Annotated in this window: 47 protein-coding genes and 2 pseudogenes (2 of these 49 running past the window's edge); 22 read left to right on the forward strand and 27 right to left on the reverse strand. The window is 67.9% G+C overall.

Translation table 11 applies throughout. The annotated features are described in order from the left end of the window. Window position 1, reverse strand: partial view of a LysR family transcriptional regulator gene (locus tag JRI60_RS00550; protein ID WP_204223848.1) — a 1-nt sliver only. The gene continues 902 nt to the left of window position 1, outside the view; just 1 of its 903 coding nucleotides falls inside the window; the start codon is cut by the window's left edge — 1 of its three bases falls inside, at window position 1; its stop codon lies beyond the left edge, outside the window. 91 nt (window positions 2-92) lie between these two features. Here JRI60_RS00550 and JRI60_RS00555 point away from each other — a divergent pair, with 91 nt between their 5' ends. Continuing rightward, on the forward strand, window positions 93-1211 hold the full coding sequence (locus JRI60_RS00555; RefSeq protein ID WP_204223849.1) for an aldo/keto reductase: 1119 nt from the start codon (window positions 93-95) through the stop codon (window positions 1209-1211). A 23-nt stretch (window positions 1212-1234) separates the two neighbouring features. Here JRI60_RS00555 and JRI60_RS00560 read toward each other — a convergent pair whose 3' ends face one another. The 6 genes from JRI60_RS00560 to JRI60_RS00585 all read right to left on the reverse strand — a co-directional run bounded on the left by JRI60_RS00560 (window position 1235) and on the right by JRI60_RS00585 (window position 8682). Beyond that, complete coding sequence (locus tag JRI60_RS00560; protein ID WP_204223850.1) at window positions 1235-3514, reverse strand: molybdopterin-dependent oxidoreductase; 2280 nt, start codon at window positions 3512-3514, stop codon at window positions 1235-1237. Window positions 3515-3587: 73 nt separating this feature from the next. Beyond that, a complete protein-coding gene (locus JRI60_RS00565) occupies window positions 3588-4883 on the reverse strand; it encodes a hypothetical protein (RefSeq protein WP_204223851.1) in 1296 nt (431 codons plus the stop codon). 78 nt (window positions 4884-4961) lie between these two features. After that, window positions 4962-6533: a caspase family protein gene (locus JRI60_RS00570; RefSeq protein WP_204223852.1), complete on the reverse strand. Its 1572-nt coding sequence runs from the start codon at window positions 6531-6533 to the stop codon at window positions 4962-4964. After that, window positions 6530-7270, reverse strand: coding sequence for a hypothetical protein (locus JRI60_RS00575; protein ID WP_204223853.1), 741 nt, complete (start codon window positions 7268-7270; stop codon window positions 6530-6532). The genes JRI60_RS00570 and JRI60_RS00575 overlap by 4 nt, the downstream gene beginning before the upstream one ends. After that, complete coding sequence (locus tag JRI60_RS00580) at window positions 7267-7719, reverse strand: RNA polymerase sigma factor (protein WP_239470257.1); 453 nt, start codon at window positions 7717-7719, stop codon at window positions 7267-7269. Before JRI60_RS00580 ends, JRI60_RS00575 begins: the two co-directional genes overlap by 4 nt. A 339-nt stretch (window positions 7720-8058) precedes the next feature. Next, on the reverse strand, window positions 8059-8682 hold the full coding sequence (locus tag JRI60_RS00585) for a TetR/AcrR family transcriptional regulator (RefSeq protein WP_239470258.1): 624 nt from the start codon (window positions 8680-8682) through the stop codon (window positions 8059-8061). A gap of 133 nt (window positions 8683-8815) precedes the next feature. Here JRI60_RS00585 and JRI60_RS00590 point away from each other — a divergent pair, with 133 nt between their 5' ends. Continuing rightward, window positions 8816-9253 carry a nuclear transport factor 2 family protein gene (locus JRI60_RS00590; RefSeq protein WP_204223856.1) on the forward strand — a complete coding sequence of 146 codons (438 nt, stop codon included), beginning with the start codon at window positions 8816-8818 and terminating at the stop codon, window positions 9251-9253. Window positions 9254-9255: 2 nt separating this feature from the next. Then, a complete protein-coding gene (locus JRI60_RS00595; RefSeq protein WP_204223857.1) occupies window positions 9256-10110 on the forward strand; it encodes an ergot alkaloid biosynthesis protein in 855 nt (284 codons plus the stop codon). Window positions 10111-10186: 76 nt separating this feature from the next. On the opposite strand, the gene JRI60_RS00600 is transcribed toward JRI60_RS00595, so the two are convergent. Further along, window positions 10187-10657, reverse strand: coding sequence for a GFA family protein (locus JRI60_RS00600; RefSeq protein ID WP_204223858.1), 471 nt, complete (start codon window positions 10655-10657; stop codon window positions 10187-10189). 227 nt (window positions 10658-10884) lie between these two features. Beyond that, window positions 10885-13425, reverse strand: coding sequence for a tandem-95 repeat protein (locus JRI60_RS00605; protein WP_204223859.1), 2541 nt, complete (start codon window positions 13423-13425; stop codon window positions 10885-10887). 438 nt (window positions 13426-13863) lie between these two features. Here JRI60_RS00605 and ligD point away from each other — a divergent pair, with 438 nt between their 5' ends. Then, window positions 13864-14928, forward strand: a complete 1065-nt coding sequence (gene ligD / locus JRI60_RS00610) for a non-homologous end-joining DNA ligase (RefSeq protein WP_204223860.1) — start codon at window positions 13864-13866, stop codon at window positions 14926-14928. A 22-nt stretch (window positions 14929-14950) separates the two neighbouring features. On the opposite strand, the gene JRI60_RS00615 is transcribed toward ligD, so the two are convergent. Further along, entirely contained in the window at window positions 14951-16042 is a 1092-nt protein-coding gene (locus JRI60_RS00615; protein ID WP_204223861.1) for an ATP-dependent DNA ligase, read from the reverse strand. 186 nt (window positions 16043-16228) lie between these two features. On the opposite strand from JRI60_RS00615, the gene JRI60_RS00620 reads away from it, so the two are divergent. The 3 genes from JRI60_RS00620 (at window position 16229) to JRI60_RS52825 (ending at window position 20517) form a co-directional block, all read left to right on the forward strand. Continuing rightward, window positions 16229-18988: an RCC1 repeat-containing protein gene (locus tag JRI60_RS00620; RefSeq protein ID WP_239470259.1), complete on the forward strand. Its 2760-nt coding sequence runs from the start codon at window positions 16229-16231 to the stop codon at window positions 18986-18988. A gap of 298 nt (window positions 18989-19286) precedes the next feature. Beyond that, entirely contained in the window at window positions 19287-19799 is a 513-nt protein-coding gene (locus tag JRI60_RS00625; RefSeq protein WP_204223862.1) for a DUF3304 domain-containing protein, read from the forward strand. A 142-nt stretch (window positions 19800-19941) separates the two neighbouring features. Beyond that, complete coding sequence (locus JRI60_RS52825; protein ID WP_239470937.1) at window positions 19942-20517, forward strand: phospholipase effector Tle1 domain-containing protein; 576 nt, start codon at window positions 19942-19944, stop codon at window positions 20515-20517. On the opposite strand, the pseudogene JRI60_RS00630 reads toward JRI60_RS52825, so the two are convergent. Further along, a pseudogene (locus tag JRI60_RS00630) lies at window positions 20465-20836 on the reverse strand (sensor histidine kinase); the annotation flags it as partial. The gene JRI60_RS52825 and the pseudogene JRI60_RS00630 sit on opposite strands and share 53 nt — an antisense overlap. A gap of 16 nt (window positions 20837-20852) precedes the next feature. Between JRI60_RS00630 and JRI60_RS00635 the strand changes: the two are divergent. From JRI60_RS00635 to JRI60_RS52830, 3 genes are all read left to right on the forward strand, one after another. Next, window positions 20853-21458, forward strand: a complete 606-nt coding sequence (locus JRI60_RS00635; protein ID WP_239470947.1) for a hypothetical protein — start codon at window positions 20853-20855, stop codon at window positions 21456-21458. A gap of 302 nt (window positions 21459-21760) precedes the next feature. After that, window positions 21761-23917: a KAP family P-loop NTPase fold protein gene (locus tag JRI60_RS00640; protein ID WP_343213386.1), complete on the forward strand. Its 2157-nt coding sequence runs from the start codon at window positions 21761-21763 to the stop codon at window positions 23915-23917. 258 nt (window positions 23918-24175) lie between these two features. Next, window positions 24176-24283, forward strand: a complete 108-nt coding sequence (locus tag JRI60_RS52830) for a DUF5953 family protein (RefSeq protein ID WP_239470260.1) — start codon at window positions 24176-24178, stop codon at window positions 24281-24283. Between the two features lie 333 nt (window positions 24284-24616). Here JRI60_RS52830 and JRI60_RS54270 read toward each other — a convergent pair whose 3' ends face one another. From JRI60_RS54270 to JRI60_RS52840, 3 genes and pseudogenes are all read right to left on the reverse strand, one after another. Further along, complete coding sequence (locus tag JRI60_RS54270; protein WP_204223865.1) at window positions 24617-26380, reverse strand: serine/threonine protein kinase; 1764 nt, start codon at window positions 26378-26380, stop codon at window positions 24617-24619. Between the two features lie 12 nt (window positions 26381-26392). Beyond that, the gene (locus tag JRI60_RS00650) at window positions 26393-27277 is read right to left on the reverse strand and encodes a DUF2381 family protein (protein ID WP_343213438.1); all 885 of its coding nucleotides are present in this window, start codon (window positions 27275-27277) and stop codon (window positions 26393-26395) included. Between the two features lie 90 nt (window positions 27278-27367). Beyond that, window positions 27368-27620 (reverse strand): annotated as a pseudogene (locus JRI60_RS52840) (sensor histidine kinase); the annotation flags it as partial. On the opposite strand from JRI60_RS52840, the gene JRI60_RS00660 reads away from it, so the two are divergent. Next, entirely contained in the window at window positions 27598-28044 is a 447-nt protein-coding gene (locus JRI60_RS00660) for a hypothetical protein (RefSeq protein WP_239470948.1), read from the forward strand. The pseudogene JRI60_RS52840 and the gene JRI60_RS00660 overlap by 23 nt on opposite strands. A gap of 96 nt (window positions 28045-28140) precedes the next feature. On the opposite strand, the gene JRI60_RS00665 is transcribed toward JRI60_RS00660, so the two are convergent. After that, a complete protein-coding gene (locus JRI60_RS00665; RefSeq protein ID WP_239470261.1) occupies window positions 28141-28791 on the reverse strand; it encodes a RidA family protein in 651 nt (216 codons plus the stop codon). Window positions 28792-28855: 64 nt separating this feature from the next. Here JRI60_RS00665 and JRI60_RS00670 point away from each other — a divergent pair, with 64 nt between their 5' ends. Next, window positions 28856-29365 carry a DUF1801 domain-containing protein gene (locus JRI60_RS00670; RefSeq protein WP_204223867.1) on the forward strand — a complete coding sequence of 170 codons (510 nt, stop codon included), beginning with the start codon at window positions 28856-28858 and terminating at the stop codon, window positions 29363-29365. A 101-nt stretch (window positions 29366-29466) separates the two neighbouring features. Here the strand turns inward: JRI60_RS00670 and JRI60_RS00675 are convergent, their stop codons facing one another. From JRI60_RS00675 to JRI60_RS00685, 3 genes are all read right to left on the reverse strand, one after another. Further along, window positions 29467-29646: a hypothetical protein gene (locus tag JRI60_RS00675; RefSeq protein ID WP_204223868.1), complete on the reverse strand. Its 180-nt coding sequence runs from the start codon at window positions 29644-29646 to the stop codon at window positions 29467-29469. A gap of 100 nt (window positions 29647-29746) precedes the next feature. Continuing rightward, on the reverse strand, window positions 29747-32047 hold the full coding sequence (locus tag JRI60_RS00680; RefSeq protein ID WP_239470262.1) for an ATP-binding protein: 2301 nt from the start codon (window positions 32045-32047) through the stop codon (window positions 29747-29749). Window positions 32048-32361: 314 nt separating this feature from the next. Next, window positions 32362-33582 carry an ankyrin repeat domain-containing protein gene (locus JRI60_RS00685; protein WP_204223870.1) on the reverse strand — a complete coding sequence of 407 codons (1221 nt, stop codon included), beginning with the start codon at window positions 33580-33582 and terminating at the stop codon, window positions 32362-32364. 154 nt (window positions 33583-33736) lie between these two features. Here JRI60_RS00685 and JRI60_RS00690 point away from each other — a divergent pair, with 154 nt between their 5' ends. Beyond that, window positions 33737-34867: a pectin acetylesterase-family hydrolase gene (locus tag JRI60_RS00690; protein WP_204223871.1), complete on the forward strand. Its 1131-nt coding sequence runs from the start codon at window positions 33737-33739 to the stop codon at window positions 34865-34867. Window positions 34868-34885: 18 nt separating this feature from the next. Here the strand turns inward: JRI60_RS00690 and JRI60_RS00695 are convergent, their stop codons facing one another. Then, window positions 34886-38488, reverse strand: a complete 3603-nt coding sequence (locus tag JRI60_RS00695) for a PAS domain-containing protein (RefSeq protein WP_204223872.1) — start codon at window positions 38486-38488, stop codon at window positions 34886-34888. Between the two features lie 696 nt (window positions 38489-39184). On the opposite strand from JRI60_RS00695, the gene JRI60_RS00700 reads away from it, so the two are divergent. The 4 genes from JRI60_RS00700 (at window position 39185) to JRI60_RS00715 (ending at window position 42886) form a co-directional block, all read left to right on the forward strand. Beyond that, window positions 39185-39967, forward strand: coding sequence for a class I SAM-dependent methyltransferase (locus JRI60_RS00700; RefSeq protein ID WP_204223873.1), 783 nt, complete (start codon window positions 39185-39187; stop codon window positions 39965-39967). Window positions 39968-40133: 166 nt separating this feature from the next. Then, window positions 40134-41066: a transposase gene (locus tag JRI60_RS00705; RefSeq protein ID WP_204223874.1), complete on the forward strand. Its 933-nt coding sequence runs from the start codon at window positions 40134-40136 to the stop codon at window positions 41064-41066. 49 nt (window positions 41067-41115) lie between these two features. Next, window positions 41116-42231 carry a ferrichrome ABC transporter substrate-binding protein gene (locus tag JRI60_RS00710; protein WP_239470263.1) on the forward strand — a complete coding sequence of 372 codons (1116 nt, stop codon included), beginning with the start codon at window positions 41116-41118 and terminating at the stop codon, window positions 42229-42231. A 202-nt stretch (window positions 42232-42433) separates the two neighbouring features. Beyond that, the gene (locus tag JRI60_RS00715) at window positions 42434-42886 is read left to right on the forward strand and encodes an acetyltransferase (protein ID WP_204223875.1); all 453 of its coding nucleotides are present in this window, start codon (window positions 42434-42436) and stop codon (window positions 42884-42886) included. Between the two features lie 80 nt (window positions 42887-42966). On the opposite strand, the gene zigA is transcribed toward JRI60_RS00715, so the two are convergent. Continuing rightward, window positions 42967-44202, reverse strand: a complete 1236-nt coding sequence (gene zigA, locus JRI60_RS00720) for a zinc metallochaperone GTPase ZigA (protein ID WP_204223876.1) — start codon at window positions 44200-44202, stop codon at window positions 42967-42969. 430 nt (window positions 44203-44632) lie between these two features. Here zigA and JRI60_RS00725 point away from each other — a divergent pair, with 430 nt between their 5' ends. Then, on the forward strand, window positions 44633-45898 hold the full coding sequence (locus JRI60_RS00725; protein ID WP_204223877.1) for a dicarboxylate/amino acid:cation symporter: 1266 nt from the start codon (window positions 44633-44635) through the stop codon (window positions 45896-45898). Here the strand turns inward: JRI60_RS00725 and JRI60_RS00730 are convergent. After that, the gene (locus tag JRI60_RS00730; protein WP_204223878.1) at window positions 45895-46827 is read right to left on the reverse strand and encodes an oxygenase MpaB family protein; all 933 of its coding nucleotides are present in this window, start codon (window positions 46825-46827) and stop codon (window positions 45895-45897) included. The two genes, JRI60_RS00725 and JRI60_RS00730, sit on opposite strands and share 4 nt — an antisense overlap. Window positions 46828-46996: 169 nt before the next feature. Between JRI60_RS00730 and JRI60_RS00735 the strand changes: the two genes are divergently transcribed. Beyond that, window positions 46997-47662, forward strand: a complete 666-nt coding sequence (locus JRI60_RS00735) for a TetR/AcrR family transcriptional regulator (protein WP_204223879.1) — start codon at window positions 46997-46999, stop codon at window positions 47660-47662. Between the two features lie 332 nt (window positions 47663-47994). Continuing rightward, on the forward strand, window positions 47995-49473 hold the full coding sequence (locus JRI60_RS00740; protein ID WP_204223880.1) for a Kelch repeat-containing protein: 1479 nt from the start codon (window positions 47995-47997) through the stop codon (window positions 49471-49473). Between the two features lie 51 nt (window positions 49474-49524). Here JRI60_RS00740 and JRI60_RS00745 read toward each other — a convergent pair whose 3' ends face one another. After that, window positions 49525-51480, reverse strand: a complete 1956-nt coding sequence (locus tag JRI60_RS00745) for a BTAD domain-containing putative transcriptional regulator (protein ID WP_204223881.1) — start codon at window positions 51478-51480, stop codon at window positions 49525-49527. Window positions 51481-51800: 320 nt separating this feature from the next. Between JRI60_RS00745 and JRI60_RS00750 the strand changes: the two genes are divergently transcribed. Next, complete coding sequence (locus JRI60_RS00750; RefSeq protein ID WP_275439090.1) at window positions 51801-53057, forward strand: Kelch repeat-containing protein; 1257 nt, start codon at window positions 51801-51803, stop codon at window positions 53055-53057. A gap of 183 nt (window positions 53058-53240) precedes the next feature. Further along, entirely contained in the window at window positions 53241-53888 is a 648-nt protein-coding gene (gene ycaC / locus JRI60_RS00755) for an isochorismate family cysteine hydrolase YcaC (RefSeq protein ID WP_204223883.1), read from the forward strand. 70 nt (window positions 53889-53958) lie between these two features. Here ycaC and JRI60_RS00760 read toward each other — a convergent pair whose 3' ends face one another. The 5 genes from JRI60_RS00760 to JRI60_RS00770 all read right to left on the reverse strand — a co-directional run. Continuing rightward, window positions 53959-54987, reverse strand: a complete 1029-nt coding sequence (locus JRI60_RS00760; protein ID WP_204223884.1) for a deoxyhypusine synthase family protein — start codon at window positions 54985-54987, stop codon at window positions 53959-53961. Window positions 54988-55123: 136 nt separating this feature from the next. Further along, window positions 55124-55249 (reverse strand): hypothetical protein, encoded by a 126-nt coding sequence (locus JRI60_RS54275; RefSeq protein ID WP_275439091.1) that lies wholly within the window; start codon window positions 55247-55249, stop codon window positions 55124-55126. A gap of 155 nt (window positions 55250-55404) precedes the next feature. Further along, window positions 55405-56073, reverse strand: a complete 669-nt coding sequence (locus JRI60_RS52845) for a hypothetical protein (protein ID WP_239470264.1) — start codon at window positions 56071-56073, stop codon at window positions 55405-55407. Beyond that, window positions 56070-56624 (reverse strand): DUF2381 family protein, encoded by a 555-nt coding sequence (locus JRI60_RS52850; RefSeq protein WP_343213439.1) that lies wholly within the window; start codon window positions 56622-56624, stop codon window positions 56070-56072. Before JRI60_RS52850 ends, JRI60_RS52845 begins: the two co-directional genes overlap by 4 nt. 221 nt (window positions 56625-56845) lie before the next feature. After that, window positions 56846-57671 carry the 3' portion of a hypothetical protein gene (locus JRI60_RS00770; RefSeq protein WP_204223885.1) on the reverse strand. 104 nt of this gene lie beyond the right edge of the window, so only the last 826 of its 930 coding nucleotides appear in the window; its start codon lies off the right edge, out of view; its stop codon occupies window positions 56846-56848.

Here is a 57671-nt window from a genome sequence, read left to right on the forward strand (position 1 = left end):
TTTCTAAGAGATTCTAAAGAGTGTGTGCGGATTTCGCGTCTTCATTCCGTGGCTCCTGGAAGGCAGTTTGAAGCCATCCACGGGAGAGACACATGACGACGACACCTCGAATCGACTCGCTGGCGCAGTATCACCTGCTGGGCCGCAGCGGCCTGCGCGTGAGCCCGCTGTGCCTGGGCACCATGACCTTCGGCACCGAGTGGGGCTGGGGCAGCCCGAAGGAAACGGCCCACCGCATCCTGGCGCGCTACCTGGAGGCGGGCGGTAACTTCCTGGACACGGCGGACGGCTACACGGGCGGCACCAGCGAGCAGCTCATCGGCGAGTACTTCGCGCGACACGGCGGGCGGGACGGCGTGGTCATCGCGACGAAGTTCACCGTCAACACCTCGCCGGGGGACCCCAACGCGGGTGGCAATGGCCGCAAGAACATCTACCGCGCGCTGGAGGGCTCGCTGCGACGGCTGAAGACGGACTACGTGGACCTCTACTGGCTGCATGCGTGGGACGGCCTCACGCCCGTGGAGGAGGTGATGCACACGCTCACCGACCTCGTGCGCGAGGGCAAGGTCCGCTACATCGGCCTGTCCGACGTGCCGGCCTGGTACTTCGCTCGCGCGCAGACGCTCGCGGAGCGCGAGGGCCTGGAGCGCATCGCGGCGCTGCAGCTGGAGTACTCGCTCGTCGAGCGCAACATTGAGCGCGAGCACATCCCAGCGGCACTGGCGCTCGGAGCGGCCATCACTCCCTGGAGCCCGCTGGCGTCGGGGTTGCTGTCGGGCAAGTACACGCGCGAGGGCGTGGGGGCGAAGGGGGACGGCCGGCTCCCCTCCATTTCCACTTCCGGCAACCCGGGGTTCCTCAAGCTCTTCACCGAGCGCAACTGGTCCATCGTCGACGCGCTCAAGGACGTGGCCCGTCAGCTGGATCGGCCTCCGGCACAGGTGGCTCTCGCGTGGGTGACGCGCCGGCCCGGCGTGGCCTCCACCATCATCGGCGCGACGCGGCTGGAGCAGCTCGAGACCAACCTGCGCGCCCTCGACGTGGAGATTCCGGCCCCGCTCGCCGAGCGCCTGGAGGCCGCCAGCCGCCCCGAGCTCGTCCACCCGTACCACTTCTTCGAGGAGGCCTTCTTCACCGGCGGCATGTTCACGGGAGGCACGACGGTCCGGCCCGAGCCCACGTGGTTCCGGCCGAGCCCGGGTCGGTAGGGCGCGAGGGGGTCGATATTCGCCTACGCATCCTGGATGGCGCGCACGCTCACGGGGACGTGCTTGTGGTACGGCGTGCGCGCGAGCGGATCGCAATGCTCGCTCGCCGTGAGGCGATTGAGCTGCGGGCCGTTCGGCTCGCCCCCGCGATAGCGCATGCCGTATCCGTGAGGAAGCGTGACCATGCCCGGGCGGAGCATCTCGTCGAGCTCGATGGTGACGGGAATCTCACCCGTCGCCGAGGTGCAGAGGGCGCGCGCACCTTGCCGCAACCCGAGTGCGCGAGCGTCGTCGGGGTGCATCTGCATGGCACCGTCGGGGTCGGTCTTTCGCCACGCCGGGTCACGGTAGATCTGGTTCGCGTTGTATCCTCGGCGCTCACCGGCGAGCAGCACCAGGGGGTGGTTCGACGAGGGTTCATCGCGAAGCGCGCGAAGCGCATCGAGCATCTCGGGGATGTCGAGATGGATGCGCCCATCGCGGTGCCGGATGAACGACCACGTGTCCTCGAACTCATGCCGGGTGACGAGGGTCCCCTCGGGGCGCTCCAGGATGGCGTGGAACAACGACACGCCCAACGTGAGCCGATTGCCCCGGTGCCCGGCGCGACGCACGGCGGCGGGCTCCTGGTTCGCCATCTGGAGGGCCAGGGCCAGGAGGGGCGCCGCCGCGGCGGGCGGAACGCGAGAGGCGCTCGCGCGCGGAGTCCGGAGCGCCCGTCCCAGGGTGCGGTAGATGATGGATGCGGCGAAGGGCCGAAGCCTGGGCTTCCTCGCCAGCATGGCGCCCATCGCCGCGAGGAAGACGAGATGCTTCGTGGCCGCGGGCTCGCGAGTGGCGATGCGCTCCAGCAGCGGGAATGACGTCGGGAGCTCGCCCATCGCCTCGAGCAGGCGCGTATAGATTTCTGGCTCCGGCAGGGTCTCCGCCCGCGGCGGCAACACGGGGTGGCGCAGGTGGAAGGCGTTGTCCGGGAACTCGAGGTTGAAGCCGGTGCACTCCCACTTCTCGAACTGTGTCGCCGCGGGCAGGACATAGTGGGCGAGCCGGGCGGTTTCCGTCATGGCCACGTCCACGACGACCAGCAGCTCGAGCTTGGAGAGTGCTCGCTCATAGGCGGCGGTGTTCGCGCCCGTGAGGGCCGGGTTGGCGCTGTCGACGAACATCGCGCGGATGCGGTCCTCTCCCTCGTGCTCTATCTCACTCGGCAGGATGTTCGGCGGGTAGAGGCCGGAGATGGGGTACATCTTGTGATGGGACGTGCGGAGGTGTCGGCCCTCTCGCTCGTCGGTGTGGCCGAGCAGCGGCAGGAAGAACGAGTGGAAGTTGTTCCCGCCCCGTTTGCCGAAGTTGCCGGTGACGAGGAACAGCAGCTTCTCGAGATAGGAATTGAGCGTGCTGTGGAGGCTCTGTTGCAGGCCGAGGTCGACGCGCACGCACGCCGTGTGGGCCTGGGCGAAACCCCGAGCCACGCGCTCGACGTCGGCGAGAGGCACGTCGGCTCGGCGGACGAAGTCCTCGACCGGAATCGCGCGCAGCTCCGCCTCCAGCGCGGCGAAGCCGGAGCAGCGCCGCGAGAGAAACGCGCGGTCATGCAGGCCCTCGCGCACGATGATGGCGAGAATGGCCGCCATCAGGAACGCGTCGGTGCCGGGACGAAGCTGCAGGTGGACGTCGGCCAGGCGAGCGGTCTCCGTCTTGCGCGGGTCGACCACGACCATCTGGCGCGCGGGGTCCTTCTTCAGCTCGCGCAGGGTATCGCGTGCGTTGGGGATGCCGTGCGCCTGGAACGGGTTGGTGCCAATGAACAGCACGAAGTCCGCGTGCTCCACGTCCTCGGTGAGGTGGCAGCGCTGATCCCCGAAGAGCCGTCCATTGACCCAGAAGTCGCCGGTCTTCTCTTGCGCGAGGGCGCTGTAGGTGAAGCGGCTTCCCATCGCCTTCGTGAGCTGCCGGCCGTAGGCGCCTCCCAGGTGGTTGCCCTGACCGCCGCCGCCGTAGAACGCGAATGAGCGCCCACCGTGCCGGTCTCGGATGGCGATGAGGCGCCTGGCGATGTCCGCCAGCGCCTCGTCCCAGCCCACGCGGACGAAGGAGCCGTCGGGCTCGCGCCGCAGCGGATGCTCGAGGAGATCCGCGTTCTGCTGATAGTGCTGCAGCCGTGCGGCCTTCTGGCAGAGGTAGCCCTTGGAGACCGGGTGCGCATCGTCGCCGCGAATGCTCGTGATGCGGGAGCCCTCGACTTCGACGCGGAGCCCGCAGTTGCGGGAGCACAGGATGCAGGCGGTCTGCTCGGTGGTCATGGAGTGGCCCCTTGCCAGATGGATGACGAACGTTAGCTCATGGGGTTCGGGCGAGGCACTCCACACCTGGGAGTCAAGGGGTGAAGGTGACCCGGCGCGTGTATTCCACCTGCGACCACGTGGAGCCCCCATACCGCGAGAAGCTCCCCTGGTTGAACGCCGTCAATCTCGCGAAGGCGTCTCCCGTGTATGCGATGGGACTGGTGGTGATGTCGAAGGGCAGAGGCGGTGCGCTCGATGGGACGCCGATGGGGGTGGAATCAGACCAGAGGACCGCTGAATCGGTACTTGCCGTGAGGTTCACCCACGAGCTCCAGGTGAAGGGGCCTGGGGACCAGGCGAAGTGCAGGGACGAGCCCGAGGGGAAGGTGGCTCCACTCGCCGGGCTGGTCAGGCGCGGAATTCCAGGGGCTCTGAGCTCGTATGTCGCGGTGGGGAAGCCAGGGGCCGAGACGATCAACGTGCTCACGGCGCCCGGGGTCGGGAAGACACCGGGCGTGGTGTCCCCTCCGCCGATGTGGATCGGATGACCGTTGAGGGTGGCCGTGGCATCGGCATCCGTGAGCCACCGGCTCCCGTCGCTGACGCGCACGAGCGCCTGCTCCCGGACGGTCTCTCCGGTGGGGGTCTCGTCGATCCGAAGGACGAAGGTCGCATGCAACCGGAGGATGCCAGGCGTCGCCGGGAGTCCACAGAACGCGAGCGGGTTGGGTGAGCCCGCGGTCTCGATCGTACGCGTCGCCATGCAGAGCAGCGCGGCGAGCTCGTCCTCTCCGGTGAGCGTCAGCGTGATGGGCGTGTCCAGGGGCACGGGCTCCGCCATGGGAACAGCGTCCCCCACGGGGAAGTGAGAGAGCGTGAAGCGCCCGTTCCGCCCTCCCGCATCCTCGGTGTAGCTCAGGGCGTAGCCGGGTGCTTCCGGATCGAAGAACGATTGAGTGGCGCCGAGCACCTTGTCCTGGGGGACTCCGCCGGGCGGAATGGGGTCCAGCTCGCCGTTGTGGTTGTCGTCCCGGTACGCGACGAGGATCGCATGCCCGAAGCGGCCCGACACGTCCTCCGTCAGCGCCTCGGGAGGAGGGGGCTCGTAGAGGTGGAAGGTGAATTCGATGGGGAACGAGGGCTCGTAGACGATGTCCTCGGTGACGATCTCCCGAGGCTGCGACGAGTCGGTGCGCGACTTGTACCAGACGAGCGCCAGCCGCACCGGCTCATCGACCTGGACGTGGTCCGCCAGGCGCAGCTGGCCCCGCAAGGTCACCAGCGGCTCGCCGCGATAGTCCGGCCCCACCGGCCGTCCCTCTCCACATCCCATCATCAGCATGGCGGTGGCGAGCGCTCCCATGCTCGCGCGAGGAGACTTCCTCATGAGGCCTTCCCAGGTTCGGGTGGAGCACATCTCCACCTCCACTTTCAGTACCGAGGGAGGCCATGAAAATGGGAACCGTCAGAATCGCCACCCCACCGCCGCCTCGACGCCGGCCCCCGTCCTCCAGGGTGAGGTGTCGCCTTCCAGCGGGAGGTAGCGCAGCTCGGCGCTGGCCTCGAGGAGCGCCAGGGCATTCCCCACCAGCGGGATTTCGACGCCGGCCACGCCGACGGGCCCCAGGCCCTGGCCCCATCGGTCCGGCAGGGCTTTCACCCCGAAGGCGCGTTGGATGCGCTCTTCCTGGTTGCGCGTGAAGCCCTGGCGCAGCGTCAAGGAGCGCAACCCCAGTCCCGCGTACGGGGCGAGCGGCCAGCCCAGGTACCGCCAGCCGAGGCTCACCTGCGCGAGCAGGCCCTGCTCGGAGATGTCCAGGCCCACGCCAGGATAGGTGGCGCGCTGTGCCGAGAGACCCGCCTTCCACCACCACGCACCGAAGGTGTGGCGGTACCCGACGCCCGCCCGCCACCGGGCTCCCGTCTGGGGGATGGGCCCCGACTGGAACCCGGCCACGAGCAGGAGCGTGGAGGTGCGCAGGTCGACATAGCCTCCCTTCAGCGCCACCTCGCTCCAGCTCCGCTCCACCATGGCCCGCTCGTCCACGGTGAGCTCTCCTCCGTAGGGCAGCTCCAGGGTGGCCAGCGCCACGCGCGTGCCCAGACGCTTGCGCACCACGTAGCGTCCCGGCGGTACCGCCAGGCGCAGCGCGCGCCCCGCCCGCTTGTCCACCTCGAGCAGCACATCCGGCTCGGGCTGGCTCGCCACGGTGAAGGTGCCCTCCGAGGCGGGCGGGAAGAGCACCGCGCTCCGGTGGCGCAGCGGCTCGGTCAGGACGACTTCCCCCGCGCCGCTCAGGTCGATATCCGCCACGGGGTGCTGGGAGCCCCGGGCCGCGGCGGACACGGTACGCCGGTACGAGTAGCTGTAGGCCTCGGCCACCGTCACCTGGCCGTCCCCGTTCACATCCGCGTCGCCTCTCAGGCCTGTCAGCAGGTGGTGGGTGAAGAGCGAGCCCGCGAGCGACTCCCACTCCTCCGAGGACTCCGCCGGCCCGCTGGAGGAGATGAGCACCTCGCCCCTGAGCGGCAGGCGCTCCAGGTTCAGCTCGTAGCCGGAGACGAGCCGGCCCCCCTTGCGCCGCGCGACGATGCCGCTCTCGCACGTGTCGAGGAGGAGGACTCGCAGCGGCGCGGCCACCCGCCTGGCCAGCTCCCGCAGCTCCGCCAGTGGCAGATGGCCCCCGCCCAGGTGCAACTGGCCCGCCCGGGCGTGAGCCGACACATAGATGAAGAGCGTGACGTCCGCGCCCGCGGCCGCGAGCTCGGCCGCCCGTCCGCGCACCTCCGTGAAGGCGGCGCGCACCTGCTCCACCGTGGCGCCGCTGAGCAGGTAGGCCCGCGTCGACTGCACCTGGCCCAGCTCCAGCATCAGCTCGTGGAAGCGGCGGGCATCCGTGTCGGCGTAGCGCAACGGCACATCGGTGGGGTCTCCCGTGTTGTTGCCGATGGACACCATCAAGCGCACGGGCGCCGCATGCGCCTGGCCCGCGAGCGTCAGCACCGCGAGGAGCACTCCCAGGCATGGCGTTCTCATGGGCTCTTCTCGAGGACGACCCACTCCACCTGGCAGCGGGGGCAGTCGATGTGTGGCGCGCTGGAGGAGGGGCCGCTCAGCCAGGCCCGGAGCTCCTCCACCGTGAAGGGCTCCGGGCGGAAGATGGCCGCGAGGCGCTCGGGGCCCGGGGCGTCATCGAGCGCGATGCTCTCCTCCAGCACCGAGAGGGTGCCACCGGCCACCCGCGCCGCGGCGGTGCCCTGGTAGGGGTGGAAGACGGTGAGCTGCCCCGTCCCATCGATGCTGACGAGCAGGAGCCAGCCATCGCTCGGAGGCCGGTAGTGGAAGCGCAGCACCTCTCCCGCGCGGACCCTCGCCCCGGAAGCCAGCCGGAGCGGCGAGGCTTCTCCGGCGCGCTTCACATACACGCCGAATTCCGTGCCGCCCTTCGTTCGGACCTCGTCGGTCCCGTGCCATGTCGACACGGCCAGGAGCACCGCGCATGCGCTGGCCACGGCGGAGCCGAGCAGCCAGCGTCGCCAGGCAGGTGGGACCACCTCGCGAGCCTCCAGCTTGCGCAGGAACTGCTCGGGAGGGCGGGAGCGACGGTACGCCCCGCTCGCCTCCGTGAGCGCCCGCACGTGGTCCTTGCACGCCGCGCAGGAGGCGACGTGCAATTGGATGCCGGGCTCGAGGGGTTCTTCCGCGGCCAGGTATTCGAGTACCACCGCGGGAGGACAGTCGGGGCCTCGGAGCGGGGCGGGCAAGGGCCTCATGGGGTCACCTCCGGGGATGACAGGTTGCGAAACTTCCGCCACCGGGCGCGCAGCAACTCCGCGAAGCCAGCGAGCTTCTTGCCCACGGTGCGGCGAGAGTAGCCCGTCTGGGCGGCGATCTCCTCCTGGGTCCACCCCTCGATGTGGTGGAGGATGACGATGTCCCGCATGCGGCGGTCGAGCTGGTCCATCACCGAGGAGACGAGGGCACGGCGATCCGCGTCCTCCGGAGTGCCCTGGCGTCGGGGATCCAGCTCGGCCAGCTCGGGGGGCTCCCAGGGCTCTTCGCGGGCTCGGCGCTTCGCCTTGTCGAAACAGACGTGGTTGGCGATGGCATAGAGCCAGGCCAGGGTGACGGGCGCCTTGAGCGAGCCGTGGTAGCTGCGCACGCGCACGAAGACATCCTGTACGGCATCCTCCGCATCCGCTCGGTTGCCCAGGAGGAGCAAGCAGCGTTGGTGAAGGTAATAACCGTACTTGTCGTATATCGCTGAGAGCTGCTCGGGGCCCAAGTTCCTGTCAGTTCACTCCTCGAGGGGTATACCCACGGAGGGCAATAAAATGGGAACTGCCCCTCTTGAGCTGCGAGTGGAGTTCGTGGACCTGGTCGTGTTGCGCATGCTCCCTCTCCCTCTGGGAGAGGGCGGGGGGGGAGGGTAGTCGCTTCCGTGTTCCAATTCCCGTGTGGCCCGCGGGTGTGGAAATACCCTCACCCTAGCCCTCTCCCAGAGGGAGAGGGGACATCCACGGGCCCTCGGACCCTGTCCAAAGACTTCGCGGACACTCCACTAGCGCTTGCTGGCGGCGGCCTGTTCGGAGAGCGCGCGCAGGCCGCCGAGGGTCAGGGTGGTGAGCCGCTCGAGGTAGTCCGGTGGGGTGGGCTGCCCCGTCACGATGACACGCCAGTAGAGCAGGGCGCCGAACAGGTCCAGGGCGAGGTCGACATCGATGTCGGGTGACAGCTCGCCCCGGTCGATGGCCCGGCGCACCAGCTCCTGGGCCCGGGCGCGCCGTCCCTGCTGGATTCCCGTGCGCACCGCCGAGGCGAGCGCGGGCGTGCGTCGCATCTCCGCGTGCAGGTCCGGCAGGATGCGCGCGATCAGCGGCCGGCGCAGCAGGGCCCGGGTCTGCTCGAGCAGGGCCACGACGTCGCCGCGCAGCGACCCCGTGTCCGGGAGGTCGACCAGCTCGATGCCCACCTCGGCGAGCAGGTCCGACACCATCTCCAGCTTCGAGGGCCAGCGCCGGTAGATGGCCGCCTTGCCCACCCCGGCGCGCTTCGCCACGGCCTCGATGCTCAGCGCGGCGTACCCCGTCTTCGCCAGCTCTCGGAACAGGGCGCGGGTGATGGCGGCGGTGACGTTGGTCTGGAGGACCGCCGCTCCGGCGACCTTCCGCTCCGTTCTTCGCATGGGCTTCCCCTTCATGGTCCTCACGTTACGACGATACGCTTGCGTTCCATCGTTCATTGCCCTATTTATACGTCGGAACGCAGTCGTTCCAACGAAACCGTTCCAACGTCAAGTCGTGAAGGGGAGAGATGCCATGCGAATGAGTCACCAGGAAGACGCGCTCCAGAACCCCCACATCCGGTTGTTCGTGTCGGGCTACCAGGCCCTGCTGAAGGGGGACTTCGAGGGCTTCGCGGACATGTGGGCCGAGGACGGCTCGATGGAGTTCCCCTATTCCCCCGAGGGCTTGCCCCAGCGGCTCGACGGCAAGGCGGCCATCCGTGAGCACCTGCGGAGGTTCCCCGAGATGCTGCACATCGACCGCTTCAGCGAGCCGGTCTTCCATCCGTCGCAGGACGGGCGGGTGCTGATCGCGGAGTTCTCCTGCGAGGGGCGCGCCGTGGCCACGGGCAAGCCGTACAACCAGAAGTACATCTCGGTGGTCGAGTTCCGGGATGGGCGGATCGTGAAGTACCGGGACTACTGGAACCCGCTGATCGCGCTGCGGGCCCTGGACCCCAAGGAGGGCTGACCATGAGCAAGCCTGGGATTCTGGTGACGGGTGGTACGGGCAAGACGGGTGGCCGCGTGGTGCGGAGGCTGAAGGAGCTGGGCTGGCCGGTGCGCCTGGCCAGCCGCTCGGGGAGCGCGCCCGAGGGGGTCGAGGCCGTGCGCTTCGACTGGAACCAACCCGAGGGCCACGCTCGCGCGCTGGAGGGCGTGGAGCGCGTCTACCTGGTCGCGCCGGTGGGGGAGTCGGATCCGCTGCCGGTCATGTCGGCGTTCATCGAGCGGGCGCGAGCGGCGGGGGTGCGTCGCTTCGTGCTGCTCAGTGCCTCGTCGCTGCCGGAGGGTGGACCGGCCATGGGAGGCGTGCACCGGTTGTTGCGCGAGACGGCGCCGGAGTGGACCGTGCTGCGCCCCTCGTGGTTCATGCAGAACTTCTCCGAGGGGCAGCACCAGGCCACCGTGCGCGACGAAGGGGCGCTGTACTCGGCGACGGGCGAGGGGCGCGTGCCCTTCATCGACGCGGACGACATCGCGGAGGTGGGGGTCCGGGCGCTCATCGACGAGAAGGCGCACGACACGGCGCACCTGCTGACGGGGCCGCGCGCGCTGAGCTACGGGGAAGCGGCGGCCATCATCGGTGCGGCGCTGGGCCGGCCCGTGCGCCACGTCAACCTGTCGGAAGAGGCGCTCGCCGAGCGCTGGAGCCGCCTGGGACTGTCGCGGGACTACGCCGCGCTGCTGGCGTCCATGGATGGAGCCATTGCCCGCGGGTCGGAAGATCGGACGACCACCACCGTCGAGCAGGTGACGGGGCGGCCTCCGAGGGAGCTCGCGGACTTCGCGCGGGCCTCGGTGTCGGCCTGGCGCAAGCAGGGATGAGCCGTGCCAGCGGCTTCACCTCGAACGTCTCGGGTGTTCGTACGCGCGAGCAGCTCGTGGACGCTCTCAAGCGAGGTCACCGCGCCGCCGGTCTGACGGCCTTCTTCGCATACTCCGCTGTCAGCCCTTCGTAGTCGCTGAAGTCCGGGAACTTCGGGTAGCGATGAACCGCGGGCGTGCTCGCCCAGGGGAGCTTCTCGTCCGTCCACGTCTCGATGAACGGGGTGAACCAGCTGGCGTCATCGAGCATCGTCGCGCGGACGTTGACGAACATGTCCAGGCCCTCGGGCCGGGTGAACATCCAGCTCATGCAGTACGGGCAGAAGTAATGACGGGTCGAGCCGTGGAGGCCTCCAATGACAGGCTCTCCCTTCGTGACCAGGAACCCCTCGGTCGGGATTGCCGCGCTCAAGGAGAAGGCGCTCGCGGTCATCCGCTGGCAGCCCGTGCAGTGGCAGGCCATCGTGAGGAGGGGCGGTGCGCTGATCCTCAGCCGCACCTGTCCGCAACGGCATCCGCCTTCCCAGGGGAGATTCCACTCGTTCATGAGCGGAGTCCCTACCCCACTCGAGGCTCCAGGGCACCCCGTTTCCGCCCGGGATGTCCGATACCCTCACCCCGGCCCTCTCCCAGTGGGAGAGGGAGGGTGGGGTGGGACGCCGGGAAAGTGCCGCCGGGATGGTGTCGGAGAACCCGGGATGGTGTCGGAGAACTCGCACCGGCACCTCACCGCCCCTACGAGTCGTCTAACACCTGAGGCCGGAGGCCAGTTCCTCACCGTCTCTGGCGCCGGAAGGCGCCCACCACGAGGAGCAGCATCAGCGCGTCCGCCCCTCCCACGCTGGAACATCCCCAGCCATTCCGGTCCTCCTCCGTGGCCCCAGCCACGGCGGTCACGGCGGGGCTGACCTGTGCCTCGTCGGGCTCCGCTGTCTGGGCGGCCGCGATGGACGCGCTCGACATGATGGTGATGCTCACCCTGGTCGAGAGGGAGTCCAGGGACCCGTCGTTCACCTTGAAGGTGAAGCTGTCCGCTCCAGAGGCATTGAGGTTGGGCACGTACGTGAGGAACGGCGGGGTGCCGCTGAGAACGCCCTGGGTGGGCTGGGTCACCACGGTGTAGCGGAGGCTCGAGCTGTCCGCGTCAACCCCCAGGAGCGTGATGGCCCGCGGCGTGTTCGCGGGGGTGACCACCTGCTGGGGAATGGCAATGGGCGCATCATTCACTGGATTGAGGGTGATGGTGACCGTGGCGTTACTGGAGCTCAGCGCTCCATCACTCACCCGGAACTTGAAGCTGTCCGTGCCCGTCTCGTTGGCGGTGGGCACGTAGGTGAGATTCGGGAGTGTGCCGGTGAGGGTGCCCTTCGTGGGCGGGGTCGAGATGCTGTAGCTGAGAGCAGCCCCCTCCGCATCCCAGCCCGTCAAGGTGATGGCCTTCGAGGTGTCCTCGTTCGTGGAGACGGACTGGCCGTTCGCCACGGGCGTGTCATTCACGGGGGCGACCGTGAGGAGGAACGTGTCCGTCGCGGTCGTCACTCCGTCCGAGACCGTCACCGTGAGGGTGGCCGTGCCAGACAGGTTCACACCGGGGACGACCCGGAGGGTGCGGCTCGTACCGCTGCCGGCGAGCGTGATGTTTCCAGGAGGAACGAGCGCGGCGTCGGACGACGTCGCCGTCACCCGAAGCGCGTCGACGGCGGTGTCCACATCCCCGATGGTGAAGCTCACCAGCCCGGTGGCCACATCCTCGTTCGTGGACTGGTCCGGGATGTTGCTGAGGGTGGGACTCTTCTCACCGGAGGGACGCGGCCACACCCCGAACGCGGACTGGCTGAGGTTCTCGTAGGTCCCGCTGTTCGAGGTGATCTTCCGCAGGGCCCGGACCGCGTAGTACGCCGAAGCCGGGGCGAAGCCATCGCTGTACGAGGTGGCGGTCAGCGGGGCGCCGGTGAGCCGGGTCCAGGGCCCGTCCGGGTTCGTCGCCCGGTACACGTGGTAGCCGAGAAAGCCAGACGCGGCGGCATCCGCCGAGGGGGCCCAGCTCAGGTTCGCGCTCGTCAACCCGGAGGCCACGACCAGCTTCTGGGGCGGGGCCACGACATGGAGGCGGAGCGTGGGGTCTCCCATCAGTCCGATGTGGACGAGCTTGGAGGAGCTGTTCCTCCAGACCGGATAGTCGCTGGAGTTGTTGGCCGTCAGCCGCGCGCCATAGCCGATGGTCTCGCCCATGCCCATCGGGTGGACGAACCAATGGGGCCGGCCTGCCCAGGCCGAGGTGAGCCCATGGCCCGTCGCCGCGAGCGGAGCGCGCAGGAAGTTGTTCGTATATCCCCAGTCTCCGAAGTAACTCCCGAACAGGAACGTGAACACCGCGCGCGACTCGCCGTTGCGGAAGTCGGTCGTCGTCCCGATGCCGCCCGCGCTCTGCGAGCTTCCTCCGCCACAACCATAGGCGAGCAGGTAGGCGTTCGTGCGGAGTGTGCCCATCCAGTCCGCGCTGGACACCGCGGCACGGCCCACCAGCGCGGAGAAGTTCCTCCAGCCGCTCGCCGCGAAGGCCTCGCCGGAGAAGTAGCCGAAGTTGTCATCGATGAGCCCGCGGGCCGGGACACTCAGCTGTCCCTGACGCCAGGCGTGGTCCTTGGCCAGGTAGCGCCGCAAGAGCCTCGCTTCGATGTCGGTCGCGCTCTCGCCGCCCGCACCGAACACGGGCATGTTCTGGAAGTCCACCCGGCCCACCTGGAGCTCGAGCGGGGACGGAGGCGTGCTCTGGTCGAACTTCCCGTCTCCGGGCGTGTTCCGGTTGCGCGCATCATTGGCGGTCGTGACGTTGGCGGTGGTGTCCGTCCAGGTTCCGTCGAGGTCGGCGTAGTACGCGTCCGTGGGCCACGCACCATGGTGGTCCGGGATGTGTCCGTCAGGGACGATCAGGCCAGAGTAGGGCTGGGCCACGCTGCCCAGGATGACGACGGCCTGGACCGAGGGGTCCGCGGCGCGGTCCGCCTGGATGCGCGCGCGGATGGCGGGGGGAAGCTCGGTCCGGGCCACGTCGTGCCGGATGACGCGCCAGCCATCACCCCGGAGGTCCCAGATGAACTGGTCGAGCTCGGCCGAGGCCAGCGGGACGAGGGTCGCATCCACCAGCACGATGACCGAGCCACGAGCATGGACGGCGGGAATATCGATTCCCGCGGCCACGAACCCGCTGGACACCACGTTGTCGCTCCGCACCCGCCGCACCTGGTACTCGTAGACGACACCGGTCACCACCGAGGTGTCGGCATACGACGTCGCGGTGGGGGCCAGCGGCACGGCGGCTTCCCACGTCGGGCTACCCAGGCGCCTGCGAGAGACCGTGAGTGAGTTGACCGCGGTTGCCGAAGCGCTCCAGTTCAGCGTCAGACTGGCGGGTGAGTCCACCGCCACCGCGGCGAGCTCGATGGTGGTGTCGCGCGCACTCTGCGCACGGGCAGGGGGGCCGAGGCAGAGGAGCAGTGCCAGCCAGAGTCCGTAAGAAGCCAGTGCGTGCCGAGACCGGATGAACCGCGTATTCAGATGGCTACCCTCCGAGTGAGTGAAGAGCGTAGCCTGCCGCGGCGGGCTGACACCGGGATTTCGTGTAATTCTCGTATTGCGAGACTGTGGGGGGACTTCACTACATCCAACGCCAGGACTGGCTCGGCCGTCGAGCCGCCGGGTGCTCCCCCCCTCACTTCCTTCACCCGTCACGTGCGGATCTACCTTGAGGACATGTCCGACGCGTTCACCCACCTGGAGGTCGCGGGTCGTCACGTGCGCATCAGCCGGCCGGAGAAGGTCTTCTTCTCCGCGCGCGGCGAGACGAAGCTCGACCTCATCGAGTACTACCTGGCCGTCGGTGAAGGCGTGCTTCGCGGCATCCGCGAGCGCCCATGCGCCCTCAAGCGCTACCCGGACGGGGCCGAAGGCGCGTTCTTCTTCCAGAAGCGGGTTCCGGCCGGCGCGCCCGAGTGGCTCCAAACCGCCGAGGTGACTTTTCCCAGCGGCCGGCGCGCGGACGAGCTCTGCCCGGTGGACCTGGCGCACGTCGTCTGGGCGGTGAACCTCGGCTGTCTGGACTTCAACCCGCATCCGGTACGCCGGAGCGACCTCTCGCACCCGGACGAGCTCCGCATCGACCTCGACCCGCAGCCGGGCGTGCGCTTTTCCACCGTGCGCGAGGTAGCCCTGTGCGTGCGCGAGGTGCTCGAGGAGCACGGGCTCGTTGGATACCCGAAGACGTCCGGCTCGCGCGGCATTCACGTCTATGTCCGGCTCGCACCGCGCTGGGACTTCACCCAGGTCCGTCACGCCGCGCTCGCGCTCGCGCGGGAGGTGGAGCGGCGCATGCCGCGTCAGGCGACGAGCGCCTGGTGGAAGAAGGAGCGCGGCCGGCGGGTGTTCGTGGACTTCAACCAGAACGCGCGGGACAGGACCATCGCGTCTGTCTATTCCGTGCGTGCCAACCCCGAAGCGCGCGTGTCCTGCCCGCTGCGCTGGGACGAGGTCGCGGACGTGGAGCCCGAGGAGCTCACGCTCGCCACGGTGCCCCGGCGCTACAAGAAGCTCGGCGACGTCTGGGAAGAGATGGATGCGCGTGCCTTCACGCTCGACGGCCTCCTCGAGCTCTTCGAGCGACAGAAGGCCGCGGGGCTCGGTGAAGCCCCCTTCCCGCCGCACTTCGAGAAGCAGAAGGACGAACCGCTCCGTGCGCCGCCCCGCGAGGGCGCTCTCCGCGCCAAACCGGCGCTCGCGGCACGTGCGCGGCGACAGCCGCGTCGCGGCGGAAGCCGTTGACGCACCGCCTCTTCATGCACGCTCAATGGGCGGGGGAGGCCTCGAGCTCGGAGGCGAAGACATCGGCGAGCTCGGCCGGGACCGAGCGCTCCAATTGCGCGTAGGTGCACGAGCGCGGCGTGCGGTCCGGGCGCCACCTTCGGAAGTGCGTGGCGTGACGAAAGCGCATGCCCTGCATGTGGTCGTACGCCACCTCGACGACGAGCTCCGGGCGCACGGGCTCCCAACTCAGGTCGCGCTGCGCGCTCCAGCGGCTCTGGGCCCCCGGCATCCGGACCGCGTCGTCCTCCACCTCCGCCCACTCGCGCCAGGGGTGCGTCTCCATCGCCCGCTTCCGGTACGGCTCGAGCTTCTTGGCGAGCTCCACCCGTTGCTTCGCGGCGAACCCCGTGGCGACGCCCGCGTGTTGCAGCGTGCCTCGCGCATCGTAGAGGCCGAGCACCAACGAGCCGATGCCCTGGCCGTCCTTGTGCCAGCGAAAGCCACCCACGACGCAGTCCGCGGTGCGCTCGTGCTTCACCTTGTACATCTCGCGCTTGCCTTCGAGGTACGGCAGGGCGAGCGGCTTGACGACGACACCATCGAGCCCGGCGCCCTCGAAGCGGCGGAACCAGGCCTCGGCCACCTCGCGGCTGCGCGTGGCGGGCGTGAGGTGGATCGGCGCGCGGACGCGCGCGAGCGCTTTCTCGAGCAACGTCCTGCGCTCGTGGAATGGCCGCGGCCGCAAGTCTCGCTTGTCGAGCGCGAGCAGGTCGAAAGCCACGAACGAGGCGGGCGTCTCCACCGCGAGCTTGCGGATGCGTGAAGCCGCCGGGTGGATACGCTGCAACAGCGCGTCGAAATCCAGCCCGCCGTCCTCGCCCACGATGACGATTTCACCGTCGACGACGCAGCGGCGCGGCAGATGCGTGCGTATCGACTCGACGAGCTCGGGGAAGTAGCGCGTCATCGGCCGCTCGTTGCGGCTGCCGAGGATGACCTCGTCCCCGTCGCGATAGACGATGGCGCGGAATCCGTCCCATTTCGGCTCGTAGAGCACCTCGCCTTCCTCCGGGAGCTCGCGCTCCAGCCTGGCGAGCATGGGCGACACCGGAGGCATGACGGGCAGCTTCATGAAGGGAAGCTGGGCCCGACCCGCGCGGCGATCAACCCGGCGCCCCGGTCCCCTCGTGGCGCCCGACAGGCGGGACGTCCTCGTTCGTCTTTCCCGTGTTCGTGGAAAATTGTATTCCCAATGGGTGTTAAAACGCGTAAACGTCGCATTCCAAGTAGTGCCTGTTGAACCAGTGAGGGGGTTGGAATGACGAGGCGTACGACGACGTGGATGAAGTGGGTGAGGGGAGCCGGACTCATGCTGGCCATGGGCTGCGGTCCCCAGGAGGGGCCGCTCGCACCGGAGGGCCCGAGGCCAGACCACCAGCTCATGGCCCTCAGTGCGATGGCCAGCCCTGACGCCACGCTGCGCGTTCCCAGGTGCCAGGCAGGGGGTTCTGACTGTGACTCGGGCACCCTGCTCCAGGGCCGTGCGGGAGTGGGCCCGGAGCAGAACGCGCCCAACACCCTGGGCGGCACCTGCGCCGACGGCACCTCCGGCAGCTACCGCTCCGACGAGTCCGTGGAGCAGGTGCGCGTGGTGACGGTGGACGGCTCTTCCCTGGCGGCCGGCAAGCAGGTGCGGGTGGAGGTCGTCGTCTGGGCCTACTCCGGGTACAGCTCGGATGCGCTGGACATCTACTACACGGCGGATGCTTCCCAGCCGTCGTGGACGCTCCTCACCACCCTGGTGCCTCCTGGCGCCGGCCTCCAGCGGATGAGCGCCACCTATACGCTGCCCTCCGGCGGGACGACCCAGGCCGTCCGCGCGTCCTTCCGGTACGGCGGGAGCGCCGCCCCGTGTACCCAGGGGCCGTACGATGACCGGGATGACCTGGCCTTCGACGTTGGCGGCGGGCAGATTCCGCCTCCGGTCACGCCTTCCCCGCGCCTGGTGAAGCTCGACGCCAGCTACGAGCATGCGCTGCTCGTGCGCGCGGACGGCACCGTGTGGGGCTGGGGTTACAACAACTACGGCCAGCTCGGCCCGGCCACGAGTGAGCCGCGCGTTCGCAGCCCCGTGAAGGTGACGGGACTGAGCGGTGTCACGTCGGTGGCCTCGGGCGGCGCGTACTCGCTGGCGCTGCGCCAGGATGGCACCGTGTGGAGCTGGGGGTACAACTCCAACGGCCAGTTGGGAGATGGGACCTCGGTGAACCGGAGCACCCCCGCGCAAGTGTCCGGCTTGAGTGGCGTGGTGTCCATCACCGCGGGCAACGGCTTCGCGTTGGCGTTGCGCAACGACGGCACGGTGTGGAGCTGGGGGAGTGGCTACTCCGGTGAGCTGGGGGATGGCTCCTCCTCGCGCTCCACCCCGGCACCGATTGCCGGGCTGAGCCGCGTGGTGGCCGTCGAGGCGGGCTACGGCTACGCCCTGGCGCTGCGCGACGACGGCACGGTGTGGAGCTGGGGGGAGAACTTCGAGGGCCAACTGGGCGACGGCACCACCACCCAGCGCTCCACGCCGACGCAGGTGGGGGGACTGTCGGGCATCGTCGCCCTGGCGGCGGGAGGCTCCCACTCCCTGGCATTGCGCCAGGACGGCACGGTGTGGGGCTGGGGGAACAATTACTCGGGCCAGTTGGGTGATGGCACCAATACCCAGCGGCTCACCCCCGTTCAGGTGCAGGGGCTCACGGGGGCGACGGTCCTGGCCGCCGGTGGCCAGTCCTCCCTGGCGCTGCGCGGTGACGGTGGCGTGTGGCTCTGGGGTAACAACAGCTGCCTGGACGACGGCGCCTCGAAATCCCACACGGTGCCCGAGCAGGTGCCGGGTCTCACTGGAGGGGTGGATGTCTCCTCCGCCGATTGTGCCTCCCTGGTGCTGGATTCGAGCGGTCGGGTCTGGGCGTGGGGCGCGAACTCCAACGGCCTCTTCGCGGACGGCTCGGACTTCCAGCCCGGGCCGGTGCAGGTGCTCGCCAGCGGCTTCAAGGACGTCGCCGTGGGCAGGACGCATACCCTGGCGCTGCACCAGGACGGTACGGTGTGGAGCTGGGGGGATAACTACTCCGGGAAGCTGGGCGATGGCACCACCTCCAACCGGCTCGCGCCGGTGCGGGTGATGAGCCTCACCGGGGTGACGGCCGTGGCCGCGGGCGACCATCACTCCCTGGCGCTGCGCCAGGATGGCACCGTGTGGAGCTGGGGTTCCAACGCCGGCCGCCAGACTTCGCAACCCGTGCAGGTGTCGGGCCTCACCGGGGTGACGGCCGTGGCCGCTGGTGGCGGCCATTCGCTGGCGCTGCGCCAGGATGGCACCGTGTGGGCGTGGGGCTGGAACGTCGACGCCCAGTTGGGCGATGGCACCACCGTGGATCGTCCGGTGCCCTTCCAGGTGCCGGGCCTCACGGGCATCATCTCGGTGTCCGCGGGCTACACCCACAGTCTGGCCGTGCGCAACGACGGCACGGTGTGGGGTTGGGGATGGAGCAACCGGGGCCAGCTCGGCATCGGCTCGACCTCCGCCCGCTACAAGGCGAGCCCCGTCCAGATGGCCGCCGTCACGGGTGCGACCGCGGTGGCCGGGGGTCTGGACTACTCGGTCGTCGTGGCCGGGAGTAGCAACACCCTCTGGGTCTGCGGAACGAACAACTCCGGCAACCTGGGCGATGGCACGACCAGCAGTCGCTATACCCCCGTGCAGGTGGCGGGCCTCACCGGGGTGGCCTCGGTGACGGATCCCGAGGAAAGCCATACCCTGGCCGTCCGGGGCGACGGCACGCTGTGGGCCTGGGGAAGCAACTACGGCGGCCAACTGGGCCTGGGAACCCTGACGCAGTCCCAGGCGCTCTCACCGGTGCAGGTGGCCCTCACGGGTGTGCTCAGGGCGGGGACCGGCCTGGGCTTCTCCGTGGCCGTGAAGACCGACGGCTCCGTCTGGAGTTGGGGCAGCAACGGCTTCGAGGTGCTGGGCACCGGCCGCTCCATCCACCGGAGCGCGCCCGGCCTCGTCCCGCTCCCGTAGGGCGGGCCAGGCGGCGCGGGGTCGACCCCATGAAGCAGCCCTGAGAAGGACAAGGGCTGCTTCAGCCGCCGCGGAAGACCGCCTCCATGTCTTTGCCGCGGTCGAGACCAATCACAGCGTCTCGGTGGCCCGGAGCCAGGACCTGGTGAACTGGTACAAGTAGGAAAGGTGGGCCCGGGTCCCTTCATTGACGGGCGGGGGCCGGGGATGCTGTAGAGGGGCGGAAGGGGGGACTCCTGGAATGAGTGGGCGGATGACACGGCGAGCAATCCGGAGCGGGTGGGCCCTTGGCGGGGCGTTGCTGCTGCTGAGCGCATGCAGCCAATGCCAATCGGACCCGAAGACGGCGTCAAAGCCGGCGCAAGCCGCCGAGGAAAAACCCACCATCACCAAGCCCGTGTCGCTGGAGATCAACGGCTTCAATTACACGGATTTGTATATCGCTGCTTTCATGGTGAATGGACAGGGAGGTGGCAACATCTTCGTCAGTTCCCCTACGTCAGGGGGCGGGAAGAGTGCCTGCTGCTTGAATTTGTGGCCGGGTACGGAATTGCCGACAACGCTAACGATCAAATGGACGCGGGACAACAAGCGTTGGTGTGAAGCGGAAGCCGTGCTCGAGGGACCCATTCCAGCCAATCCTCAGAACCTCGGGGTTCATTTCTTTCCGGATGGCCACATCGAGGCGGAACTGTCAGAGGGCTACCCTGAGATGAAGTTGGTGTTGGAGTCCTTCGACGACGGAAAGCGCAAGCAGTCTGGAAACACGGTGGCGGACGAGCAGACCGCGAGGTGCAAAGATGGCTACTGAGCAGGATTCAAAGAAGCTTCAATCACCCGGACTGCTGCAACTGGCCGCGTCTCTCTCGAGCGCGAAGGTCGAGCCCACCCGCTCCGTGCCGCTCGTGTTCGGAGCTGGGAACAAGGTGTCGGCCAATACGGTGCGACAGGGGATGAAGATCACCTTCTTCTTCGACGGTACTGGCAACAACCTGGAAGCCGATTACGCCAATCGCGAGCACAGCAACGTCGCGAGATTGTTCCTCGCACACCAACAAACCGATAAGGGACAAGTCTCCTTCGGCTATTACATCCCGGGGCTCGGTACACGCTTCAAGGACATCAAAGATCCGGGAGGAACGACCACGGGGCTCGCCTTTGGAGGCATGGGGGAGGAGCGCCTCGAGTGGGCGATGAAGAAGCTCGAGACCCAGCTCTTCCAGGCCAAGGGCCGCTCGGTCCACGTGGCTCTGTTCGGCTTCTCCCGTGGAGCCGCCCTGGCGCGGGCCTTCGCCCGGCGCATCGCGGACCGTTGCACCAAAGCGAGCGGAGGCGGCTGGACCTTTCAATCCAAGAACACGAGGATCCCCTTCGAGCTGTACTTCATGGGCCTGTTCGACACCGTGGTCTCGGTGGGGATGCCCATGGGGACGAACAATGCCCAGTCCCTGGATCTGACGATGGGGATGTGTGTCCCGGCGCGTCGGCGCGTCCGTCGGAGTGGGAGGAGCGAGGCAGGCGCACGGTGAAGGTCGAGCCCCTCCCGGGGCTGCTCTCCACCTGGATGCTACCGCCATGCAGCTCGACGATCTGCCGCACGATGTAGAGCCCCAGGCCGAGCCCACCGTAGTGCCGTGACGACACCGCCCGCTCGAACCTTCCGAAGATGAAGGGCAGACGCTCGGGGGCGATGCCGATGCCCCGGTCCCTCAGCGTGAGCACGGCCGAGCCCTCCTCAAGGGCCACCGTCACCTCGATGGGCGCCGCCGCGCCATACTTGACGGCATTGTCGAGGAGGTTCGTCACCACCTGCTCGAGCCGGAAGCGATCCCACCGGCCCACCACGGGCTACTCAGCGGAGCCAGTGCTGGACGACACGGCGCTGGTGGGGCGGTTGCGCTACGTCCTGGCCCATGGGGTGAAAGAGGGCCTGGTGGAGAGGAGTGCCGAGTGGCCAGGACTCACGTGTCTACCGCAGCTGCTGGGGCCGGCGAGGCGACTGTTCCAATGGTTCAACTGGACGAAGCGCTGGAGCAAGAGGAGGAGCGAGGACACGGCAGCGGGGGAGGGGCGCTTCGCCGAGGAAATTGCCGAGCCAGTGGAGTTGGAGGTGGCGCCACTGCCGTGCTGGGAAGGACTGGGGGAGGAGGAGAGGCAGCGCGCGGTGCGGGGGCTCGTGGAGCAGGTGGAAGCCGAGGCTCGCGCACAGGACAAGCCTGTGCTGGGAGTGCGGGCCGTGAGGGCACAGCACCCGCATACCCGGCCCGAGCGCCTCAAGCGGAGCCCTCGGCCGTTAGGGCATGCCTCGACGCGCCAGGCATTGAAGGAGTTGCGTGAGCAGTACCGGGCCTTCGTCGCGGCATTCCGAGAGGCGGCAGCACGGTGGATGCGAGGGGAGTTCTCGGACAGCTTTCCGCTCTTCTCTTTTCCGCCGCGTGTCGTGCCGGGTCGCGTCACTCGAATTCTCTGACACCCTCGCGGGACACCCTCGCGGAGGAGAAGACGATTGTTCTCTGGAATCTCCGGCTTTCTGAGTTTTGAAACGTGTACACGTGTACGGTGATTTGAACTTGAGCCAGCTCAAGACGCTCGATATTGATCCAATGGTGAGATGCATGCGAATATCACCTTGTGACGAACCAAAAATGGACTCAGACCAATCGAGCTGCTGCGGACCGGCCTGCGCAGTCGCTTAAGGATGATCTTCTTGGGAGAGAAGCTTTTGCAAAGTCCCTCGCACACACAATAATCAACTGGAGGGAGCCCGAGAGCTTGGTGGTATCACTCACAGGACCGTGGGGGTCTGGAAAGAGCAGCATTGTCAATTTCGTCGTTGAAATCCTCCAGAAAGAAGCGGCCAAAAACAATGTAGACATACTTAGATTCAATCCGTGGCAGAGTGCAGACCAAGCCACATCTGGAGGTCGGCTGCTTCGTGAAATAGCTGTCGCACTTCAGTATGGTGACAAGTCAGAGGAAAATAAAAAGATTGCATTGAAATGGAGTCAATGGGCTGCAGCGCTTAATCTGTCGACATCGACTTTTGATGCGTATTCCAAAACGCCCATTACGCTAGTAATTTCCGGATTGTTGACAACTGGCGCATTGGCGGCATCTGGTCATCCAACCATCGAGGCGATTCTTCAATTTGCCGCAATGGTGGCCATTGTCATCGGCCTTTTTCTCCAGAGTTCAGCCGTAATTGCGGAAAAGGCCGCGGCATTCTTTAACTCGCGCGCAGCCGCAACCGAGCGGACATTGGATGATCTCAAGACCGAGTTGAGAAGTGTAATGGGGCGACGTGGTCGTCAACTCATTGTTATTATAGATGATATAGATCGACTCCCCCAACCAGAAGTTCAATCACTTCTTCGTGCAGTCCGGGCCAATGCAGACTTTCCGAGTTTGGTTTTTCTTCTCGTGTTCGAGCGTGCCGTGGTTGAGCAGGCTATCGCTGATCAGGCACATGTTGACGGTAGCGAATATTTGAAAAAGATTATTCAAGTCCCGTTTTCTATTCCAGCGTCTTCTCCAATCCAAGTTCAAAAGTTGTTTGTTGCGGCACTCAACGAGGTGATCGGGGAAATTCCAAATACCGTCCCCTTTGATCAGCGACGCTGGGGAAATCTATTGGTGGGTGGTGTTAATCATTATTTCGTGACATTGCGCGATGTGTATCGTTACATGGCGACATTTGAATTTCATTTGGGCATGTTCCGAGGTGGGAAAACGTTGGAGATAAATCAAATTGATTTGATTGGTCTTGAAGTGCTGCGTGTTTTTGAGGCTCGGGTTTATGAGGCATTGCCTCGTTTTAGAAAACTGCTTTTGGAGGGACCGGGTCAATCAAGCCTCAAGGACCGAAAGTCCTTGGCGCGACGGGAACTCGATGAGCTCGTGGCCCTCTCGCAGAAACCAGAAAACCATTCCGCTGTTAAGCAGATTCTGTCCGTTATCTTTCAGCCCGTTGAGTGGCTACTGAGCGGTTATGGATACGGATCTGGATTTGAGGAGAGGTGGGAACGTGATCTGCGAGCATGCAGTGAGACCCATTTTTCGCGTTACTTTCATCTCTCTCTCTCTGAAGGTGATATTTCACAGGCGGAGATAGAGGCAGTGCTGAATGCTGTATTTGACCGTCCGAGTCTTGTGGCAGAACTAAAGCGACTCAGTGAACGTGGACTGTTGGAGGCGATGTTTGATCGACTGGAGGCATACAAGGAAACAATAGACACGCGGGCTGCTGTGCCATTTGTGACTGCGCTGTTTGATGTGGGTGATGGTCTGAGAAGCGCGTCTCAAGTGTTTGATGTGAGTCCAGAAATGCATGCCGTAAGAGTCGTTTTCTGGTTCCTTCGTCGGATCCCAAGCGAAGCCGAACGCGAGAACACTCTTGCCACAGCCATCAAAGAAACAACCGGACTTCAGCTACCAGTTAGCCTTGTTTCCTTGGAAGAGCGGCGTGAAAACAAAGCCGGACATGAATATCTTGTTTCAGAGGCACGACTGCCAGAATTGAAGTCTCTTTGCGTGGATAAAATTACCGCAGCATCCCGAACAGGGTACCTTATTGATCACCCAGAAGTGGCTACGCTTATGTTTCGTTGGTTGCATTGGACAGATGGCGCTGCTCCACGCGCATGGGCGACTTCGATGGCCTCGAATTCGTATGGTGCACTAGCCTTGGTTCGAGGATTTACGCGAGACGTGTATTTCCACAGCCTAGGTGACAAGACTGCACGGTCGCGTCCGCAAATTGGAATCGAAGAGATTGAATGTTTCTTGCCTGTTGAAACCCTTGTAGACAGCTTGGCTAAAATAGATTCAAAGGCGCTGAAGGGCAGAGAATTGGAGGCATTTGTGGCTTTTGGGGAGTCTGTGGAGAATCGGAAGCGTGAGAAGACAAAAGGAGAGTCGTCTAAAAGATAAAAAAGCACCATTTGTTGGTTACGTGGTGACTTGAAACAGAGTGTTATGGGCCCGTATTTTCAGGAGATGGTAGAGCTTAAGACGGATAGGGGCTGTGTTGAGGGGGGAGGGCAGGTGCAGAGGGGCTGAATAGGGACGCGGACGGGTGGCGCTGAGGCTGAGCACCGGACCGTGGATAGGCCGTGCAGCCCCATTGGGCACACGCCAGGCAAAGTTGCTCGCGCGTTCTGGGGGCACGCGACGCCGTTCAGCGCGGGGGTGGACATCGCGCGCCAGACGAAGAATCGGCCAGACGACCTGGAACTGCCTCCCCGCAGGCTGCCGGTGATCAGGTCCCCTGGTGCCATGCGCTCGCCTGAGATTTAGCATCGCCTCGAATACCTGCGTGGTGATGACCCCGGCCAGCACGGAGGCCGCGCACGCCGCGGTGAGGCCCGACAGCAGGCCAATGGCCGCGAACTCCGAGGCCTGGGCGAGGCGCAGCTGTCGGCGACTGCCCAATGGGGCGAGCCCGTGGAACTGGAAGTAGCACCGTTGCCGTGCTGGGAAGGACTGGGGCAGGAGGCGAGGCGGGGCCTGTGGGAGGAGGTGGAGGCCCGTACACGGGGCAATCCGGTCCTGGGAGCACGAGCCGTACAGGCGCAGCATCCACAGAGCGAAATGCTCGGGCTCGGAGCCGCCTCTTCGGGGCCCCGGGTCTCACGGCCAGTGCCAGACGGGGCTCACCGGCAGCTCGCGCGCCAGCACGGCAGCGCCGGGCTTGGAGCCCTCCACCTTCTTCACCCGCCCGTCCGTGTCCCCCAGCACGATGCACACGGGGTACTTCCGCCCATCGGGCAGCACGGCCTGCGTGTAGCGGCCCAGGACAGCTGGGAACTTCTCAGTCCCTGCAACCTCGTAGATGCCGGGGCCTGTCCAGAGGCGGCCGTGGAGCAGCGTCCCCTCGGGCAGGTTGCCGTCTCCCTCCACGAGGCGCCCGGTGACGGGGCCGTCCTGGTAGACACCGGCCTCGCTGGCGTCGCCGGGCTGGTTGATGTCCACGACGGCCCGAAGAGGGCTGCTCGTCCGAATCTTCAGCTCCCGAGTCATGGCCTCGGCCGCCTCCTTGGGGCAGTCCTCGGGCTCCGGGGGCTTCACCTGCACGGCGGGGCAGCCGAGGCCGGCGACAGCGCACAGCCAGGCGGCGAGGAAACTCGAGGAGGCGGAGGGGGGAGTGGTGGACACGGACGGGCTTCCTTTCTCGGCATGGCCAGACCGAGGCGGTAGCGCCTCGGGTAGAGGCGCGAGTGTGGAGCGCGCCAGCCACAAGACAAGGCCGACTACAGTCAGGCTCGCCAACAGCACCCGGGGCCACCTTGAGCGCCGGGGACGGCCAGGGGCTGCCGCCGGGGCCTCCCGCGGATGGGGAGCCTCCTCCGGGGCCGCGCGCGCCGTTTCGGGCGGCTGGGCCGGCGGAGCCACCTCTTCCTGGGGCGTGGGCTCCACCGGGTGCGGCTCGGCCTCGAAGAGCGGCACCTTCCAGGCGGGGGAGAGCCTCTCCCGCTCGGCTGCCTGCTCCAACGCCTGTAGCAGCGCCCCGGTGCTGGGGTACCGGTCCTCGGGCTTCTTCTCCAGCAGCCTCATGGCGATGTCGCTGAGGGAGCGCGGCGCCAGGGGGTTGAGGAGGTAGGGCGCAGTTGGGGACACGGTGGCGATGGCGGCCACCAGCTGCTCGTCAGGCAGCTCGGGGTTGAAGGGGTGCAGGTCCGTGAGGGCCTGGAAGAGCAGCACCCCCAGCGCGTACAGGTCCGCGGGTGCGCCCCCTTGGAAGGGCACGCCCTTCTTCCACACCGCTGAGCGCGTGTAGGCCAGGAGCTCGGGCGGCAGCAGGTGCATGACGCCCTCGGGCAGGCCCAGCGTCTTGGTGAGGGCTCCCGGCAGACGCACGGTGCCGAAGTCGATGAGGAAGGGGCGACCGTCCTCCCGGCGGATGAGGAGGTTCTCCGCCTTCAAATCCCGGTGGTACACGCCGCGCTGGTGCAGCACACCCACGGTGCGCACCACGTCGCTGAAGGTGTCCACCAGCCTGGCGGCGTGAGGAGGGTTGCGCCAGCGCCACTGGTGCCAGTTGTCCCCGTCCACGTAGTCGGTGACGAGGAAGGGGTAGCCCTGGGTGGGGTTGGGCCAGCAGTCCACCGCGTACAGGCGCAGCAGGTTGGGGTGAGAGGCGTAGGTGAAGAGGGCGGCCGCCTCGCGCGCCAGCCGCCGGTAGGCGCTCTTCTCCTCCACGTACTCCTCCTCCGAGAGCTCCTCCTTGGCCTCGGAGAGAGGGAGGAGCCCCATCTTCAGGGAGTAGGGCTTGTTGTCCCGCTCCACCAAGAAGACGCGGGAGGAGCCGCCACGGCCCAGTACCTGGACGATGCGCCAGGGCCCCACCATGTGGCCAGGTTGGAGGAGGTCGGGATGCAGGGCTTCCGCCGTCATGGGGTGGCGCTCCTACAGCTTCACTTCGGGGATGGAGAGGCGCCGGGTGCCGCTCTTGTCCAGCAGTTCCAGGCGGAGGAATTCGCCCGCATCCCAGAAGGGAGCTTCCGTCTCCAGGGCCACGAGGCCCTCCTCCCCGGGCGCGAGCTGGGCCTTGTCCATGTCCACGGAGCGCACCTTCACGGGCGTGCCGTTTGGCCGGGTGAGCCGCGCCTCTCCCGGCCCCCAGGGCTTCTGTCCCGGGAGGTTGCGCACGCGGACGACGGCGAGCGCCCAGGTGGTGGCGCGGTACGCCTCCCCCTTCACCACCTTCAGCCCACTCTGAGGCCCCGTGGGAACGAGCTCGATGCGCCGGGCCTGTACGCCCTTGAAGTCCAGCCGCCCGGAGAAGACGAGCCCGGCGGGACCGCTCACGGCCTGCAATGCCGCTAGCGCAGCCTCCTTCTCCGCCAGCGCTGCTTCCAGCGCCTCCACCGTGCGCGAGCGGCGCACCACCTCCACCTCCTTGTCCACCAGGGTGGGGTGGGTGACGAGAACGAGCGTGGCCACCGCGGGGGAGGCGCCGTCCCGGTAGCGCACCCGCACCACCAGCCTCTCCTCGGCGCCCAGATCGACGGAGGGCTCCACGGCGATGAGGCGCTCCCCTACATCCACCCAACGGAAACGCGCCGGCCGCCCCTCCACCTCCACCGAGGCCTTGTCGAGGGAGGCGTCGAAGCGCAGGTAGGTGGCGACACCTACGGCCACCCGCGCCTCCGGTACCGCCTCATTGGGGTTGTTGGGGAGGACGACTTGCCGTTGCTGCTGCTCTCGGGCGGGGGGCTGCGTCTGCGCTGCCGCCGGTGCCGCCAGGGACAGGGTGAGGAGGGCCAGGAATAGGAGTGATGGTAGTGCCAGTGGGGGTGACCTCGCCGGTTCACCCTAGCAGATGCCGCATCAGGGACAGCTGTCGTCGTACTGGTTCGTGCAGGTCAGCCGACGGCTCCCTCACGGGAGTCCCGGCGCGTCGGCGCGTCCGTCGGAGTGGGAGGAGCGAGGCAGGCGCACGGTGAAGGTCGAGCCCCTCCCGGGGCTGCTCTCCACCTGGATGCTACCGCCATGCAGCTCGACGATCTGCCGCACGATGTAGAGCCCCAGTCCGAGCCCACCGTAGTGCCGTGACCACACCGCGCTCGAACCTTCCGAAGATGAGGGGTAGACGCTCGGGGGCGATACCGATGCCCCGGTCCCTCAGCGTGAGCACGGACGAGCCCTCCTCGAGGGCCACCGTCTACTCAGCGGAGCCAGTGCTGGACGACACGGCGCTGGTGGGGCGGTTGCGCTACGTCCTGGCCCATGGGGTGAAAGAGGGCCTGGTGGAGAGGAGTGCCGAGTGGCCAGGACTCACGTGTCTACCGCAGCTGCTGGGGCCGGCGAGGCGACTGTTCCAATGGTTCAACTGGACGAAGCGCTGGAGCAAGAGGAGGAGCGAGGACACGGCAGCGGGGGAGGGGCGCTTCGCCGAGGAAATTGCCGAGCCAGTGGAGTTGGAGGTGGCGCCACTGCCGTGCTGGGAAGGACTGGGGGAGGAGGAGAGGCAGCGCGCGGTGCGGGGGCTCGTGGAGCAGGTGGAAGCCGAGGCTCGCGCACAGGACAAGCGGGCGAGTTCGTCATCGACGGGCTGATCGTCGCCGCGCGCCAGCTCGCCCATCTGGCACAGGCTTCGCTGGGCGCTTCGGCGTAGCCGGCAACGGCTCGCCGATGCGAGCGCGCGGCCGGGCTCAGCCCTGGACTTCCGCCCTGAATGCAATCTCGATCAGCTGCTCGGGGAAGGCCAAGGCAGACACGCCGATCAGATTGCTGGCAACCTGCGGCACCGCCTGCTTGTAGACCAGCGGCCGCACCTTCGAACTGGCTGCGAAGGCAGACGGAACGTCGAGCACGAACAGCGTTTCTTCCACCACGTCCGCCATGGTCGCGCCCAGTTCGGCCAACAGCACCTCGGCATTCTCGTAGGTGCGCTTCATCTGCGCTTCCATGGTCGAGAAGTCCGCGGGCTTGCCGTCCGCGCCCAGCGCTGCCGGAGCGACGAGCTCGCCCTGCGGGGTGTGCGAAAGCTGGCCGGAGACGTAGATGGTGTTGTTCAAGCGTACGGCCTGCACGTAGCCATACGCCTTTTCCCAAGGAACCCCGAAGCTGACGGTCTTTCGATTCGAGCTGCTCATGATGTCGCCCTCTGAGTGGAAGCCGAATTCTGAACGGCCCCACCGCCGGCAGCACCCCCCATCCGAGGGAGCCTCGCACTCCTCCGGCGAGGCATCGCGGCATGCGCCGGGCCAGGGCTGGAGGGGGCCACCCTCCTCAAACGCAGCTTCGACTTCAGTCAGTTCCGCCCATGCGTCCACCCGCTGGAAGCGCACCTTCCGACCCATGCGCCCTCCGCTGCTGGGGTAGCCTCCCCGCCCGCCCCGGCGATCCGGGGCCTCGGAGGCTCGGATGGCCGCACGCAAGGCGATGGCGAAGAAGACACCCAGGAAGAAGACACCCACGAAGAATCCCCCTGCGAGGAAGAGCGCCGCGAGGAAGACGCCCGCGAAGACCCCGGCGAAGGGCGCGGCCGCCAAGAAGACCCCTGACCGCCAATACCTGCGCCGCGAGGACCTCGACGCCCCGGCGGACGCCTTCTTCGCGCAGCAGCCCCCGGAGCGGCGCGAGCACCTCGAGGCCCTGCGTGCCCTGGTGAAGAAGGCCGCCCCCGGCGCCCGCGAGTCCATGAAGTGGGGCATGCCCTACTACCAGCTGAAGGGCGGGTTCTGTGCGCTCTACACCTCGACGACCTACGCCGCCCTCAGCATCATGGCGCCCCCGGAGAAGCTCGACGACCCGGAAGGAAAGCTCGAGGGCACCGGGAAGACCATGCGCCACCTCAAGGTGCGCAGCGCCGCGGACCTCGACGAGGCGAGCATCCTGCGCTGGGTGAAGGCCGCGGTGGCGCACCACTCCTGAAGGAGGCACGCCCGGAGGTGGCCTGCCGACGCCAGCCCGCGGGGCCAGACGTGGTGCCACACACGCCGGGTGGAGGACATCACCGCGGCCATCGCCGCCCATCAGGTCGTCATCGTCGCGGGGGCCACCGGCTCGGGGAAGACGACGCAGCTGCCGAAAGTCCTGCTCGCCATGGGGCGCGGCGGCCGCCCGTGCCAGATTGGCGTCACCCAGCCCCGGCGTATCGCCGCGACGAGCGTGGCGGCGCGCGTGGCACGCGAGCTGGGCACGGAGCTGGGCACGGACGTCGGCTACCAGATTCTGGTGGGCGCTCTACCCCTTGAGAGAGGCACCGCGGCCTGGGCGAGCCCAATCTTCGTGCAGGTCAGCCCGACGGCTCCCTCACGGGTGTCCCGCCGCGTCGGCGCGTCCGGCAGAGTGGGAGGAGTGAGGCAGGCGCACGGTGAAGGTCGAGCCCCTCCCGGGGCTGCTCTCCACCTGGATGCTACCGCCATGCATCTCGACGATCTGCCGCACGATGTAGAGCCCCAGTCCGAGCCCACCGTAGTGCCGTGACGACACCGCCCGCTCGAACCTTCCGAAGATGAAGGGCAGACGCTCGGGGGCGATACCGATGCCCTGATCCCTCAGCGTGAGCACGGCCGAGCCCTCCTCGAGGGCCACCGTCACCTCGATGGGCGCCGCCGCGCCATACTTGATGGCATTGTCGAGAAGGTTCGTCACCACCTGCTCGAGCCGGAAGCGATCCCACCGGCCCACCACGGGTGTGTCGGCCCGCAGCGAGAGGGGTGTGTGCGTGCGCGCCAGCACGCCCTCGAGCTGGGCCACCACGTCGCGGACCACCTCCGAGAGATCCAACTCCTCCAGCTCGAGCTGGATGTGGTGGGACCGCAGCCGCGAGACATCCAGGAGGCTGTCGATGAGCAGGGTCAGGCGCCTGCCCTGCCGCTCCACCCCCGCCAGGGAGGCGGCCACCATCTTCCACGAGGGCTCCTCGCCACCACGGGCGAGCCGGAACAGGCGCTGGATGCCCAACCGCAGCGCGGTGATGGGCGTGCGCAGCTCGTGCGAGGCGATGGAGAGGAACTCGTCGCGGGCCAGGATGGCCTCCTGGGATTCCCGGTAGAGCCGGGCGTTGTCCAGCGCGAGCGCGGCGCGCCAGGCCAGATCCCCGGCCAGCATCACGTCCTCGTCCCGGTATCGCCGCGGCTCCCCCGAGGCGAAGGTGAGCGCCCCCATGGTCCGCCCCCGGGCCACCAGGGGCACGCAGAGCGCCGAGCGCAACCCCAGCTCCCTCAGGGAATCCTGGTGCGACCCCCCATGGTCACACAAGGGCGGCACCCCCTGCTCTCCGCCCGGAGCGGTGAGCACGAGCGGACGCCGGGAGCGGATGACCTCCGCGATGCCCCCCGGCGCCTCCATGTCCGGCACACATGCCGCCAGCCGTCCGGCGATCGACTCCCTCAAGGGATCGGCGTGGGCCATGGCCACCCGGACGGCGCGCGAGTCCTCCCCCATCAGGTCCACGGCGCACCACTCGCCCAGGAAGGGCAGTCCCAGCCGGGCCACCGTCGTCAGCGTGGCATCGTAATCCAGCGAGTCGGCCAACATGCGGCTCGCGGACGACAGGAACTCGGAGCGACGCCGCGCCTCCTCCGCGGCGGCGCGGGCCTCCTTCTCCTGGTGCAGCAGCCGATCCCGCTCCTGCTCGGCCAGGCGGCGGCGGGTGATGTCGCGTCCGAGGATGACAAGCCCCTTGCGCTGTCCATTGGGGTGGTACAGGGGGACCTTGGAGACATCCATGATGCGGGAGCCTCCACCCGGCTGGGGAATGACCTCCTCCTGGCGCGTGGGGCCTCCCGCCTCCCACGTCCGCTGATCGCTGCGGTAGCAGGCGATGAACGCATCCCGGTAGAAGTCGTCGAGCCTGGAGAGCTCGAGGTCCGTCAGACCCTGGTATGCCGAGCGCGGCAGGCGGAAGAGCTGGAGTCCCGCGTCGTTCGCCTCGAGCCAGCGGCCCTCGCCATCCTTCAGGTAGATGGCATCCGAGGTCGTCTCCAGGAGCGTGCGCAGGCGTTCCGCGTTCGTCCGCAGCGCCTCCTCCTCCTGCCGCTGCCCGGTCACGTCGAGCGCGAGACCGATCGTCCCCACGCACTGGCCCTCCTCGTCGAAGGCTGGCTCGACGCGCACCTCGATGGCGCGGTGGAACCACAGGGTGTCGTAGCGCGCCGGTTCGCCTTGGAGAGCACGGCCGTGGGCGGAGAGCGCCAGGGAGGACCCCTCACCCGCTCCGAGCACCTCGTGCAGCAGCCGCCCCTCCAGCTCCGGACCCGGCCCGGCCAGCTCCGAGCCCGCGGTGGCGATGAAACGCAGCTCCCGGTCGGTGAGGTACAGGAAGGCGGGCACCTGGGCGAGCATCCGCCGTAGGACCGACTCCCGCTGCTGGAGCGCCTCCCTGGACAACAGGAGACCCCTCATGGGCTGCGTCACTCCCGTCAGTTCCTGGATCTGCCCGGCCTCATCGCGAATCCCCCGGATCGAGGTCCGGCACCACTGGGGGCTGCCGTCCGCCGTGGCGGGCCGGTGGATGCATCGCCGAGCCCTCCCATCCGCCGCCACGGCCCGCAGCGTCTCCAACGTGTGCTCCCGGTCCGCGGGGTGCACGAGGTCCGTCAGGAACACGGGGTGGAGGCTGGCCAGTTCCTCCTCGGGTTGCCCTGAGAGCCAACGGGAAACCGGCTCCACAGAGAGGAGGCGCAGGCTCTCCGCGTCCGCCTTCCAGCAAATGGGGGAAGGTAAGCGGGGCTCGAGGAGCGAATGTCCCCCGTCCATCTCTAGCGATGAGTGTGACACCTGCTGAAGATGGCAGCCCGTCGACGTGGCTCCACCCGACTGCCTGGCAAGCCCCAGGATGTTCTTTTCACCCTCGAAGCCAGCCCTCCTCTGCCTCTCTGCTGAACAAGAGCACGACATGCACGGCGAACCCGACAAGAAGCTCAGTCGCGGAACAGGGTTTCACCGTCGAAGGTGAACCTCCCCTCCTCGAGCTGTTCCAGGTACCACTCGAAGAACTCCTGGAGCGATTCCCGGATGGGCGGGAGGGGCCCGTCGTGGCTCTCCCACTTGAACACCTGCCCGCGGGTCCCCTCGGGGCCGGGCGCCAGGTCCACACAGTACAGGTTGCCCCCGCTGTCGCGGGCGAAGGGAACCCAGCCGGGGTGCCACCAGGTCCACTGCAGGGTCTGGTCCGACTTGGGCAGCTCGTGAGGCGTGGCCTTCTCGAAGACGCCTTGCTTCCGGAGTTTCGCCAGCCCCTTCCACTCCGACAGGATGAGGTCCACGCTCATGCCGGAGTATTCGAAGACGCCTGCGTCCCCGGGCGGATGTGATCCACCACCTCCGAAGCGCAGCAGGAAGGCACGGAGGTCCGGGGGCAGCCCGGTTCCGAGGGCCCGCTCCAGGGCGGCGAGCTGCTTCGGTGCCGCGCGCTGGGCCTTCCTCGAGGCCTCGGCGTACGGCGCGCAGTGCTTCGCGTACCACGCCTCGATGCGCGTCCAGACCTCCGTCATCCGCGCGGTCGCCGTCTCCTCCAGCGAGGGACTTCCGGCCGCGAGCAGGCGCTTCACCACCTCGTGCTGGCCATGGGCCCGCGCGGTGTCGATGGCGTGATAGCCGCTCGACCTCGGTGTCTTGACGTCCGCTCCGGCCGCGAGCAGCAGCTCGATGAGGGAGAGGTCCGGAAAGCTGGCCGCGCGGTGGAGCGGAGGCCAGCCGGCCGCGTTGGGGGTGTTCGGATTCGCCCCCGCGCGGAGGAGCTTCTCCACCATGGCCGCGGAGGGCTCGTCCGGGAGCTCGTTCTTGTCCAGCGCCAGCGTCAGCACGGTGTTGCCCAGGTCGTCGTCGCATGAGTGGTTGACGTCGGCGCCGCTGGCAATCAGCCGCTCCGCTACCTCGATGTTCCCGGACAGGACGGCATACATCAGAGGCGACATCCCGAGCGCGTCGACCGCATCGACCTCCGCGCCCGCGCCGAGCAGCAGCTCCACGAGCTCGAGCTCCTCCGCGGAGGCCGCCAGCAGCAGCACCGGCGCGTCATCACTGTCGCGGGAGTTGGGATCGGCGCCGGCGGCCAGCAGCTTCGCCACCGCCTTGGCGTCCGTGTCTTCGACGGCCGCGACCAGGTTCGCGTTCAGCTTCGATGCCTTCTTGCCTGACATGGAGGTGCTCCTGGGAGGTCGTTTCAATAGCAGAGATAGAGGTTGTTCCAGCGACGAAGCGCTGGCGCAAGAGGAGGAGCGAGCACGGCGAGCCGAGCGCCGTGGCGACAAGGTGATTGCCGGAAGTTCCGGCAACGGTGACACTGCCGTCACCATGCGCAAGCTCCTTCAGATCCTGCTCCTCGCCTCGGTTCCGCTCTGGTTCACCGCGTGCGGTGATGACACGCCGCCCTGTGACTCCGCGACCGACCCCGGCTGCGCCGACGCGGGCGTGCCCCCAGCTGACGGCGGTACCGATGCGGGCACGGGCGACGCGGGCACGGGCGACACGGGCCCCATCATCGCGGCCCCGGAGGTCTGGACCTGGGTCGACATCGCCGGCACGGCGTGTGGCAACGGCGCGCGGACCGGGATTGGCATCAATCCCACCAACGCGAGCCAGGATCTCTACCTCTACATGCAGGGGGGTGGCGCCTGCTGGAATGAGCAGACGTGCTTCATCCAACCCAGCGCGAGCAACCTGAGCACGGGGTACCAGGCCGCCCAGTTCCAGGCCGAAAGCACCAGGAATGCCTCCATGTTCAACCGGGGCAAGGCGACGAACCCCTTCCGGAGCATGTCCTTCGTCTTCGTTCCGTATTGCACGGGCGACGTCCACGCGGGCAACGCCGTGCAGACCTACGGGTCGAGACAGGTTCACCACAAGGGCGCCGCCAACGTGGAAGCCTGGCTCCCGCGCCTGGCGGCGACCTTCCCGAACGCGCGGCGCGTATTCCTCGCGGGAAGCAGCGCGGGCGCGTTCGGCGCACAGCTCAATTACGAGCGCGTCGTGGCCAGCTTCCCCAAGGCCGAGGTCCACGTCCTCGCGGACTCGGGGCAGATGGTGACTCCCTCCGGGACGCTCCAGAGCACCTGGTTCACCAACTGGGGCGTGACGGTCCCGGCCGCCTGCACCAACTGCACGACGGACTTCGCGCGGTTCCCCGCGTACCTGGCGGACACGCATCCGGCCTCGCGGTTCGGGCTGCTCGCCTGGGACCGGGACGCCGTGCTCCGCACCTTCTTCGCGTATCCCGCCGATAACTACTCAGCGCTGACGCTCCAACTGCTCTCGTCGTCCTACGACGGGCGGGCCAACACGCGGTACTTCCTGAAGCGGGGGACGCAACACACCTTCCTGGGCGGACTCGAGACCTTCACCAGCACCACCGGTGTGGCGCTCAATGATTGGGTCATACAGTGGGTCGCGGGGGATGCGGCCTGGAACAACGTGCTGGAACCGTGAGCGCCACTCCTGTTGGAGTCATTCCTCCGAGCCGTACGAAGTGTCGTACGAAGTGTCTGACACCCTTCCCGAGTGCCGCGGCAGGCGCACGGTGAAGGTGGTTCCCTCCTCGGGCGTGGAGCGCACGTCGATGCTCCCGCCATGCGCGAGGACGATCTGCCGGGTGATGAAGAGCCCCAGGCCGAGGCTGCCCTGTCCCGCCCCGGCCTCGGGCCCCCGCCGGTAGGGCTCGAAGAGCTTCGCCAGCACCTCCGGTGGGATGGCGCGACCCACGTTCTCGTTGTGCACCTCGAGCAGGACGCTCGAATCCTCGCTCCGGGTGGATACCCGCACGGGCGAGCCCGCCGGGCCGTGCTGGAGCGCATTGCCCACGAGGTTCGTCACCACCTGGGCCAGCCGGTCCCCATCCCACTCGCCCCAGCCCTCTCCGCTGGAGTGGAACGCGATGTGCCTGTCTGGATGGGCGAGCCGCACCTCCTTCACCACCCGTAGGACCTGCTCGTGGAAGTCCAGGGGCCCGCGGTGGGCGGGGATGCCCCGCATGCGTGCCTGGTTGAAGTCGAGCAGGTCCCGAATCATCCGGCTGGCCCGATCCGCCGCCGCGCGGATCCGGTGGGTGGCCTTGGCGGTGTGCGCTTCCAGGTTGCCGCGCTTGAGCAGGCTCGTGGCCGACAGGCTGATGGCGTTGAGGGGAGTGCGCAGGTCGTGGCTGACGATGGCCACCACGTCCTCGCGCACCCGGATGGCCTCCTGGGCCTCCTGGTAGAGCCGCGCGTTGTCGAGCGCCATGGCCGCGCGATCGGCCACGCCCAGGGCCACCTCCTGGTCCGTTGTGGCGCACGTGGGGCGGAACTGGGTCCAGGCGAAGGCGATGACGCCGAGCTTCCGCCCCCTGGCCACCAGGGGCACCATGAGCGCGGATTTCGGGGCAAGCCCCTCCAGGAGGGCCCGGTGCTCCGCGTTGCTGGCGATGGCATCCATCCACTCGGGGGTGACCTTCGGCAGGGCCTGGGGCACGCCGCCCTCCAGGGCCCGGGCCACGGGGCTGGCACTCGAGACCTGGGTTGGGACTGGCTGTGCGCGGTGGATGAGCGCTTGCATCTCCGGGTCCCGGGCCGCGAGCTCCAGCCGGCGCAGCTGCCCGTCCTCCCCCAGCAGGAACAGGACGCAGTAGTCGGCCAGATGGGACACCACGAGCGAGGCGAGACTCTCGAGGGTGGTGTGGACGTCGAGCGACTGGGACAGCAGCGTGCCCACCCGGACGAACAGGGCCTGCGCCTCCTCGGCGCGCTTGCGCGCGGTGATGTCGCGCACGATGCAGGTGAAGAAGCGTCCCTGTGACAGGCGGGTCTCGCTGACGGAGAGCTCCAGGGGGAAGTGGCTCCCATCCTCGCGCCGGCCCCGCACCTCGCGCCCGCAGTCCAGCGCCTTGCGCGCCCCCGGTTGGAGACTGCCGCTCGAGAAGGGCTCGGGCACCAGGTGGCGGATGTCGCGGCCGAGCAGTTGCTCGGGGGGATGGCCGAAGATACGCACGGTGGCCGGGTTGATGCTCTGGATGCGGCCCCACTCGTCGATGGTGAGGATTCCATCCACCGCCGTCTCCAGGATGGCCTCCAGCCGCTGGGTCGTCGCGCGCAGCACCTCCTCGGCCTGCCTCCGCGGTGAGATGTCGCGGGTGATCATGGCGAAGCCTCGCGGGACTCCCCGCTCGTCGCGCAGGGCGGTGAGCAGGATGTCCGCCCAGAACCGGCTGCCGTCCTTGCGCAAGAGGGGCACCTCCGCGCGGTACTGCCCCTCGGTGGCGGCGAGCCGCAGGGTCTCCTCGGGAACCCCGGCCACCACGTCCCCGGGGAGGTAGAAGAGGGAGATGGAGTGGCCGAGGACCTCCGGCGCCTTCCAACCCTTGATGCGCTCGGCTCCCGGATTCCAGCTCGTCACCCGGCCCTCGGGGTCGAGCATGAAGATGGCGTAGTCCTCCACGCCCTCCACCAGCAGGCGGAAGCGCTCCTCGGTCGCACTCTCGGCGCGCTTGCGCTCCGTGATGTCCAGCGCCGCGGTGGCCACGAGGATGACCTCGCCGGCCCGGTTGCGCACCGGGGAGTGGTTGAGGAGCCAGTGGCGGACCTCCCCGCCCGTCCCGGGGGCGGGGCCCGTCACCTCCTGGCCGAAGACCGGCTGCCCCGTTTCCAGCACCTGACGGCGGATGGGCGTGAGCCGGGGGGACACGGAGGGCGCGAGCTCGTCCAGGTCATGGCCCAGCATCTGCTCGATGGGACGGCCGTAGACGTTGGCCGTCATCTGGTTGACGCGCACGAAGCGCAGGTCGCGGTCGAGGAAGGCCAGCCCCACCGGGGCGGTGTTGAGCAGGGTGTCCAGCAGCACCAGCGCCTCTTCCGCCTTGCGGCGCTCGCGCACCAACTCCGTCACCTCCACCACGTGCACGAAGACGCCGTCCACCTGGCCGTCCGGTCCATGGGTCGGCGTGTAGACGTAGTTGAAGAAGGCCTCCTCGGGTTGCCCTCCCTCGGGTGGGGTCACCCACACCGGGGCCTCGTTGCCCATGGCCGGCTTGCCCGTGCGGTAGACGTTGTCGAGCAGCTCGCCGTAGCCCTGCTCCACGAGCTCCGGAATGGCCTCGCGCAGGGGCTTGCCCACCAGCTCCCGGCCGCGCAGGCGCCGGACGATGAGGGGATTGGCCAGGGTGAGGACGAGCTCGGGTCCCTGCAGCACGAAGGTCATGGCCGGGGAATGCTGGAAGAGTGAGCCCAGGCGCTCGCGTTGGGCTTCGGACTCGCGCAGCAACCGGGCCCGGGCGGCCTCGGCCTCCTTGCGCTCGGTGATGTCCGTGGAGATGCCGCCGATGGCCGCGGGAGTGCCCTCGTCCCCCGGCAGGGGAAACTTCACGGACAGGTACGTGCGCGGCCCCGAGGAGAGATTCACCACTTCCTCGGCGATGCAGGTGTGGCCGGCCAGGACCTGGGCGTCATGGGCCCGGAGCGCGTCGACGTTCTGCCCGGGGAAGAGCTCGGAGGTGTCCTTGCCGAGGATCTGCTCGCGCGAGAGCCCCAGCACCTCCTGCTGGTGCCGGTTGGAGATGAAGTAGCGTCCCTCGATGTCCTTGGCGTAGATGGAGACGGGGGCATGGTCCAACAGCGCCTGGAGCCGCGCCTCGTTGAGCCGCTGCGCGCGGGTGTGCTCGTCCGCCGCCTCGGCGATGCCTTGGATGATGAAGGAGGTGAGCGCCCGGTGCTCGGCCAGGGTGACGCGCGTGCCCGTGTCCTCCACCGAGTCGAGGATGCACTCGTGCAGCACGTCGTACTCGCGCACCAGCACCGTCAGATCGAAACCGATGCGCAGGCGCTGGCGGCCGTGCTCGCGGGCCTCGGCGCTGCGCTCCGGTACCGCGGCGGCTCCCTCCCGTCTGGCCTGGTGGAGCACCGTGGTCAGCTCCTGGAGGTAGCCGCCGATGTGGTCCTCCAGCAAGCCCTGGGGGCGGGGCGCCGGGGCCAGCTCCTCGCTCAGCCGCTCCACCCAGTGGTGGATGATGTCGTCACGCCGGGCCTCCAGCACGTCCGCCAGCGAGGCATGCGGGGACGTTGGCCGATGCGTCTCGCGGTTCACGGCGCTATTCCTCTCCCGGGAGTGGAGATAATGGCTCCCCATCAGATGGGGAAGACGGCCCCATCAGACGGACATAACAACGCTCGGAAAGAGGCGTTCCCCCGCTGTGAGCGGGCGGACATGGAAGGGCATTGCCGCTTGTTCAGTGTGTCGATGGCTCGCCCGTGCGCCTGGTCCCCGGGGAGGGCGCCACCCCCGAGGCGAGGTGGCGCGAGGTGGTGTCAAAGAACTCGAAACGCGCGAGGTGGTGTCAAAGAACTCGAAACGCGGGACTCGAAGACCGAGGTGGTGTCAAAGAACTCGAAACGCGGGACTCGAAGACGGACGAGACTCGGCGTGGACGGGTGAATCTCGTGGCCTCCAAGTCTTTCCGAGGACGAAGCGCTGGAGCAAACGGGGAAGCGAGGACATGGCGGCGGAGGGGTGCTTCGCCAAGGAATGGGCCGAGCCAGCATACCCGGCCCGAGCACCTCAAGCGCAGCCGGCGGCCATTGGGACATGCATCCACGCACCAGGCGGTGAAGGAGCTATGCGAGCAGTACCGGGCCTTTGTCGTGGTGTTCCGAGAGGCAGCGGAGCGGTGGAGGCAGGAGGATTTCTCGGCTTGCTTTCCTCTCTTCTCCTTCCCACCGCGCGTCTTGCCGAGTCGTGCTGCTCAAGTTCTTTGACACCCTCTCGCAGTATACAGTCACGCGCATGGGAACGACTGACGCGCGCACGGAAGGGACCCGGCAGATGTGGGGTCTCGGGGACTACACGGGATTGGCCGGACGACTCATGCCCGCCTCACAAGCCCTGCTCGAGCGGGTGGAGCCGGTTGCGGGGCGGCGGGTGCTCGACGTGGCCGCCGGCACGGGCAACGCGGCCTGGCTCGCCGCCGAGCGGGGCGCGCGGGTGACGGCGTGCGACCTGTCGCCCCGGATGGTGCAACTCGGACGGGAGCGGACGGGGCCGCGAGTGGAATGGCTCGAGGCCAACGCCGAGGAGCTGCCCCTGCCCGATAGCGGTTTCGACGTGGCCCTCTCCGCCTTCGGAGTCATCTTCGTGCCAAGGCCGGAAGTGGCCCTGGCCCAGTTGCGCCGGGTGCTCGTGCCCGGAGGCGTGCTCGCGCTGACGGCCTGGACGAATGATGGGGTCATGGCGCGGATGAACGACGCCCTGCGCCCCTTCCTGCCGCCCTCGCCCACGGAAGGGCCAGACCCGCTCGCTTGGGGCAGGGAAGCCCAGGTGCGCTCCTGGCTGGCCGAGGGCTTCACCCGCGTCGAGGTCCAGCAGCGCACGTTGCCCTGGCACTTCGATTCACCCGCTCAGATGACGGCGTTCCTCGAGAAGCACTCCCCCGTCCACGTGGCACTGGGACACATGGCGGGGGAGCGCGCCAGGGAGATGTTCGCGGCCCTCGAGCGCATGGCGTCGCCCGATGGCGGGCCGGTTCGGCTGGAGGCGGAGTATCTGCTCGTGAGCGCGGTGGCGGCCTGAGCCGGTCGGGCGGGGCTTGGTGTCAAAGAACTCGACAAGCAGAACTGAGAGACGGAGGGGCCACGACCTGGACGGGTGAGACTCCCGGTCCCCTCGTCTTTCCAAGGACTTGAGGGCTGGCCCGCTGGGTGCATTCGGCCTCGAGCACCGCACGCGGGGGAGGGGGATGGGTTGGCCGCTGAGAATGTTCCAGGAGGAGGGCTTCTATTTCGTCACGTCCAGGTGCTTTCAGGGACGGCTGTTGCTGAGGCCCAGCCAGGAGATGAACGAGGTGGTAGGCGGAGTGCTGGCGCGAGCCGTCCAGCAGAGCGGCGGCCAGGTGCGGCTGCACGCCTTCACCTTCGCCTCCAATCACTTCCACCTGTTGGTATGGACGAAGGGGGCGGCACTCGCCTCTTTCATGCAGTACCTGCGCGCCAACCTGTCCAGGAAGGTGGGGAGGCTGGTGGAGTGGAGTGGGAGCTTCTGGGAGAGGCGCTATTCAGCGGAGCCGGTGCTGGACGACGCGGCGTTGGTGGGACGGCTGCGTTACGTGCTCGCCCATGGAGTGAAAGAAGGGCTGGTGGAGAGGAGTGCCGAGTGGCCAGGCCTCACATGCCTGCCGCAGCTGCTGGGACCAGCGAGGCGGCGCTTCCAGTGGTTCAACTGGACGAAGCGCTGGAGCAAGAGGAGGAGCGAGGACATGGCGGCGAGGGAGGGGCGCTTCGCCGAGCAGTGGGGAGAGCCCGTGGAACTGGAAGTGGCACCGTTGCCGTGCTGGAAAGGACTGGGGGAGGAGGAGAGGCGGCGTGCAGTACGGGGCCTGTTGGAGGAGGTGGAGGCCGAGGCCCGAGCACGGGGCAAGCCGGTCCTGGGGGCACGGGCCGTACAGGCGCAGCATCCACATACCCGGCCTGAGCGCCTCAAGCGCAGCCCGAGGCCGTTGGGGCATGCGTCCTTGCCCCAGGCCCTGAGGGAGTTACGGGAACAGTACCGTGCTTTCGTCGCGGCGTTCCGCGAGGCGGCTGCTCGGTGGAAACGGGGAGATTTCTCGGCCCGTTTTCCTCTCTTCTCTTTCCCGCCGCGTGTCGTGCCGGGCCTCGTCGCGCGCATTCTTTGACACCTGACCCGGGGCAGTGGACACCCGGCCCTCGGGGCGCTTCCCGCCTGTGGCTCCGCGAGGCAAGCTGAGGACCGTGTCGCGGCGCTCCCGGCTGGGCCTCACACTCCTGCTCTCGGTGCTCCTGCACGCAGCGCTCTTCTTCGCGCTGTCGCGGGTGCCGTCCGTCTATGCGCCAAGGCATGTGGCGCGACAGGCCGTGGAACTGGAGGTGCGCTATCCACCCGAGAAGCCCAGGACCCCTCCCGCCCCCGCGGTGCGGCCGCCCGAACGGACGAGCGCTCCACCGGCGCGCCGCGCGGAGCGACCTGCGCGACCAGGAGCGGAGGAACCGAAGTCCCAGGCGTCCACCCTGCGACCCAGGACGGAGGCGTCGAAATCCGAGGCCTCGGCTGAGTCTCCGGCTGCGGAGTCCCTGAAGGATGACGTGCCGCGGGCGACGCCGGAGCGGCTGGTGCTGGTGCCGGAGGGCATGCTCGGGGAGGGCATGTCGCTGACGGGGGAGCCTCCTTCCACCGGGCGGACCCTGCGCGACGTGCCCGGCTCCGAGCCTGATCCGAAGGCCATCGCGGCGCGGGAGGCGGAGGAGGCGCGCGTGCGCGTGGATGGGTGGGCCCAGGACTCGCTGGCGTCGGCGCGAGCGACGAGCGGGGCTCCCCATCCGTATTTCGCGCAGTTGCAGAAGGACTTCTCGAAGAAGCTGGTGAACCCGCCGTCGCCGGACCTGAAGGTGCTGGCGTCAGGGATGACGCGCGAGCAGGTGGAGGCCATCCAGCGCTTCGGCAAGACGGGCAGTCCCTATGCTCCCAAGGAGCGCGACCACCGCCTGGAGCAGGGCAACCGCTTCCAGGCGGCGGTGGAGGCCGGCCGCGCGGCGAACATGTTCATGGTGGATGTCACCAAGCCCATCCTCGCGCTCGCCGCCATCATCGAGGTCCGGCAGGCCCGCGACGGGAAGCTCCTGGACCTGGAGGTGATTGTGGGCTCGGGAGACCCGACCTTCGACGCGTGGGCAATGTCCCAACTGCGAGACGCCCTCGCCCGGGCGGAGTCGCCCGAGGGCGAAGGCGTGGGCATCCGTGACGACGGGATGCGCACCCGCTGGCGTCTCGAGGAGTACCTGGGCAACCCCCGGGTGCAGATCCACCTGATTGGTGTGTACTGACGCTGGGGCTGTCGCAGCGCGTGTCGCGTTTGGTCCATCACCCGCTACCCCAAGGGGCGCGGTTGCATGAGGCCATTCAGCCCGACACCCGCCTCCGGCCTCCATCAGCTCCGATGTGTTACAAGCTGGAGAGCCTTTCGACCGCCGCCGCGGTGCTCGCGACCCCGCTTCGCGGTCACCCTGCTGGCTGGAGCCGACCCATATGACTCGCCCGACCTTTCGCCCCTCGACGCCCGCGGACTCGGCCCGTTTGCTGGAGATCTGGGAGGCGGCTGTGCGCGCCACCCACCACTTCCTGGCCGAGGCCGACGTCGATGACCTGCTGCCGCGGGTCCGGGCCTACGTGTCCGTCGCGCCGTTCGAGCTGGCCGTGGACGGGCAGGGGACCGTGCATGCCTTTCTCGGCATGACGGGGAGCAAGATCGACAGCCTGTTCGTGCATCCGGACGCTCACGGCCGGGGACTCGGGCGGTCGCTGGTCGAGCGTGCCGCGGCCCTGCATCCGGTGGTGACGGTGGACGTCAACGAGCAGAACCCCGGTGCGCGGGCCTTCTACGCCCGTCTCGGCTTCGAGGTCATCGGCCGCTCGGAGACGGACGACGCCGGCCGCCCGTTCCCCCTCCTGCATCTGCGCCGCTTCGGTTCCGACGCCTGACCGTCGGCCAGTGACCGCCCCGGAAACCACGAGGATTCTGGGGCTTGGAGCGTCACCAGGTGAGGAGGATGTAGAGCGGCTCAGGCCGTCTCCCCGGCGGACGGCTCATCCTCTGCCTCGTGCACCCTCACCCAGGGCGGGAAGGGATCCTCGAGCTGGCTCCATCCCTCGGGGCCCGGGGCAATCTCCTCGTCGGTGAGCAGGCACTCCTCGAGCGCCTCGCGCAGCAGCGTCTGGTCCACCTGGCGGGTGATGAAGACGATCTCCTGGCGCCTGTCCCCCCAGGGCGCCCGCATCTCCTGTTCGAGCTCGGCGCGGGCCTCGGGTTCCTCGGGCCACTCCTCCCGGGGCACGGCGTCCCACCACAGCCCCGCGGGCTCGAAGGAGCAGGCCCCACCCGCCTGGGCCCATATCCCCGTCACATCCATGCGCGTGGCCAGCCAGAAGAACCCCTTGGAGCGCAGCACACCCTTCCAGCTTCCATGGATGAACTCCCAGAGACGCCCCGGATGGAAGGGTCGACGGGCCCGGAAGACGAAGCTCTCGATTCCATACTCCTCGGTCTCGGGAAAGGCCTCGCCGCGCAGCGTTCGCAGCCAGCCGGGGGCGCGCTGGGCCTTCTCCAGATCGAAGAGTCCCGTCTCCAATACCTCGGACAGCGCAACCCGGCCGCGCTCCGCGCGAACGATCCGCGCGCCCGGGTTGAGCAGGCAGAGGATGGACTCCAGCTCCCCCACCTGCTCGGGTGACACCAGGTCCGTCTTGTTCAGCACCAGCACGTCCGCGAACTCCACCTGCTCCACCAGCAGGTCCACCACCGTGCGCTCGTCCTCCTCGCCCGCGGCGATTCCCCGCTCCCGCAGCTCCTCGGTGTCATCCCAGTCCTTCAAGAAGTTGAAGGCGTCCACCACCGTCACCAGGGTGTCCAGCCGGGCCACATCCGACAGGCTCCGGCCCTGCTCGTCCGCGAAGGTGAACGTCTCCGCCACCGGCATGGGCTCGGCGATGCCGGTGGACTCGATGAGCAGGTGATCGAAACGGCCCTCGCGTGCCAGCCTGCCCACCTCCACCAGCAGATCCTCGCGCAGGGTGCAGCAGATGCAGCCGTTGCTCATCTCCACCAACTTCTCGTCCACGCGCGACAGCGAGGCTCCACCCTTCACCAGCCGGGCGTCGATGTTCACCTCGCTCATGTCATTGACGATGACGGCGACCCGGCGGCCCTCCCGGTTGTTGAGCACGTGGTTGAGAAGCGTCGTCTTCCCCGCGCCCAGGAAGCCCGAGAGCACGGTGACTGGCAGGCGTCCATCCCTCACGGCGTGCCCTCCCCCCGCGCGGCGCGCTCGTTCTTCGTCGTCGTGTCCCGGTGTCCGGTCCCCGAGGGGGACTCCGAGTGGATGAGGGGTCGATCAACCTTGGGCATGGTGGCGCTCCTTGTAGCGCTGTGCCCCTGTTGATGCAACTGTGTTGCATCTGAATGCCCAAAGCCAACGGAGAGGGGCTGTGTGGAGGGAGGTGGGCAGTGCAGAGGGGTGGAGAGGCCGTGCTGCCCGCTGTCCACGAGTCGCGTAATCCCGGAGGTGCTGGGGCAGCTCAGCCCAGCCGCCCATCAGCTTGCGGCCATGTGTCTGGTAGATGGGCTGGCCCGGTTGGGAGCCCATCTGCCTCCCACCTCGGGCCGGTTGCGGTGCTGACCCGCGGGGGGTGCGCATTGACAACGGGTGATGGCGCTCTTAGACAGCGCACATGAAGCTGCTGTCCTGGTGGTTCCGCATTCCGTTCTGGCAGCGCGTGCTGGGCGGTTTCGTGCTCGGCGCGCTGGCCGGCTGGGGAATGGGTGAAGCGGCGGGGCCCTGGTTGCAGCCGCTGGGCACGCTGTACGTCAACCTCATCCGGATGATCGCCACGCCGCTGGTGTTCTTCGCGGTCATCCATGCGGTGTCGGCGCTGCACGGGCAGAAGAGCGTGGCGGCGCTGGGCGGCAAGACGTTCCTGTGGTTCGCCGTGACCGCGGCACTGGCGGTGGGCGTGGGTCTGGGCACCGCCGCCTTGCTTCGCCCGGGGCTCGGCGTGGGCACGCTGCTGATGGCCGAGGGCTACAAGCCGCGCGAGGTACCGGGGCCGGTGCAGGTGCTGCTGGGCGTGGTACCGACCAATCCCTTCGCCGCCTTGGCGGAGGGGAAGATCCTCCAGGTCATCTTCTTCGCCGGACTGCTGGGCTTCGCGCTGGTCAAGCTGGGCGAGAAGACGGCGAGGCTGCGCGCGCTGGTGGGCGAGGCCAGCGAGGCGATGATCCAGGTCACCCGCTTCGTGCTGGAGCTGACCCCGCTCGGGACCTTCGGGCTCATCGCCGCCCTGGTGGGCACCTACGGCTTCGAGCGACTGCTGCCGCTGGGCCGGTTCGTGCTCGCGTTGTACGTGGCCTGCGCGCTGCACATCGTGTTCGTCTATGGAGGCCTGCTGCTGGCGCACGGGCTCAATCCGCTGCGCTTCTTCCGGGGCGCGGCGCCCGGGATGCAGGTGGCCTTCGTCAGCTCGTCCAGCTTCGCGTCCATGCCCGTGGCCCTGCGCAGCGTCACGCACAACCTCGGGGTGAACCGCGACTACGCGGCCTTCGCGGTGCCGCTGGGCGCCAGCATCAAGATGGACGGCTGCGGCGCCATCTACCCGGCCCTCGCCTCCCTCTTCGTCGCGCAGTACTTCGGCCTGGAGTTGTCGGCGTCGCAGTACTTCATCATCCTGCTGGCCTCGGTGCTCGGCAGCTTCGGCACCGCGGGCGTGCCGGGGACGGCGGTGGTGATGGCCACGGTGGTGCTCAGCTCCGCCGGGCTGCCCCTGGAGGGGCTGGGCTACCTGCTCGCCATCGATCGCATCCTGGACATGATGCGCACGTTGACCAACGTCACCGGCCAGATGCTGGTGCCGGTCCTGGTGGCCAGGGAGGAAGGATTGCTCGACGTGGCCGTGTACGACCGGGCCTCCAGCAACGTCGGGGTGGAGGAGTCGTCCTAGCCCAGGCTTCTCTGCATCGACGGCGATCGCCAGGCGAAGTCGCCTGGCAGACCGTGACGCAGCGCCGCCTGCCAGGCTGGAGAGTTGCGGTCGCGCCAGTGGTCAGCGAGCCGGCCGGCGGAGGTCAGCGCCAGACGGTCGAGCGCGGTCAGGTCCCATTCCGCACCGAGCTCCAGCTTCTTCCGGACCACCGGCGGGAGGATCGCGACCGCGCCGCGGGCCATCGCGCGGTGCAAGAAGCGCGGCAAGGAAGGCGCCGAACGGCCCGATTCGATGATGTTCAGAAACTCGAGGTTGATCGGGTGCGGCTCGAAACCTGGCTGCAGCTCTTCCATCATCGCGACGAACTCGGCTTCCGACCCGACACAGTGCGTGACGCCGTAGAGCTCGCCGACCGGCTTTCCTTCCCTGAAAAAGCGCACCTGATCATCCGGCGAGAGCGGACGAACGAACGTGTGGTAGGCCTTGAAGAAGCCGAAGAGGGCAGTCGCGAAGACCCAATTGAGCAGCACCGGGTCGAGCGCACGGTACGACTGACCGTTGGGCGTCTCACCCGACACGCGCGCGTGCATCTTCGTGACGCCGGAGATCACCTTGCGCGCCACCGAGGCGGGGCCATACACGCCAACCATCGCCGCGAGCCCAGTACGTCGCGAGCGTCCAATCGGGTCCACCTTGTAGACCGAATGGTCCCATACCCCGCTGCGGATCCGCGGGTCGGCGAACTCGAGCAGAACGGCGGCCACTCCGCCGATGCCCATGACGATCGGGTTGCGGTAGACCCGCCACTGCACCGAGTCCGGCGGGACCAACGAAGGCTCTCCGGCGGGGGACAGATAGTCGATCTTCCACTCGCGCGCGGCCGCCCCCTTCGCCGCCTGCGCCGGCGCTGCTTCGCGCTCCGCCGGTACCGGATTTCGTAAAGCCATATCGTTGCCCCTATCAGTTGATATATTCCGTATATCAACTGATAGGAGCCGCCGCAACAGCCTGAGCGCCTGTTGCGGTCGTGAGGACGTTCCGCCTCCTCGCCCGAGGAGAAACCCGCCAGGAGTGTGCGCTACCGAAACAGGCTCCTCCCTGCCTATATGGCTGACCATGAGCCTCGAGACCAAAAGCCGCCTGACGCCGACGGAGATGACCAGGGCCCGGATCCTCGAGGCGGGCATGCGCTGTTTTGCTCGTGAGGGCTTCGCGGGCGCTACCACCCGGATGATCGCCGCCGAGGCGGGGGTCACGCTCCCGGTGATCGCCTACCACTTCGGCAACAAGGAGGGGCTGCACCGCGCTTGCGCGCAGGCGATCGTTGAACAGTACAGTCGCCGGCTGTTGCCGCTGGTGAGCGCCGCTCGCGAGGCAGCGAACAAGGGTTCGCTCTCGGCCACGGAAGCGCGGGACTGGCTCGACCGTATCCTCGACGCGCTCGTCAAGGCGATCACCGCCGATGCGGAGCAACGGCTCACCACCGATTTCGTGCTGCGCGAGATGAGCGAGCAGGGCCCGGGCTATGCGTTGCTGTTCGAGGGGCTGTGGAGCCCCGGCATCGGCCTCGTCGCCGACCTGCTGGCCATCGCTCGCCAGCGCCGCCCCGGGAGGGAGGAGGAGCGCGCGGGCGCGGTGATGCTGATCACCTCGCTCTCCGCCTTCACGACGATAGAGCCCGTGTCGCTGGCTTTCCTCGGGTGGGAGCGGCTCGACGGGACCCGCCGCGATACCGTGACGGCCCTCGCGAAGCGCCTGCTCGACGGTCTCATCGGGTGCTGACGCCTCCGGTCGCCCCGGAGAAGGTGTCAAAGAACTCGTTCCGACACCTCGCCGGGGCCCAGGGAGCCGTTCGAGTCCTTTGACACCTTCTCGGGGCCCAGGGAGCCGTTCGAGTCCTTTGACACCTTCTCGGTGGACACCTTCTCGGATTACCGAGCTTCGATTTCCAAGAATCCAATCCCCATATCAATCCGCAATATTATGACTGCGTTGAATTGAGTGGACAGCTCACCCCCTCTGCCATCAGGGAAGCAGTGCGTGGTTCAAGAGTGGTCGACCATGCGAGTCCGGGTCCGCACGCAGCGGCCTGGCCATGAAGAGGGGGAAAACCCATGAGGAAGTCGCAGGAATGGTCAGCCGCGCCCGCGCTGTGGCTGGCGGGAGTGCTCACACTCACCACGGGATGCGGGTCGCCCCAGGAGCCAACCCTCAGCGCCAGCTACCGGTCCACGACCGAGCTGTCCGGTGGAGAGGACGTGACGCTGAGCGTCTCCTATGAAGTCGGAGCGCCCTTCACCATCCAATGGACGACCACGCTCGGCACCGTGACGAAGCGTCATGCCGACTCTCCCGCCACCGCCGACTGGAAGGCCCCCAACTGCATCCCGAAGGGCGCTCCGATGCCGGTCGTGACGGCGACGCTCACCGACGAGAGGGGGCGGACCGCGTCCGCGGAGTTCCACTTCCAGGAGACCGGGCTGTTCCGCTGTGTGGTGGACGAGCGCGCGCCCATGAGCCGGCCCCGCGTGGGCCACACGGCCACGCGGCTCGCCTCGGGCAAGGTGCTCGTGGCGGGAGGCGTGTCCGAGTTCGTCAGCACCCAGACTCCGACCGTGGCCTCCGTTCCCTCCGTCCTGGAGTCCTCCGCCGAGTTGTATGAGCCCTCGACGGAGACCTGGGCGCCCACTGGAGCGCTGAGCCAACCCCGTTTCGAGCACCAGGCCCACCTGCTTCCCTCCGGGAAGGTGCTCGTCGTCGGCGGGCTCTGGGCCGGAGCCGGAGGAGCCTCCGAGCCGCGAGCCGCCACCGCGGTGGAGCTCTACGAGCCCTCGACGGGCACGTGGAAGGTGGCCTCGGAGCTGAGGGAGCTCGCGAGCGTGAAGCGCTCCGTCCTGCTCGCGTCCGGAAAGGTCCTCATGCTGGGTGTGGAGTCGACGGGACAGTCACGCAACGCGCTCTATGACCCGGAGGCGAACTCCTGGAGCCCAGCCGCCGCGCTCCCCTCCGAGGCCGTCCTGGACGACGCCCTGCTTCTGCCCTCGGGCAAGGTCCTGGCCATCGGCACGCACCCCATCCCCGGTCGAAATGGCTCCCCCGCCGACACCACCTCGGGCGCATGGAGCTACAACCCTGGCACGAACACCTGGACGATCCTGGGCGGCCTGAGGACGACGGAGAAGACCCTCGACACGACCCTCTCCCTGCTCTCCTCCGGTCAGGTGCTGTGCCTCTACCGGCAGCCTGCGCAGGGGGGCGTGCGCGCGGAGCTCTACCATCCCGAAACGAACACCTGGATTGCCGCGACCCCTCCGCCGTCGGCCAATCCCTCTCGCTTCGCCCTCCGCCCACTGCACTCGGGCCTGATGCTCTTCAGCTCCGACACCTTGGACTGGAGGATGCGTGCGTTCGACCCGAACAGGACGAACTGGCACCTGGTGGGTCACCTGCCGGCGGACCTCCCCTGGGGGATGACCGTGACGCCGCTGCCCTCGGGCCAGACGCTGCTCGTGGGGGGCCAACTCCATACCGAGCAGCCCTTCTCGACGACTCCCCAGCGCACGGTCTGGCTGCACGGTTCCCGTTCTCCCTGAGATTTCGCCAGCGGGGATGGCGCGGGGCGCTGCCCACCGCTTCCATTCAGCTCAGGAACCGCGGACGACCAGCGCCTCCTGCCGCGCGCGTTCGTCGAACAGCGCGGCCCGAGCGGCGTCTCCCGCCTCCCGCCAGTGGTGGGCGAGGAGGGGGGCGGGAACCTTCAGGGTGGAGAGGTGCTCCGCGACGCGCCGGTGCAACCACACTCCCACCGGAGCGGGGAGGTGTTGGAGCACGGCCTCGTAGAGCAGGTCGTGCGTGAACCAGTGGTCGCGCACGAGCTGCGCGGCCAGCAATTCCTCCCAACCCCGCGTGATGTACAGGGGATGCGAGTCCAGCACCTGCGAGGCCAGCTCCAGCGAGAACTGCTGCCGGGCCACCGCCAACGTACGCGCGAGCTGGAGTGCCCCCGCGGACAGCCGTTCGAGTCTGCGCTCGAGGATGGCACCCACCCGGTCTGGAGGGGGGAGCGCTCGGGGCAGGCCCTGGGTCAGCTCGCCGGATTCGATGAGACTCTTGAGGGTCTCGATGATGAAGAGGGGGTTGCCCCCGGTGAAGCGCGCCAGGGGCTCGGCGAGTCCCGAGGCCTCGGGCACGTCCACGCCGCCCAGCAACTCGGCCACCTCGGGCGTGGAGAGCGGCTCCAGGTCCACGCGTACCGCCAGCCCGGCTTCCACCATGCGGCGGATGAGTGCCTCGGCCTGCGGGGCCTCGCCGCGGCGCAGGCCCGCCACCAGGTGGGGCAACCGCTGCATCATCCCGGCGTCCATGGCGGCGGACACCATGTTGGAGACGGCCTCGAAGCTCTCCGCGTCCATGTATTGGAGGTCGTCGGCGACCACCGAGCCAAAGGACTCGCCCGTGAGACGCAGCAGCTCCAGCATGGCGCTGAAGAGGCGGACCTTGTCCACTTCACCGGTGGAGGTGAAGCTCCCGTCCTCCAGCTCCGGGAGGATGCACGTCAGCTCGCGGCGGACCCAGGCCGGCAGCACCACGTCTGGCCGCTGCGCGAGCATCCGCCGCCAGAAGCGCGCGTGGGTGGCGAAGGGCACGGTGGTGTCCCCCGGCCGCGAGGAGAAGAGGAGGGGCCGGCCGCAGGTGGCGGCGAACTCGGTGAGCAGCCGTGTCTTGCCCAGACCCGGCTCGCCCACGACGAAGGCCGGGATGCGTGCCTTCCACGCCGTCTCCAGCTGTGCCCACGCTCGCGCCCGTCCGGCCAGTACGCGCGGACGCAGGACGGAGAGGGGCAGCTCCCGCCGCACGGGCCGTTCCGAGAGGAGCGCAGGGGCGCCGCTCTCGATGTCCCGTGCCAGCGCCTGTGTCTCTTCCATGGGGGACATCCCCAGCTCGTGCTCGAGCACGGCGCAGCAGCGGGAGTAGGCGCGCAGCGCGGAAGCGCGGTCGCCGAGCAGGCAATGCAGGCGCATCGAGCGGCGCCATGCGGACTCGCGGGTGGGCTCCTTCTCCAGCACGAGCAGGTTCCACTCCAGGGCGGCGCGCTGCTGGCCCTCGCGCTCGAGCCGCGCCGCCTCCTCCTCGCCGGCGCGCAGGCGCAGCTCGCGCAGGTGGTCGCGCTGGCCGCGCACCCAGCCACCCAGCTCGTCGCAGTCGTCATAGGCGTAGCCGTGGAGGAGCTCTCCTTCCAGGCGCGCGACCTCGGCGTAGCGTCCGCTGGAGAAGACCTCCACCAGCCGCGCCGCGTCGCAGGTGAGCCAGGGAACGAGGCGCAGCGTGTCCTGCGAGGTATCCACCAGCCCGGTGCCCGCGGCCTCCCTCAGACGGCGCAGGAGCTGGCGCAGGTTGTTGCGTCCCGTCTCGCGTTTGGAGTCGGGCCACAGCAGCTCGGCCAACGGGGCGCGCGCCGTGGCGCCTCGCAGCGCCAGATAGGCCAGGAGCGCGGCTGTCTTTCGCTCCAACCGCTCCAGCCGTACCCCCGGTCCGTCGAGGCGCGCGCCGCCGAGCAATTCCAACCTCCAGCCCGTCCCGGTTTCGTCGTCGTGCTCCATGCGTCCTCGAATCACTCCTCGAAGGCGCAGCATGCTTCCGAGCCGGGGCGTCAGTCACGCATCAGTCACTCGGGCAACTCTAGGTTTTTCGTCCAGGAGGCGGCCCCTGGTGGATGAGTCTTTCGCCGGCACAAACCACCCAAAAATCCACCACGGGCGGACGTGACAAGTCATCTCAAAGAAAAAATCCACTCGAACCACAAAACGAAGTGTGACTGAAGCTGAGAGGGATTCACACCTTCTCAGAGATTGAACAGACGCTCACCCTCATCTTTCGCCATCGTGCGTCTCGTGCGCTGGCTCTTCAAACAGAGGAAAACATGTATCACAAGACATCACAAATCCTGTTGTGCCTTGTTTCCGTGGCTCTGTCCGGATGCAACTCGCGGCCTGAAGAGGCGGTCCGGCCCCTGGGTTCCCTCCGGCAGACGCAGACGCTCGCGGAATGCGGCGCCCCCGGTTCCCTGAACAACGCTCGTCACCATCACACGGTGACGGTGTTCGAGGATGGCAAGGTGCTCGTGGTGGGAGGGGTGGACAGTAGCGGCACGCCCCTCTCCAGCGCGGAGCTGTACGATCCGGATACCGGCTGCTGGACCGCGGCCGGCTCGCTCAGCACGGCCCGGTATGATCATACCGCGACGCTTCTATCGACTGGCCAGGTGCTGATCTCGGGTGGAGAGGCTGACGGCTACACCGACAATACAGCCGAGCTCTACGACCCGACGAGTCCTGAAGGGTCCAGATGGACTCCGACAAGCTCCATGAACAGCGCCCGGGCGGGTCATACGGCGACGCTGATCAACGAAGACGAGGTGCTGGTCGTGGGCGGACGGGCGTATGGCGATGACACGGACACCTTGGAAATCTACGACATCGAGTCTGGGACCTGGACGTTGCTCGAGAACATACACCTCGCGACGCCTCGCTCCGGTCACACGGCGACGCTGCTGTCGGAAGGCAGGGTGGTCATCATGGGGGGGAACAGCTTCTACAACAACATCGCCAGCGTGGAGCTCTACGCGAAAGACACGTCGGCCTCGCAGGGCACGTTGACCTCGCTCTCGCCCCTGTCAACCGCGCGCGTGGGCCATACGGCGACGTTGCTGTCGACTGGCAAGGTGCTCGTGACGGGTGGCCGGGATGCGCTGTTCAACGACTTGAATTCCGCGGATCTGTACGATCCCAACGATCTCGATGTCGACGATGGTGCCGGCGGTGATGGTCATGACGGCTCCACGGTCCCGGCGGGTGGCTCCACGGGCACCACCATGACGTATGGGCGTCGGGGTCACACGGCGACCGAGCTCCCGGATGGGAGGATCCTCGTCCTGGGAGGAATCTTCCAGAGCATCGGCACACCCACCGAATACCGCAACACCGCCGAGAGCTACGACCCTGTCGAGGATCGCTGGTCCACGTTGGCGTGCACGCCCGCGGATACGGCCAGGTGCATGACCCAAGGTCGTGCGTGGCACACGGCGAGCCTGTTGCCGACGAAGGGGAAGGTGCTGATCTCGGGTGGCTTTGCTGGCCCCGATGGAGCCCTGTCCTCCGTCGAGCTGTACACGCCGTGACCCGAGTCCGAGTGCGCCGCTCGTCGTAAGAGCGGCGCACTTCTGTTGGGGCTGGTCGGAATCGAAGGGGGAGCCCTGGGTCCCCCAGGCGGGGGATTCGAGCGCTGCGCTCATCAGGTAGGAATCAACTCATCACGACACGCCGCCACGGCGGCGAACCCACAACCACGACAAGAGAGTGAAATGAGCAAGCCCTACAGCCGTCTCGACAGGGAGAACGCAGCGGTGTTGCTGGTGGACCACCAGGCCGGTCTGCTGTCGCTGGTCCGCGATTTCAACCCGGACCAGTTCAAGAACAACGTGCTCGCCCTGGCCGACCTCGCCGCCTACTTCAAGCTCCCCACCATCCTGACGACCAGCTTCGAGCAGGGCCCCAACGGTCCGCTGATTCCCGAGCTCAAGGCGAAGTTCCCGGATGCCCCCTTCATCCCTCGCCCCGGGCAGATCAACGCCTGGGACAACGAGGACTTCGTCAAGGCGGTGAAGGCCACCGGCCGCAAGCAGCTCATCATCGCGGGCGTCGTGACTGAAGTCTGCGTGGCCTTCCCGACGCTGTCGGCCCTCGCCGAGGACTTCGAGGTGTTCGTGGTGACGGATGCCTCCGGCACGTTCAACGAGGTCGTGCGCCACTCCGCCTGGGACCGGATGTCCGCGGCGGGCGCGCAGCTCATGACGTGGTTCGGTGTCGCCTGCGAGCTGCACCGCGACTGGCGCCGTGACGTCGAGGGGCTGGGAACGCTGTTCTCCAACCACATCCCCGACTACCGCAACCTGATGACCAGCTACAACACGTTCAAGGCAGCCAATCCCCTGCCCAAGTCCGTGCCCTGAGCTGGACACGCGGAAGTGGCGGAGTGAGCCTGCCCCGATAACTGGAGCAGGCCCACCCTTCGCCGGTGGGTTAGCGGGAGCCCTGGTGCCGGGCGATGAGCGCCTCCGCCTCGGCGGGGTGGCGCTTGCACTCGAGCAGCGCCCGGAGCACGAGCGGCACGACGATCGTCGCATCCGACTCGATGACGAACATGGGCGTGGTCTCGGTGAGCTTGTCCCAGGTGATCTTCTCGTTGGGCGTGGCGCCGGAGTACGAGCCGTACGAGGTGGTCGAGTCGCTGACCTGGCAGAAGTACGCCCACGGCTTCACGGGCTGGGCGAGGTCGTACTTGATGGACGGCACGACGCAGATGGGGAAGTCCCCGGCGATGCCACCGCCGATCTGGAAGAACCCGATGCCCTCTCCTGTGGAGAGCTCCTGGTAGCGGTCGTAGAAGTCCGCCATGTACTCGATGCCGGACTTGACGATGCTGGCGTGGCACTCGCCTGAGCGCACGTACGACGCGAAGATGTTGCCGAAGGTGGAGTCCTCGTAGCCCGGCACGACGAGGGGCAGCCGCGCGCGCGCCGCCTCGAGCAGCCAGCACTCGTCGGGGGAGCCCTCGTGGGAGGTGGGAGGAATCGCCTGGATGACCTCGTAGAAGTACTCGTGCCAGAAGCGGCGCTCGCCGCCAGCCGTGGCGCGCTCCCACATGGGCACGATGCTCTTCTCGACGGCGCGGAACGCCTCGTCCTCGGGGATGCTGGTGTCGGTCACCCGGCGCATCCGGTCGGCGAGGAGCTTCGTGTCGTCCTGACGGGTGAAGTACCGGTAGTCGGGAAAGTCCCTGTAGCTGTGGTGCGCGACGAGCCGGAAGAGTGACTCCTCGAGGTTGGCGCCGGTGACGGAGAGGCCGTGGATGAGGCCGGCGCGGATGGCGGGGGCGAGGGTGATGCCGAGCTGGGCGGAGGACATGGCCCCGGCCACGGCCCAGAACATGCGGCCGCCCGCGGCGATGTGGCGCCAGTAGGCGAGGAGCGCGTCGCGCGTGGCGCGGGCGTTGAAGTTCTTGTAGTTGCTCAGAATGAAGTCGAGGACGGGGAGCTGGGCGTCGGACATGAGGAGGCGTCTCCTGAAGCGGCACGGGTGGGAACCCGGACGACGCCACTGCGGCCAACGCCATCCGAGGACGCCCTACGGTCACGACGTTGCGTCGCGCCGCCATCGGAGCGTCGAATGGCTGGGCAGAGGGGTATCACAAAAGGCCGTGTCCAGCCACCACGCTCCTCAGCGGCGGGGTGGTGTCGGCGTTCAAGGGCGGCCCCACCTCCGCCGCCCGGGCGAGCGCCAGGCCCACGGAGGCCGCCAGGTCCGTGGACATCCGCACCCTCCTCGGGGAGTACCGGGACAAGGCGCGCGCGCGTCACCGTCCGCGGGCGGGTGGACGGGCTGCTGATGAGCGTCGTCGTCCGGGACTGCGAATTCGTCGGGCTGTAGTCGCTCGAGTTCGGAGCCGCCTCTTCGGGGCCTCGGGCCTCACGGCCAGCGCTGGACGACGCTCACCGGCAACTCGCGGTTCAGTACGGCAGCCCCCTCCTTGGAGCCCTCGTGCTTGGGCACCCGCCCGTCCCAGTCTCCCAGCACGATGCACACGGGGTACTTCCGTCCATCGGGCAGCACGGCCTCTGTGTAGCGGCCCGTGACGGCTGGGAACTTCTCATCCCCGTCCCAGTAGATGCCGGACCCCGTCCAGAGGCGGCCGTGGAGCAGCGTCCCCTCGGGGACGTTGCCGTCCCCCACCGTGAGGCGTCCGATGACGGGGCCGTCCTGGTAGACGCCCGCCTCGCTGGTGTCGCCGGGCTGGTTGACGTCCACGACGGCCCGAAGAGGGCTGCCCTTCCGAAGCTTCAGCTCCGCCATGGCCTCGGTCGCCTCCCTGGGGCAGTCCTCGGGCTCCGGGGGCTTCACCTGGGCACCGGGGCAGCCGATGCCGACGACAGCGCACAGCCAGGCGGCGAGGAAACTCGAGGAGGCGGAGGGGGCGGTGGTGGACACGGGCGGACTTCCTTTCTCGGACTGGCCAGACCCAGGCGGGAGCGCCTCGGGTAGGGGCGCGAGGACGACGGTGAGCGCCCAGGTGCCGGCGCGGTACGCATCTCCCTCCGGCACCTTCAACCCACTCTGGGGGTCAGTGGGCACCTTCACGATGCGCCGGGCCTGCACGCCCTCGCGGTCGAGCCGTCCGGAGAAGACGAGCCGGCGGGCCCACTCGTGCCCTGCAACGCGGCGAGCGCCGCTTCCTTCTCCGCCAGCGCCGCCTCCAATACCTCCAGGGTGCGCGGGCGGCGCACCACCTCCACCTCCCTGTCCACCAGCGTGGGGTGGGTGACGAGCACGAGCGTGGCCACCGCGGGGGAGGCGCCATCCCGGTAGCGCACCCGCACCACCAGCTTCTCCTCGGCGCCCAGATCGACGGAGGGCTCCACGGCGATGAGGCGCTCGCCCACATCCACCCAACGGAAACGCGCCGGCCGCCCTTCCACCTCCACCGAGGCCTTGTCGAGGGGGGCGTCGAAGCGCAGGTAGGTGGCCACGCCCACCGCCACCCGCGCCTCCGGTACCGCCTCATTGGGGTTGTTGGGGAGGACGACTTGCCGCTCCTGCCGCTCACGGGCGGAGGGCTGGGTCTGCGCTGCCGCCGGCGCCGCCAGGGAGAGGGTGAGGAGGGCCAGGAGAAGGGGTGATGGTAGTGCCAGTGGGGGTGACCTCGCCGGTTCACCCTAGCAGATGCCCCACCAGGGAGGGCTATCGTCGTACTGGTGGCTTCGCGGCCCGAGCACCTCATGGTGCTCAAAGGGGGCAGGACGTTCACCCAGGTGCTCACGTTCCTGAAGGGAAGCTCACCCCGTTCCTCTCTCAATCGCTCCATCCGCTGACGCGGCGCTCGCGAGGTCCAGAGGTGTTTGACTCTCAGGAGTCATGGCAGCGACCAGTGATGAATCAAATCCGAGATCTTCGCCACCTCTTGAGTCTCGTAGCGCATCACGTCTTCAGGGACATGCCCACCGAGGGCTTCGTACAGCGTCTTCGTGTCTGGTGCGAAGGTGATTCCCATCATCAGCCCCGAGAACACCTCCGCGACGATCTCGGGTTCACGCTCCGAGGCATAGCCAGAGACTTGTGTGCGCGCGTACTGCTCGATCCCCCGATGGAACTGCTTCATGTACGCCACGGAGGGGAAGCCCGGGAACATGCGCCACATCGAGTGGAGGTGCTCCTCCTTCCTCAGCTCACTCTGCCCCCTTCCTTGCAGGATCCCCAGAATTCCCAGCATGAAGTAGTGCGAAGGTGCGGTCAGCTGATGGAAGACATGGCCGAATTCATGAAACACCGCGGCGAGTGTTCGCCTCCGTGCCTTTTCCGCCTCGCTGGAGGAACGGATGTATTTATGGAGGTAGTTCGCGATGATTCGGGTATTCGTGCGCTGGAATCCCCAGACATCGGAGCCGAGAAAGACGGAGATCTTCTTCGGTGCATCGCGTTTGTCTTGGATGACGTAGCCCGCGCTCCCAGGGGTCGAATCGATGAGGAACTCGATCGGATAGGCGCTCAACGTGAGAGACGGACACTGGCCGAGGCAGTCCATGGTCGTGGCGAGGACGCTCTTGAGCCGCACGTAATCCGCGGCCGGCACGGAGGTATGGCGAATGAGCGTACACGCCCTCCCACCCCAGGTGACCTTCTCCATGGCCGTGGCCTGCTTCATGAATTTCCGCGCGCGTGCAGTCCAAACCGATCGGTAT

This window comes from Archangium violaceum (genome assembly GCF_016887565.1).
In the GTDB taxonomy this organism is placed as follows: Bacteria; Myxococcota; Myxococcia; order Myxococcales; family Myxococcaceae; genus Archangium; species Archangium violaceum_B.

Coding starts and splice junctions, on each gene's coding strand:
- ligD (WP_204223860.1), top strand. CDS start 13,864: ATGTCCGACGCGTTCACCCACCTGGAGGTCGCGGGTCGTCACGTGCGC.
- JRI60_RS52825 (WP_239470937.1), top strand. CDS start 19,942: ATGAAGATCACCTTCTTCTTCGACGGTACTGGCAACAACCTGGAAGCC.
- JRI60_RS00670 (WP_204223867.1), top strand. CDS start 28,856: ATGGCCGCACGCAAGGCGATGGCGAAGAAGACACCCAGGAAGAAGACA.
- JRI60_RS00705 (WP_204223874.1), top strand. CDS start 40,134: ATGGGTTGGCCGCTGAGAATGTTCCAGGAGGAGGGCTTCTATTTCGTC.
- JRI60_RS54275 (WP_275439091.1), bottom strand. CDS start 55,249: ATGTCCACGGACCTGGCGGCCTCCGTGGGCCTGGCGCTCGCCCGGGCG.
- ycaC (WP_204223883.1), top strand. CDS start 53,241: ATGAGCAAGCCCTACAGCCGTCTCGACAGGGAGAACGCAGCGGTGTTG.
- JRI60_RS00565 (WP_204223851.1), bottom strand. CDS start 4,883: ATGAGGAAGTCTCCTCGCGCGAGCATGGGAGCGCTCGCCACCGCCATG.
- JRI60_RS00715 (WP_204223875.1), top strand. CDS start 42,434: ATGACTCGCCCGACCTTTCGCCCCTCGACGCCCGCGGACTCGGCCCGT.
- JRI60_RS00595 (WP_204223857.1), top strand. CDS start 9,256: ATGAGCAAGCCTGGGATTCTGGTGACGGGTGGTACGGGCAAGACGGGT.
- JRI60_RS00735 (WP_204223879.1), top strand. CDS start 46,997: ATGAGCCTCGAGACCAAAAGCCGCCTGACGCCGACGGAGATGACCAGG.
- JRI60_RS00555 (WP_204223849.1), top strand. CDS start 93: ATGACGACGACACCTCGAATCGACTCGCTGGCGCAGTATCACCTGCTG.
- JRI60_RS00700 (WP_204223873.1), top strand. CDS start 39,185: ATGGGAACGACTGACGCGCGCACGGAAGGGACCCGGCAGATGTGGGGT.
- JRI60_RS00665 (WP_239470261.1), bottom strand. CDS start 28,791: ATGGGTCGGAAGGTGCGCTTCCAGCGGGTGGACGCATGGGCGGAACTG.
- JRI60_RS00570 (WP_204223852.1), bottom strand. CDS start 6,533: ATGAGAACGCCATGCCTGGGAGTGCTCCTCGCGGTGCTGACGCTCGCG.
- JRI60_RS00620 (WP_239470259.1), top strand. CDS start 16,229: ATGACGAGGCGTACGACGACGTGGATGAAGTGGGTGAGGGGAGCCGGA.
- JRI60_RS00615 (WP_204223861.1), bottom strand. CDS start 16,042: ATGAAGCTGCCCGTCATGCCTCCGGTGTCGCCCATGCTCGCCAGGCTG.
- JRI60_RS00760 (WP_204223884.1), bottom strand. CDS start 54,987: ATGTCCGACGCCCAGCTCCCCGTCCTCGACTTCATTCTGAGCAACTAC.
- JRI60_RS00690 (WP_204223871.1), top strand. CDS start 33,737: ATGCGCAAGCTCCTTCAGATCCTGCTCCTCGCCTCGGTTCCGCTCTGG.
- JRI60_RS00685 (WP_204223870.1), bottom strand. CDS start 33,582: ATGTCAGGCAAGAAGGCATCGAAGCTGAACGCGAACCTGGTCGCGGCC.
- JRI60_RS00730 (WP_204223878.1), bottom strand. CDS start 46,827: ATGGCTTTACGAAATCCGGTACCGGCGGAGCGCGAAGCAGCGCCGGCG.
- JRI60_RS00590 (WP_204223856.1), top strand. CDS start 8,816: ATGCGAATGAGTCACCAGGAAGACGCGCTCCAGAACCCCCACATCCGG.
- JRI60_RS54270 (WP_204223865.1), bottom strand. CDS start 26,380: ATGACGGCGGAAGCCCTGCATCCCGACCTCCTCCAACCTGGCCACATG.
- JRI60_RS00725 (WP_204223877.1), top strand. CDS start 44,633: ATGAAGCTGCTGTCCTGGTGGTTCCGCATTCCGTTCTGGCAGCGCGTG.
- JRI60_RS00660 (WP_239470948.1), top strand. CDS start 27,598: ATGCCCCGGTCCCTCAGCGTGAGCACGGACGAGCCCTCCTCGAGGGCC.
- JRI60_RS00600 (WP_204223858.1), bottom strand. CDS start 10,657: ATGAACGAGTGGAATCTCCCCTGGGAAGGCGGATGCCGTTGCGGACAG.
- JRI60_RS00575 (WP_204223853.1), bottom strand. CDS start 7,270: ATGAGGCCCTTGCCCGCCCCGCTCCGAGGCCCCGACTGTCCTCCCGCG.
- JRI60_RS00585 (WP_239470258.1), bottom strand. CDS start 8,682: ATGCGAAGAACGGAGCGGAAGGTCGCCGGAGCGGCGGTCCTCCAGACC.
- JRI60_RS00740 (WP_204223880.1), top strand. CDS start 47,995: ATGAGGAAGTCGCAGGAATGGTCAGCCGCGCCCGCGCTGTGGCTGGCG.
- JRI60_RS00750 (WP_275439090.1), top strand. CDS start 51,801: ATGTATCACAAGACATCACAAATCCTGTTGTGCCTTGTTTCCGTGGCT.
- JRI60_RS00745 (WP_204223881.1), bottom strand. CDS start 51,480: ATGGAGCACGACGACGAAACCGGGACGGGCTGGAGGTTGGAATTGCTC.
- JRI60_RS00560 (WP_204223850.1), bottom strand. CDS start 3,514: ATGACCACCGAGCAGACCGCCTGCATCCTGTGCTCCCGCAACTGCGGG.